50 protein-coding genes, 1 other RNA gene and 1 pseudogene (1 of these 52 only partly in view) are annotated in these 57,005 nt (G+C 62.4%); 30 read left to right on the top strand and 22 right to left on the bottom strand.

The features are described from left to right. Positions 1-1,555, bottom strand: partial view of an ATP-dependent helicase gene (locus HJC00_RS10680; protein WP_221153426.1) — the 5' portion only. Its footprint begins 923 nt before the window's first position; only the first 1,555 of its 2,478 coding nucleotides appear in the window; its start codon is at positions 1,553-1,555; its stop codon lies off the left edge, out of view. Between the two features lie 189 nt (positions 1,556-1,744). Between HJC00_RS10680 and HJC00_RS10675 the strand changes: the two genes are divergently transcribed. The 9 genes from HJC00_RS10675 to HJC00_RS10635 all read left to right on the top strand — a co-directional run bounded on the left by HJC00_RS10675 (position 1,745) and on the right by HJC00_RS10635 (position 15,484). Then, positions 1,745-2,221 (top strand): VOC family protein, encoded by a 477-nt coding sequence (locus HJC00_RS10675; RefSeq protein ID WP_088391641.1) that lies wholly within the window; start codon positions 1,745-1,747, stop codon positions 2,219-2,221. Positions 2,222-2,624: 403 nt separating this feature from the next. Beyond that, on the top strand, positions 2,625-4,568 hold the full coding sequence (locus HJC00_RS10670; RefSeq protein WP_221153427.1) for a PrkA family serine protein kinase: 1,944 nt from the start codon (positions 2,625-2,627) through the stop codon (positions 4,566-4,568). A gap of 12 nt (positions 4,569-4,580) precedes the next feature. Further along, positions 4,581-5,855, top strand: a complete 1,275-nt coding sequence (locus tag HJC00_RS10665; RefSeq protein ID WP_210630641.1) for a YeaH/YhbH family protein — start codon at positions 4,581-4,583, stop codon at positions 5,853-5,855. Then, positions 5,852-7,402 (top strand): SpoVR family protein, encoded by a 1,551-nt coding sequence (locus HJC00_RS10660; RefSeq protein WP_210630642.1) that lies wholly within the window; start codon positions 5,852-5,854, stop codon positions 7,400-7,402. Before HJC00_RS10665 ends, HJC00_RS10660 begins: the two co-directional genes overlap by 4 nt. Before the next feature lie 208 nt (positions 7,403-7,610). Beyond that, positions 7,611-8,546, top strand: coding sequence for an adenylate/guanylate cyclase domain-containing protein (locus HJC00_RS10655; protein WP_221153428.1), 936 nt, complete (start codon positions 7,611-7,613; stop codon positions 8,544-8,546). 289 nt (positions 8,547-8,835) lie between these two features. Beyond that, on the top strand, positions 8,836-10,044 hold the full coding sequence (locus HJC00_RS10650) for an efflux RND transporter periplasmic adaptor subunit (RefSeq protein ID WP_221164002.1): 1,209 nt from the start codon (positions 8,836-8,838) through the stop codon (positions 10,042-10,044). Next, entirely contained in the window at positions 10,041-13,196 is a 3,156-nt protein-coding gene (locus HJC00_RS10645; RefSeq protein ID WP_221164001.1) for an efflux RND transporter permease subunit, read from the top strand. The genes HJC00_RS10650 and HJC00_RS10645 overlap by 4 nt, the downstream gene beginning before the upstream one ends. Positions 13,197-13,461: 265 nt before the next feature. After that, positions 13,462-14,460 (top strand): flagellin, encoded by a 999-nt coding sequence (locus tag HJC00_RS10640; RefSeq protein WP_221164000.1) that lies wholly within the window; start codon positions 13,462-13,464, stop codon positions 14,458-14,460. 358 nt (positions 14,461-14,818) lie between these two features. Next, the gene (locus HJC00_RS10635) at positions 14,819-15,484 is read left to right on the top strand and encodes an OmpA family protein (protein WP_064694663.1); all 666 of its coding nucleotides are present in this window, start codon (positions 14,819-14,821) and stop codon (positions 15,482-15,484) included. A gap of 66 nt (positions 15,485-15,550) precedes the next feature. Here HJC00_RS10635 and HJC00_RS10630 read toward each other — a convergent pair whose 3' ends face one another. Next, a complete protein-coding gene (locus HJC00_RS10630; RefSeq protein WP_210630647.1) occupies positions 15,551-15,958 on the bottom strand; it encodes a DUF2000 family protein in 408 nt (135 codons plus the stop codon). A 32-nt stretch (positions 15,959-15,990) separates the two neighbouring features. Here HJC00_RS10630 and HJC00_RS10625 point away from each other — a divergent pair, with 32 nt between their 5' ends. Beyond that, positions 15,991-16,905, top strand: coding sequence for an AraC family transcriptional regulator (locus HJC00_RS10625; protein ID WP_210630648.1), 915 nt, complete (start codon positions 15,991-15,993; stop codon positions 16,903-16,905). On the opposite strand, the gene HJC00_RS10620 is transcribed toward HJC00_RS10625, so the two are convergent. Together HJC00_RS10620 and HJC00_RS10615 are read right to left on the bottom strand one after the other, a co-directional pair. Further along, positions 16,865-17,959, bottom strand: coding sequence for an AbrB family transcriptional regulator (locus HJC00_RS10620; RefSeq protein ID WP_210630649.1), 1,095 nt, complete (start codon positions 17,957-17,959; stop codon positions 16,865-16,867). The genes HJC00_RS10625 and HJC00_RS10620 overlap by 41 nt on opposite strands. A 213-nt stretch (positions 17,960-18,172) precedes the next feature. After that, positions 18,173-19,075, bottom strand: a complete 903-nt coding sequence (locus tag HJC00_RS10615) for a LysR family transcriptional regulator (RefSeq protein ID WP_210630650.1) — start codon at positions 19,073-19,075, stop codon at positions 18,173-18,175. Between the two features lie 92 nt (positions 19,076-19,167). Between HJC00_RS10615 and HJC00_RS10610 the strand changes: the two genes are divergently transcribed. The 3 genes from HJC00_RS10610 (at position 19,168) to HJC00_RS10600 (ending at position 25,697) form a co-directional block, all read left to right on the top strand. Next, the gene (locus HJC00_RS10610) at positions 19,168-20,202 is read left to right on the top strand and encodes an aldo/keto reductase (protein WP_221163999.1); all 1,035 of its coding nucleotides are present in this window, start codon (positions 19,168-19,170) and stop codon (positions 20,200-20,202) included. A gap of 258 nt (positions 20,203-20,460) precedes the next feature. After that, a complete protein-coding gene (locus HJC00_RS10605) occupies positions 20,461-21,873 on the top strand; it encodes an FAD-binding oxidoreductase (RefSeq protein ID WP_221122669.1) in 1,413 nt (470 codons plus the stop codon). Positions 21,874-21,986: 113 nt separating this feature from the next. Next, positions 21,987-25,697 carry an AsmA family protein gene (locus tag HJC00_RS10600; protein ID WP_221163998.1) on the top strand — a complete coding sequence of 1,237 codons (3,711 nt, stop codon included), beginning with the start codon at positions 21,987-21,989 and terminating at the stop codon, positions 25,695-25,697. Positions 25,698-25,753: 56 nt separating this feature from the next. Here HJC00_RS10600 and HJC00_RS10595 read toward each other — a convergent pair whose 3' ends face one another. From HJC00_RS10595 to ssrA, 4 genes are all read right to left on the bottom strand, one after another. Continuing rightward, on the bottom strand, positions 25,754-25,978 hold the full coding sequence (locus tag HJC00_RS10595; RefSeq protein WP_064706123.1) for a ribbon-helix-helix domain-containing protein: 225 nt from the start codon (positions 25,976-25,978) through the stop codon (positions 25,754-25,756). Between the two features lie 103 nt (positions 25,979-26,081). Next, on the bottom strand, positions 26,082-26,276 hold the full coding sequence (locus HJC00_RS10590; protein WP_011426047.1) for a DUF4169 family protein: 195 nt from the start codon (positions 26,274-26,276) through the stop codon (positions 26,082-26,084). A 50-nt stretch (positions 26,277-26,326) separates the two neighbouring features. After that, positions 26,327-26,842 (bottom strand): SspB family protein, encoded by a 516-nt coding sequence (locus tag HJC00_RS10585; RefSeq protein WP_064803733.1) that lies wholly within the window; start codon positions 26,840-26,842, stop codon positions 26,327-26,329. 127 nt (positions 26,843-26,969) lie between these two features. Then, positions 26,970-27,332, bottom strand: a transfer-messenger RNA (tmRNA) gene (ssrA, locus tag HJC00_RS10580). 111 nt (positions 27,333-27,443) lie between these two features. Here ssrA and HJC00_RS10575 point away from each other — a divergent pair. The 5 genes from HJC00_RS10575 to HJC00_RS10555 all read left to right on the top strand — a co-directional run bounded on the left by HJC00_RS10575 (position 27,444) and on the right by HJC00_RS10555 (position 32,892). Further along, a complete protein-coding gene (locus HJC00_RS10575; RefSeq protein WP_210630654.1) occupies positions 27,444-28,238 on the top strand; it encodes a thymidylate synthase in 795 nt (264 codons plus the stop codon). A gap of 13 nt (positions 28,239-28,251) precedes the next feature. Then, a complete protein-coding gene (locus HJC00_RS10570) occupies positions 28,252-28,770 on the top strand; it encodes a dihydrofolate reductase (protein ID WP_210630655.1) in 519 nt (172 codons plus the stop codon). Between the two features lie 149 nt (positions 28,771-28,919). Beyond that, on the top strand, positions 28,920-30,008 hold the full coding sequence (gene hflK, locus HJC00_RS10565; RefSeq protein ID WP_210630657.1) for an FtsH protease activity modulator HflK: 1,089 nt from the start codon (positions 28,920-28,922) through the stop codon (positions 30,006-30,008). A 5-nt stretch (positions 30,009-30,013) separates the two neighbouring features. After that, positions 30,014-30,973: a protease modulator HflC gene (gene hflC, locus HJC00_RS10560; protein ID WP_221163997.1), complete on the top strand. Its 960-nt coding sequence runs from the start codon at positions 30,014-30,016 to the stop codon at positions 30,971-30,973. Between the two features lie 200 nt (positions 30,974-31,173). Continuing rightward, positions 31,174-32,892, top strand: a complete 1,719-nt coding sequence (locus tag HJC00_RS10555; RefSeq protein ID WP_221145506.1) for a DegQ family serine endoprotease — start codon at positions 31,174-31,176, stop codon at positions 32,890-32,892. Between the two features lie 129 nt (positions 32,893-33,021). Here the strand turns inward: HJC00_RS10555 and serB are convergent, their stop codons facing one another. After that, positions 33,022-33,912: a phosphoserine phosphatase SerB gene (serB, locus tag HJC00_RS10550; protein WP_210630661.1), complete on the bottom strand. Its 891-nt coding sequence runs from the start codon at positions 33,910-33,912 to the stop codon at positions 33,022-33,024. Here serB and miaA point away from each other — a divergent pair. Then, entirely contained in the window at positions 33,911-34,807 is an 897-nt protein-coding gene (gene miaA / locus HJC00_RS10545) for a tRNA (adenosine(37)-N6)-dimethylallyltransferase MiaA (protein ID WP_221145504.1), read from the top strand. The genes serB and miaA overlap by 2 nt on opposite strands. 33 nt (positions 34,808-34,840) lie before the next feature. Here miaA and HJC00_RS10540 read toward each other — a convergent pair whose 3' ends face one another. Continuing rightward, entirely contained in the window at positions 34,841-36,319 is a 1,479-nt protein-coding gene (locus HJC00_RS10540) for a PLP-dependent aminotransferase family protein (protein WP_221163996.1), read from the bottom strand. 95 nt (positions 36,320-36,414) lie between these two features. Between HJC00_RS10540 and HJC00_RS10535 the strand changes: the two genes are divergently transcribed. After that, positions 36,415-37,029, top strand: a complete 615-nt coding sequence (locus HJC00_RS10535) for a LysE family translocator (RefSeq protein WP_221145500.1) — start codon at positions 36,415-36,417, stop codon at positions 37,027-37,029. Between the two features lie 18 nt (positions 37,030-37,047). Then, positions 37,048-37,962 carry a dihydrodipicolinate synthase family protein gene (locus tag HJC00_RS10530; protein WP_221145668.1) on the top strand — a complete coding sequence of 305 codons (915 nt, stop codon included), beginning with the start codon at positions 37,048-37,050 and terminating at the stop codon, positions 37,960-37,962. On the opposite strand, the gene HJC00_RS10525 is transcribed toward HJC00_RS10530, so the two are convergent. After that, entirely contained in the window at positions 37,947-39,971 is a 2,025-nt protein-coding gene (locus HJC00_RS10525) for an ATP-binding protein (protein WP_221153432.1), read from the bottom strand. The genes HJC00_RS10530 and HJC00_RS10525 overlap by 16 nt on opposite strands. Before the next feature lie 323 nt (positions 39,972-40,294). On the opposite strand from HJC00_RS10525, the gene HJC00_RS10520 reads away from it, so the two are divergent. Beyond that, positions 40,295-42,085, top strand: coding sequence for an acetolactate synthase 3 large subunit (locus HJC00_RS10520; protein ID WP_221153433.1), 1,791 nt, complete (start codon positions 40,295-40,297; stop codon positions 42,083-42,085). Between the two features lie 80 nt (positions 42,086-42,165). Beyond that, positions 42,166-42,738, top strand: a complete 573-nt coding sequence (gene ilvN, locus HJC00_RS10515; RefSeq protein WP_210630667.1) for an acetolactate synthase small subunit — start codon at positions 42,166-42,168, stop codon at positions 42,736-42,738. 195 nt (positions 42,739-42,933) lie between these two features. Here ilvN and HJC00_RS10510 read toward each other — a convergent pair whose 3' ends face one another. After that, on the bottom strand, positions 42,934-43,782 hold the full coding sequence (locus HJC00_RS10510) for an aldo/keto reductase (protein WP_210630669.1): 849 nt from the start codon (positions 43,780-43,782) through the stop codon (positions 42,934-42,936). Positions 43,783-43,861: 79 nt separating this feature from the next. Here HJC00_RS10510 and HJC00_RS10505 point away from each other — a divergent pair. Next, positions 43,862-44,444, top strand: a pseudogene (locus HJC00_RS10505) (LysE family translocator). On the opposite strand, the gene HJC00_RS10500 reads toward HJC00_RS10505, so the two are convergent. Both HJC00_RS10500 and HJC00_RS10495 read right to left on the bottom strand, forming a co-directional pair. Next, positions 44,436-44,912, bottom strand: coding sequence for a DUF2269 domain-containing protein (locus HJC00_RS10500; RefSeq protein WP_221145487.1), 477 nt, complete (start codon positions 44,910-44,912; stop codon positions 44,436-44,438). The pseudogene HJC00_RS10505 and the gene HJC00_RS10500 sit on opposite strands and share 9 nt — an antisense overlap. Then, positions 44,912-46,183, bottom strand: coding sequence for an SDR family oxidoreductase (locus HJC00_RS10495; protein WP_221163995.1), 1,272 nt, complete (start codon positions 46,181-46,183; stop codon positions 44,912-44,914). Before HJC00_RS10495 ends, HJC00_RS10500 begins: the two co-directional genes overlap by 1 nt. Before the next feature lie 208 nt (positions 46,184-46,391). Between HJC00_RS10495 and nthA the strand changes: the two genes are divergently transcribed. The 3 genes from nthA to HJC00_RS10480 are packed head-to-tail and all read left to right on the top strand — an operon-like array spanning position 46,392 to position 48,053. Continuing rightward, positions 46,392-47,039 carry a nitrile hydratase subunit alpha gene (gene nthA, locus HJC00_RS10490; RefSeq protein ID WP_210630672.1) on the top strand — a complete coding sequence of 216 codons (648 nt, stop codon included), beginning with the start codon at positions 46,392-46,394 and terminating at the stop codon, positions 47,037-47,039. Beyond that, positions 47,036-47,695 carry a nitrile hydratase subunit beta gene (gene nthB, locus HJC00_RS10485; RefSeq protein ID WP_210630673.1) on the top strand — a complete coding sequence of 220 codons (660 nt, stop codon included), beginning with the start codon at positions 47,036-47,038 and terminating at the stop codon, positions 47,693-47,695. The genes nthA and nthB overlap by 4 nt, the downstream gene beginning before the upstream one ends. Beyond that, a complete protein-coding gene (locus tag HJC00_RS10480) occupies positions 47,682-48,053 on the top strand; it encodes a nitrile hydratase accessory protein (protein WP_210630674.1) in 372 nt (123 codons plus the stop codon). Before nthB ends, HJC00_RS10480 begins: the two co-directional genes overlap by 14 nt. A 3-nt stretch (positions 48,054-48,056) precedes the next feature. Here HJC00_RS10480 and HJC00_RS10475 read toward each other — a convergent pair whose 3' ends face one another. The 3 genes from HJC00_RS10475 to HJC00_RS10465 are packed head-to-tail and all read right to left on the bottom strand — an operon-like array spanning position 48,057 to position 49,763. Further along, positions 48,057-48,839, bottom strand: coding sequence for an anti-sigma factor (locus HJC00_RS10475; protein ID WP_210630676.1), 783 nt, complete (start codon positions 48,837-48,839; stop codon positions 48,057-48,059). Then, a complete protein-coding gene (locus tag HJC00_RS10470) occupies positions 48,836-49,351 on the bottom strand; it encodes an RNA polymerase sigma factor (RefSeq protein ID WP_210630677.1) in 516 nt (171 codons plus the stop codon). Before HJC00_RS10470 ends, HJC00_RS10475 begins: the two co-directional genes overlap by 4 nt. 31 nt (positions 49,352-49,382) lie before the next feature. Beyond that, on the bottom strand, positions 49,383-49,763 hold the full coding sequence (locus HJC00_RS10465; RefSeq protein WP_210630679.1) for a hypothetical protein: 381 nt from the start codon (positions 49,761-49,763) through the stop codon (positions 49,383-49,385). Positions 49,764-49,999: 236 nt separating this feature from the next. Between HJC00_RS10465 and HJC00_RS10460 the strand changes: the two genes are divergently transcribed. Next, complete coding sequence (locus HJC00_RS10460) at positions 50,000-50,488, top strand: Rrf2 family transcriptional regulator (RefSeq protein ID WP_210630681.1); 489 nt, start codon at positions 50,000-50,002, stop codon at positions 50,486-50,488. On the opposite strand, the gene HJC00_RS10455 is transcribed toward HJC00_RS10460, so the two are convergent. The 4 genes from HJC00_RS10455 to HJC00_RS10440 all read right to left on the bottom strand — a co-directional run bounded on the left by HJC00_RS10455 (position 50,489) and on the right by HJC00_RS10440 (position 53,850). Further along, on the bottom strand, positions 50,489-51,970 hold the full coding sequence (locus tag HJC00_RS10455; protein ID WP_221163994.1) for a cyclic nucleotide-binding domain-containing protein: 1,482 nt from the start codon (positions 51,968-51,970) through the stop codon (positions 50,489-50,491). Positions 51,971-52,065: 95 nt separating this feature from the next. After that, a complete protein-coding gene (locus HJC00_RS10450) occupies positions 52,066-52,482 on the bottom strand; it encodes a cupin domain-containing protein (protein WP_221163993.1) in 417 nt (138 codons plus the stop codon). Between the two features lie 66 nt (positions 52,483-52,548). After that, entirely contained in the window at positions 52,549-53,304 is a 756-nt protein-coding gene (locus HJC00_RS10445; protein ID WP_210630687.1) for an SDR family oxidoreductase, read from the bottom strand. Between the two features lie 66 nt (positions 53,305-53,370). After that, positions 53,371-53,850, bottom strand: a complete 480-nt coding sequence (locus tag HJC00_RS10440) for a carboxymuconolactone decarboxylase family protein (RefSeq protein WP_085778718.1) — start codon at positions 53,848-53,850, stop codon at positions 53,371-53,373. Positions 53,851-53,981: 131 nt separating this feature from the next. On the opposite strand from HJC00_RS10440, the gene HJC00_RS10435 reads away from it, so the two are divergent. Together HJC00_RS10435 and HJC00_RS10430 are read left to right on the top strand one after the other, a co-directional pair. Further along, on the top strand, positions 53,982-54,908 hold the full coding sequence (locus HJC00_RS10435) for a LysR family transcriptional regulator (RefSeq protein ID WP_221145483.1): 927 nt from the start codon (positions 53,982-53,984) through the stop codon (positions 54,906-54,908). Positions 54,909-54,992: 84 nt separating this feature from the next. Next, positions 54,993-56,120, top strand: a complete 1,128-nt coding sequence (locus HJC00_RS10430; protein ID WP_210630692.1) for an ATP-dependent RecD-like DNA helicase — start codon at positions 54,993-54,995, stop codon at positions 56,118-56,120. A 53-nt stretch (positions 56,121-56,173) separates the two neighbouring features. On the opposite strand, the gene HJC00_RS10425 is transcribed toward HJC00_RS10430, so the two are convergent. Next, positions 56,174-56,866: a MerR family transcriptional regulator gene (locus HJC00_RS10425; protein WP_221145482.1), complete on the bottom strand. Its 693-nt coding sequence runs from the start codon at positions 56,864-56,866 to the stop codon at positions 56,174-56,176. Positions 56,867-57,005 lie beyond the last annotated feature (139 nt).

The raw sequence follows: 57,005 nt of genomic DNA, 5'->3' as shown, positions 1-57,005 counted from the left end.
TCACGTCGAAGAGGGCTTTTCGCGCCTTCGGCTTCAGCTCGTCCGTCTCGATGATGTGCGCGGCGGCCGCCAGCATCGGGATGTCGCGGGCGCGTGCATAATCGTGCAGCGCGCGCACCGTCGTATCGCCGAGGCCGCGCTTCGGCGTGTTGATGATACGTTCGAAGGCGAGGTCGTCGGCCGGCTGCGCCACCAGGCGGAAATAGGCCAGGGCATCGCGGATTTCGAGGCGCTCATAGAAGCGCGGGCCACCAATGACGCGGTAGTTGAGGCCAAGGGTGACGAAGCGATCTTCGAATTCGCGCATCTGGAAGGAGGCGCGCACGAGGATCGCCATGTCGTTCAGCAGATGCTTGTTGCGCTGGAGTTGCTCGATCTCCTCGCCAATGGCGCGGGCTTCCTCCTCCGAGTCCCAGGAGGCGTGAACCTGGACCTTGACGTCATCTGGGTCGGCGCGATCGGTGAACAACGTCTTGCCCAAGCGGCCTTCATTATAGGCGATCAGATGGGCGGCGGCGCCAAGGATATGTTCGGTCGATCGGTAATTGCGCTCGAGCTTGATCACCTTGGCGCCGGGGAAATCCTTCTCGAAGCGCAGGATATTGTCGACCTCCGCGCCGCGCCAGCCATAGATCGACTGGTCGTCGTCACCGACGCAGCAGACATTCTGCGGCTCACCCTTGGCGCGCTGGGCAAGAAGCCTCAGCCACATGTACTGAGCAGTGTTGGTGTCCTGGTACTCGTCGACAAGGATATAGCGGAAGCGGCCGTGATATTCCTTCAAAAGATCCGGATTCTTGCGGAAGATCGCGATCGGATGCATCAGCAGGTCGCCGAAATCGCAGGCGTTGAGCGTCGACAGGCGCGCCTGATAGGCGAAATAGAGATCGCGGCCGCGGCCATTGGCAAAGGCGCGGGCGTCGCCTTCGGGAATATCGGCCGGTCCGAGGCCCTTGTTCTTCCAGGTGTCGATCATGCCGGCGAACTGCTTTGCCGGCCAGCGCTTGTCGTCGAGGCCTTCGGCCTGGATCAGCTGCTTGATCAGGCGCACGACGTCGTCGGTGTCGAGAATGGTGAAACCGGAGCTCAGGCCGACGAGCTCGCCATGGCGGCGCAGGAGCTTGACGCCGATCGAGTGGAAGGTGCCGAGCCACGGCATGCCTTCGACGGCGCCGCCGACGAGCAGAGCGATGCGCTCCTTCATCTCGCGCGCGGCCTTGTTGGTAAAGGTGACGGCGAGGATCTGTGACGGGAAGGCGCGGCCGGTATTGAGGATATGGGCGATGCGGGTCGTCAGCACGCGCGTCTTTCCCGTGCCGGCGCCGGCGAGCACGAGGACGGGGCCTTCCAGCGTTTCGACGGCTTCGGTCTGTTCCGGGTTCAATCCGGCGAGATAGTCCGGCCGTTTGCCGCCGTCACGGGCCGCCATGGCGCGGGCGGCGATGCCGCCGCCGGCGGCCGGCCTTCCGGCGGTTGCGACTGACGGCTGCGGCTTACGCGCCACTTCGCCCGGCTCCTCGTCGAAGAAGGGAATATCGTCGAAACTATTGCTCATGGCGCGTAATGTAGTGATTCGGGAAGGAAAGACCAGAAAAGATGTTCTGCTTTCATTCCCGAGCCACCGCTATTGCGGGGGGGTGGGCGGCCAAAAAATCCGATCGCGGCCTGTCGGAACCGGTGCCGACCAGACGTCCTCGAAGCATCGGACAGAAGTCCGGGATACTCGCCAACAAGGAGGCTGTCCATGCCCAAGGTCATTTCAAATCTCTGGTTCGCGGAGCAGGCACGCGAAGCCGTAGAATTCTACGTGTCGATCATTCCGGATTCCAGGATCGGCCGAACCACCATACTTCCGGCGGAAACCCCGAGCGGCCCTCCCGGCAGCGTCGAGCTGATCGAGTTCACGCTTGGCGACCAAGCCTTCCTGGCGATGAAGGCCGGTCCGCTCGACAGCTTCAACCATTCCTTTTCGATAGCGATCCTTCTGGAAAGCCAGGCGGAGATCGATCGGATATGGGATGCCTTCCTCGCCAATGGCGGCACGCCGGAGGCCTGCGGCTGGCTGAAGGACCGCTGGGGCCTTTCCTGGCAGATCGTCCCGCGCGCGCTCTCCGAGATGATCGCCGACGAAGATCGCGAGCGGGCAAGGCGCGTCACCGAAGTCATGCTCGGCATGGTCAAGATCGATGTGGCTGCGCTGGAAAAGGCGTTCAACGGCTGAGAGCCAGGAGGCGCATGAGTAGGATATGCCGGTCGGATGTGACGTTCGCCCGGTTTCATTCTGCGGGCGGCGAACTCGCTGCCCGCTGTCGGAGCCGACTGGCTCTCACCGGCGGGCAATCGCCGATTATTTACGGCTCGAATCACGGGCGCTATTGCATACCTTTTTTACTTCCATGTCACGTCGCTAAATGTGCTGATATCGCGACAAGCCTTTTCTCAACTACAATAAGAAACAGTTTCGTGGAGTAAAAAAATACCGGTGCATGCACGATTTTGTGCATTGCCACAAACGGCCGGTCAGCGTGGAATATACCTACGAAACTATTGATTCTTAGGAACGCCGTGGCCATCTCGATGGTTATACGGCTTAGAGCCTGCGGCATTACCTTAATGGAGGTCCCATGCTGAGTGAATCCGTATTCGATGCGTTCACACGCAGTTATGAAGCGCGCCGCGAAAGCGACATGTCGGTGTCGGAATATCTCGATCTCTGCAAAACCGACCCGATCGCCTATGCCAACGCGACCGAGCGTCTGCTCGCTGCCATAGGCGAACCACAGATGGTGGACACCGCCAAGGACGCGCGCCTCGGCAGGATCTTCATGAACAGGACCATCCGGGTTTATCCGGCCTTTGCCGGCTTTCACGGCATGGAAGAGACAATCGAACGCATCGTCTCCTTTTTTCGGCATGCGGCGCAGGGGCTCGAGGAGCGCAAGCAGATTCTTTATCTGCTCGGTCCGGTCGGCGGCGGCAAGTCGTCGCTGGCGGAGCGGCTGAAGCAGTTGATGGAGGTGTATCCGATCTACGTGCTGAAGGCCGGTGACGAGATCAGCCCTGTGTTCGAAAGCCCGCTCAATCTCTTCGATCCCGAGACGATGGGCTCGCTCCTGCAGGAGCAGTACGGGATCCCGCAGCGGCGCCTGAACGGATTGATGAGCCCGTGGTGCCTGAAGCGGCTCGACGATTTCGGCGGCGATGTCTCCCGATTCCGCGTCGTCAGGATACAACCCTCGCGATTGCGCCAGATCGCGATTGCCAAGACCGAGCCTGGAGACGAGAACAACCAGGACATCTCCTCTTTGGTCGGCAAGGTGGATATCCGCAAACTGGAAACCTATTCTCAGAACGATCCGGACGCCTACAGCTATTCGGGCGGACTGAACCGTGCCAATCAGGGCGTGCTCGAATTCGTCGAGATGTTCAAGGCGCCGATCAAGATGCTGCACCCGCTGCTGACGGCAACGCAGGAGGGCAATTATATCGGCTCCGAGAATATCGGCGCCATACCTTTCTCCGGCATCGTCCTTGCGCATTCGAACGAGGCGGAATGGCAGACCTTCAAGGCCAACAAGAACAATGAGGCCTTCATCGACCGCATCTGCGTGATCAAAGTGCCCTATTGTCTCAGGGTGACAGAGGAACAGAAGATCTACGAAAAGCTGATCGAGGGATCGGAACTGGTGGATGCACCATGCGCCCCGGCAACGCTCGAAATGCTGGCGCGGTTCTCCGTCCTTTCGCGCCTGCGCAAGCACGAGAATTCGACCTTCTTCTCGAAGATGCGCACCTATGACGGGGAGAGCCTGAAGGAAAGCGATCCACGCGCCCGCAGCGTCCAGGAATACCGGGATGCTGCCGGGATCGACGAAGGCATGGACGGGATATCGACCCGTTTCGCCTTCAAAGTGCTCGCCTCCACCTTCAATCACGACACCACGGATATCGGCGCCGATCCCGTCCATCTGATGTATGTGCTGGAACAGGCGATCCGTCGCGAGCAGTTTCCCGACGATGTCGAGAAGCGTTATCTGGAATTCATCAAGGCCGATCTTGCGCCACGCTACGCAGAGTTCATTGGCAACGAGATTCAGAAGGCTTATCTTGAATCCTATGCGGACTACGGACAGAATCTGTTCGACCGCTATGTAGATTATGCCGATGCCTGGATCGAAGATGTGGACTTCAAGGATCCCGATACCGGTCAGCTTCTCGACCGCGAGCTCCTCAACCAGGAGCTAACGAAGATCGAAAAGCCGGCGGGGATCGCCAATCCAAAGGACTTCCGCAACGAAATTGTCAAGTTCTCTCTGAGATCGCGGGCAGCCAACGGCGGAAAAAATCCGTCATGGACGAGCTACGAGAAAATCCGGGAAGTCATCGAGAAGCGTATGTTCTCGCAGGTCGAAGATCTCTTGCCGGTCATTTCCTTCGGATCGAAGAAGGATTCGGAAACAGAAAAGAAGCATAGCGAATTCGTCTCGCGCATGGCCGCGCGAGGTTACACGGAACGGCAGGTTCGGCGCCTCGTCGAATGGTACATGCGCGTCAAACAGGCAAGTTAATGCGGAGCCATTATGCACATTGTCGACCGGCGGCTAAATCCGCGCGGTAAAAGTCTGGAAAATCGTCAGCGGTTCCTTCGACGCATGAAGGGAGCCGTGCAGCAGGCGGTGAAACGTTCGCTGCAAAATCGAAACATTCGAGACGTGCTCGACGGTGGGGAGATCAGCCTGCCGATCGATGGAATGGCCGAACCAAGCTTTCGACGGGGCGAAGGCGGCATCGCCGATCACATCCTGCCCGGGAACCGGGCTTTCGTCGAAGGGGACATCATTCCGCGGCCGCCGGGTGGAAAGGGCGGAAAACCAAAAGATGCAGGCGAAGGCGACGGTGAGGACGGCTTCCGCTTCGTGCTGACGCGGGAGGAATTCCTCGATGTGTTCCTCGATGATCTTGAATTGCCAGACCTTGCCAAGCGGCGTCTAGCCGAAACGGAGGAAGAAACTCCGTTTCGGGCCGGTTATTCCGTATCGGGATCCCCCGCCAACATTGCCGTCGGTCGCACCACGAAGCTGGCGATGATGCGCCGCGTTGCGCTTGGCCGCCCGCGCCGCGAAGAAATCGAAGCCCTGCAGCGGCAGATCGAGGAATGCGAGGACGACGAGACCCGCGTGACGCTTGAGGCAAAACTCAAATCCCTGACGGAAAAAAGCCGGCGCATTCCCTATATCGATCCGCTCGACGTGCGTTATCGCCGCTTCGAAAACGAGCCGAAGCCTGTCGCCAAAGCGGTGATGTTCTGCCTGATGGACGTCTCGGGCTCCATGTCGGAGCACATGAAGGACCTTGCCAAGCGGTTCTACCTGCTGCTCTACCTTTTCCTGTCGAAACGCTACAAGAAAGTGGAAATCGTCTTCATCCGCCATACTGACAGGGCAGAGGAGGTCGACGAAGAAACCTTCTTCTACGGACCTGCGACGGGCGGCACGCTGGTGTCGAGCGCGCTTGCCGCTATGCGGGCGATCATCGCGGCGCGTTTCGATCCGGCGGAGTGGAATATCTATGGCGCCCAAGCCTCGGACGGCGACAACGCCCATTCGGACGGAAATCTGACCGGGCAGCTGCTGCGCGAGATTTTGCCGTTGTGCCAGTATTTCGCCTATATCGAAGTCGGCGAGGAAGGCGGCGATTCTTCAGTGTCGCGGTCGCCCCTCTGGATGCTCTATGACGGGATCCGTTCCGAACCGCTGCCGCTTTCGATGCGCAAGGTCTGCCGGCGAAGCGAAATATTCCCTGTTTTCCACGATCTCTTCCAGAAACGTGAGGCACAGTCGAAGGTGACGCCATGACCATGACGGTGAGGCCAAGAGAGCGGCTCTTATTCGAGGGAGCCGACTGGGACTTTGCAACGCTGCAGCGCATCCATGATGCGTGCGAGGAGATCGCGCTCGGCGAGCTCGGTCTCGATGTCTATCCGAACCAGATCGAAGTCATCACCTCGGAGCAGATGCTGGATGCCTATTCCTCGACCGGCATGCCGCTGTTTTACCGCCATTGGTCCTTCGGAAAACACTTTGCGCATCATGAAACCTTCTACCGCCGCGGGATGCGCGACCTTGCCTATGAGATCGTCATCAACAGTTCTCCCTGCATCTCATATCTGATGGAGGAAAACACGGCGACGATGCAGACGCTCGTCATCGCCCATGCGGCCTTCGGCCATAATCACTTCTTCAAGAACAATTATCTCTTCAAGCTCTGGACCGATGCCGAGGGAATTCTCGATTACCTTGATTTCGCCAAGGGTTATATCACCCGCTGCGAAGAGCGTTACGGCGAGACGGCCGTCGAAAGAACGCTCGATGCGGCGCATGCGCTGATGTCGCATGGGGTGCATCGATATGCCGGCAAGACCACAATCGACCTTCGCCAGGAGGAGAAGCGGCAGCAGGAGCGTCGCGCCCACGAAGAGCAGATGTTCAACGACTTGTGGCGCACGGTTCCCGTCGGCAAGGCGAAGAAGGCGGGTGACATCGGCTTGGAGAAGCGCCGTGCCGCGCTCGGTCTCCCGCAGGATAACATCCTCTATTTTCTTGAGAAATCCGCGCCCCGGCTGCAGCCGTGGCAGCGCGAGATCCTTCGCATCGTCCGCCACGTCGCGCAATATTTCCACCCCCAGCGGCAGACTAAGGTGATGAATGAGGGAACCGCCACCTTTGTCCATTACCAGATCATGAACCGGCTTCACGAGCGGGGGCAGATCAGCGACGGGAACTTCCTCGAATTCCTGAAGTCCCACGCCAATGTCGTCTTCCAGCCAAACTACGACGATCGGCGGTTCTCGGGCTTCAATCCCTATGCGCTTGGTTTTGCGATGATGCAGGACATCGAGAGGGTCGTCACGAAGCCGACGGAAGAGGACCGGGCATGGTTTCCCGATATTGCGGGACGAGGCGACGCGATGGGGGTCCTGCGCGACGTTTGGGCAAATTATCGGGACGAAAGTTTCATCAGTCAGTTCCTGAGCCCGAACCTGATCCGGCGGTTGCGGCTGTTCCATCTCTACGACGACCCGGAACAGACCGAAGGTGTGCTGGTCTCGGCAATTCACAATGAGCGTGGCTATCTGCGCATCCGCCGCCAGCTCTCCCGCGAATACGATATCGGCTGGACCGATCCGGCAATCGATATCGTCGATGTCGATCTCGCCGGCGACCGGCGACTGCTGCTGCAGCATATCGTCATGAACGGCTGCTATCTGCAGGAAGGTGACACGAAGCTCGTTCTTCAACATCTCGCCGATCTCTGGGGCTACGATGTGTTGCTTCAGGAAATCGACGGTTCGAGCACCGTGGCGAAAGAACATACGGCGAGTCCGCGCAAGATCGTTCAATGATCTGGGTTTCTTGCGGCGCGCCGGGCTAACGCGCGTCGTGCGCGTCCATCCATTCGTCCGCATCCGGCGGCGATCTGCAATTATCGATGGCAACAAACACAAAGGCTGCGTAATTTACCGCCGCTGCAATCGTTCATATTGGTCTCCACTCAACCCAATTCCACCTTGCAGCGACCTTTCGGGGCCGATAGCGCAAAGGCGAGTGACCATGAGCGAAACCCGGCGGAAGCTGACGACGATCTTCTGTGCTGACGTGCAGGACTATACGCGGCTGATGGGAGCCGACGAGGAGGGGACGCTCGCGACGCTGAAGCGCTGCCGCGAGGCGATGGCACACCTCATCGAAAGCCATGGCGGCCGTGTCGTCAACACCTGGGGCGACGGGTTGATCGCCGAGTTTCCGAGCGTGGTCGAGGCGGTGCGCGCCGCCGTCGATACGCAGAACGAACTTGCCGGCTTCAATGCCCGCCGCCCAAGCGACGGGCGCATGCTCTTCCGCATCGGCATCAATCTCGGCGACGTGATCGTCGAGGGCGATGACATCTATGGCGACGGTGTCAATATCGCCGCGCGGCTGCAGGCCTCGGCCGCCCCCGGCGGCATCGTGATATCGAGCACCGTCTACGACCAGGTGCGCAACAAGGTGGCGGTCGGTTTCGAGTTTCTCGGGCCGCTGATGGTGAAGAACGTCGAAGAGGGCGTGCCGAGCTATGCGGTGAGAATCGGCGACGGAAGCGACGAGGCCCCGCCTGCCGAACGACCCGTCGCCGCCCGGCCGCAGCCAGCGGCCGCCGCCCGGCCGCAGCCAGCGGCCGCCGTCATGACGGAGGCAAGGCCGGCGCCTGGCGGACGGAAGCTGTTTGCCGTGCTCGGCGTCATCGCCGTGATGCTGATCGCCATCAATCTCCTGTCGTGGGAGGGCGTTTTCTGGGCGCGGTTTCCCGTGCTGGCGCTTGCCGTGGTGGCGGCGCTTGCCTGGAATCGCGGCCAGACCTGGTTCGATCGCAAGTTTGCCACGCTCGCGATCGTCGCGCTCGGCATCATCGGCATCAACCTCTTCACCTGGAGCGGGACCTTCTGGGCGGTGTGGCCGATACTGGGGATCGCAGCGACGATCGGCCTGCGGTGGTCGATGCGCCGATAGACATTGCTCTTCACTGGTTTTGCTGGATATCCCGTACCGACAGAGCCGGCGAGAAGACGTTTGCGAGCTTCGTTCAAGCAAAAGTGAGCGGCCGGATTATTTCCAATCTTTGCTGATATTACAAATCGGTAATGCCGGGTGCTTATGCTTGCCGTTAAGCTGCAAAAGCGCGATATTGTCGCACCAGCCGGGAATCTCGATCCCTGGGGATTAGATCTCCGGGATGCCGATCGCGCAGCGCCTCTTTCGACCGACCCTGGTCCAACCTCGAGTCCCTCCGGAGACGTGAATGGCCTTTTGGAAGCAGTTTGCACTTTCGCTCATCGTCATCATTGCCGGTTTTGCCGCGTGGGTTTTCCTTGCGCCCGGCGCCGGCGACAAGATGCGCGATGCAGGCATTCCGGATAGCCTCGTTTCCATGATCGCGCCTAAAGCTCCTGAAACAGCTGATGCCGGTGCTTCCGGCGGGGGGCAGGGGCAACGGGGCCAAGGGCCGGGACAGGGACAGAACCACCGCAGCGGCGGCGGGCGCAACAGCGCCATTCTCGTCGCGACGCAGGCCGTCGTTCAAGGCGTCGTCAACGACCGGCTGAACGCCATCGGCACGGGGGATGCGATCCGCTCGGTCGCGGTGACGCCGCAGGCCACGGGCACGATCCGCGAAATACTCATCAAGTCGGGCGACAGGGTGAAGGAGGGGCAGGTTCTCGCCAAGCTGGACAGCGAGGAGCAGGTGATCGCCCGTGGCCAGGCGGATGTGGCGGTGAAAGCCGCCGTCGAGAAGTCCAATCTCTACCACAACATCAAATCCAGCGTGTCGCGCATGGACGTCTTCGATTCCGAGATCGCCGAGCAGGGCGCGCGGCTGCAGCTGCAGGCCGCCGAGCTCAATCTCGCCCGGCGCAACATCACGGCGCCGATTGACGGCATCGTCGGCATCGTGCCGGTCAATATCGGCGATAATGTCACGACATCAACGCCGATCGTCACATTGGACGACCGATCGGAAATCCTCGTCGACTTTTGGGTGCCGGAGCGTTTTTCCAATACGGTTGCAGTCGGCCAGCCGGTGGAGGCGATGTCGGTGGCAAAGCCTGGGCAGGTGTTTTCGGGCGTGATAGAGGCGATCGACAACCGTATCGACGCGGCAAGCCGCACGCTGCGCCTGCGCGCCCGGATCGACAACTCTTCCGACGAGCTGCGCGCCGGCATGTCCTTCAGCGTCAGCATGAAATTTCCCGGCGACAAATACCCGGCGGTCGATCCGCAATCCGTGCAGTGGGATTCGCAAGGATCTTTCGTGTGGCAGGTGACGGACGACAAGTCGCACAAGGTGCGGGTGAGAATCGTGCAGCGCAATCCCGACTTCATTCTCGTCAAGGCCGATCTCAAGGACGGCGATAAGATCGTGACGCAGGGCCTGCAGCGCGTGCGTGAGGGCGGCGCGGTCCGTGTTTCCGCCGATATCGCCGCGAGCGGGGAGGTCGCGACCCAATGAGCGTGACCGAGATGCCTCAGGACCGAGCGTCGGGCAAGCAGAGCTTCACCGCGCTTTTCGTTCGCCGGCCGATCCTGGCGCTGGTGTTCAACACGCTAATGGTCGTCGCCGGCCTTGCAGCCTATGTCGGCGTCGAAGTGCGAGAGCTGCCGGATGTCGACCGTCCCGTTGTCACGGTACGCACCACCTTCGACGGCGCTTCGCCGCAGACGATTGACCAGGAACTGACCAAGGTGATCGAAGGCGCCGCCGCCCGCGTCAGCGGCCTGAAATCGATCTCGTCTACTTCTTCGTTCGGCCAGAGCCGGGTAACGCTCGAATTCTCCGATGCGATCGATCTCGCGGTCGCCGCCAACGACGTGCGCGATGCAATCGGCCGCATCACCCAGAACCTGCCCGACGAGGCGGATGCGCCGCAGATCGTCAAGGCGGATTCAGATTCCTCGGCGATCATGCGCCTTGCCGTCACCTCGACCAAGCTCAACATGGACGACCTGACGCAACTGGTCGAGAACGAGGTGATCGATCGCCTCGCCTCCGTCGACGGCGTCGCCGATGTCGAGGAATATGGCGAACAGGAAAAGGTATTCCGCGTCGATGTCGATCAGGGAGCGCTTGCCAGCCGCGGGCTGACGATCGGCGACATGACGAAGGCGCTGGACAATGCCGCGCTCGACGTTCCCGCCGGCTCGCTGAAGAGCACGACGCAGGATATCGTCGTGCGCGCTACCGCCAACCTGCAGACGCCGGCGGATTTTTCCAATGTTATGCTGCAGGACCGCGTCCGGTTGGGCGACGTGGCGACCGTGACGCTCGGGCCCCGCGACGGCGATACGGCGCTGCGTTCAAACGGCAAGGCGGGCATCGGCCTTGGCATCATCCGCCAGGCGCAGTCGAATACGCTGAATATCTCGACCGGCATCAAGGCTGCCGTCGAGCAGCTGTCGAAGACGCTGCCTGAGGGAACGACGATCGCTATCACTAGCGACGACGCCGTCTTCATCCAGGGCGCAATCCATGAGGTGGTGCTGGCGCTGGTGCTCGCCGCCGTCATTGTCACCGCCGTCATCTATCTCTTCCTGCGCGACTGGCGGGCGACGCTGATCCCGGCCGTCAGCATGCCGGTGGCGCTGATCGGGACTCTGGCCGCGATCTACATGGTCGGATTCTCGATCAACATCCTGACGCTGCTCGCCATCGTGCTCGCCACCGGCCTCGTCGTCGACGACGCGATCGTGGTGCTCGAAAACATCGTGCGCCGGCGCGCCGAGGGCATGGGGCCGCGTGCGGCCGCCGTGCTCGGCACGCGCGAGGTATTCTTCGCCGTTATCGCCACGACGGCGACGCTCGCGGCCGTCTTCATCCCGCTCTCCTTCCTGCCTGGGCAGGTCGGCGGTCTCTTCCGCGAATTCGGCTTCGTGCTCGCCTTCTCGGTCGGACTGTCGTCGATCGTGGCGCTGACATTGTGCCCGATGCTTGCCTCGCGCATGTTGACGAAGCCGATGATTGAAGATCACGGCGCCCTCGGCCGTTTCGGCGGCGCGCTCGCCCGTTGCTATAAATGGGCGCTGCACGGATGCCTCAATGCGCCCTTCGTCGTTATCCTGGTCTCGATGATTTTTGCCGGCGCGGCACTCATCGCCTTCTCGACGGTCAAGAGTGAACTGACCCCGGAAGAGGACCGGTCGCTGGTGATGATGCGGCTGACGACGCCGCAGGGATCGAGCCTGGAGTATACCCGAGACAAGATGCAGCTCGTCGAGGAATATCTGCAGCCGCTGGTCGACAGCGGTGACATCCGCAATGTCTTCTCGATCTCCGGTCAGGGCGGCTCGCTGAACAGCGGCTTCATGGTGCTGACGCTTGCCCCTTGGGGAGAGCGGCAGAGGACGCAGGCGGAGATCGTCGGCGACATCAACCAGGCGGCGGCGAAGGTGCCGGCGCTGCGCGGCAACGCCATTTCCTCCAACAGCCTGCGCATCCGCGGCGCCGGCAGCGGCGTGCAAATGGCGCTTGTTGGTAACGATCACGAGGCGTTGACGGCGGCGGCCGCCAAGCTGGTGCAGGCGCTCGATGCCACCGGCCAATACGATACGCCGCGGCTGACCAACGAGCCCAGCCAGGCGCAGGTATCGGTGGCGATCGACCGCGAGCGCGCGTCCGATCTCGGCATCGACATATCAGGGCTTTCGACGGCGATCCAGTCGCTGCTCGAAGGGCGCTCGGTGGTCGACGTCTTCGTCGACGGCGAATCCTATCCCGTGCTTTTGACTTCGACGACGCGGCCGATCGATGATCCCACGGATCTCGAAAACGTGTTCCTGAAAACCAGCGACGGCAAGATCGTGCCGATGTCCGTCATTGCCACGATGAAGGAAGGTTCGGTCGCGCCGCAGCTGAACCGCGAGCAGCAGCTCGCCTCGGTCGCGATCACCGCCGGCCTCAGGAACGGCATGTCGCTCGGCGATGCAGTCAGACAGGTGACGGAACTTGCGGAACCCCTGCTGCCGCCCGGCGCGCGTCTACTGCCGCTTGCGGAAGCCGCGACGCTGGAAGAGAATTCGAGCGGCATGGCGCTGACCTTCGGCTTTGCCATCGTCATCATCTTCCTGGTTCTCGCCGCCCAGTTCGAAAGCGTGCTCTCCTCGGTGATCATCATGTCGACCGTGCCGCTCGGCCTTGCCTGCGCCGTCTTCGCTTTGATCATCACCGGCTCCAGCCTGAATATCTACAGCCAGATCGGCCTGGTGCTGCTCGTCGGCGTGATGGCGAAGAACGGCATCCTGATCGTCGAATTCGCCAATCAGCTGCGCGACAGGGGCGAGGACGTGCGCTGCTCGATCGAAAAGGCCTGCGCGCTGCGCCTTCGCCCGGTGATGATGACGATGATCGCCACCATTCTCGGCGGCGTGCCGCTGGTCTTTGCCCATGGCGCGGGTGCGGAAGCGCGCGTGGCGCTCGGCTGGGTGATCGTCGGCGGCCTCGGTTTCGCCACGTTGGTGACGCTGTTCATCACACCGGTCGCCTATCTCCTGCTTGCCCGCTTCGCCAAGCCGCATGCGCATGAGGAGGCGCGCCTGCACGAGGAGATGTCGGTCGCGACAAGGCCGCTTGCGGCACCCGGCGAGGAGCAGCTGCAGGCCGCCGAATAAGCCTTCCATCCGCATTGAACACGCCGCCGGATTGCCTTCGGCGGCGTTTCTTATGGTGTATGAAGTCTTGCGGAATAAGATAAATTTCCTCTGAAGATTAGCCGTTTTTTAAGCATAAGCGGCAATGATCGTGGCCAGGAACCGTGGCCTTCTTCGTTTCTTGAAGGCAATGCGCTGGAGACCCAGCGACCCCGGACATGAGTGTCTGCGTGGAAGGTTCATCCCTGTTCAGTTGCGTTCTGTTGTGTTTTTGGAGTCTAGTTCCGTGAGTATTTATCAGCGCGTTTCCGTTGATGCGGCGCTCTCTGTGCTGCGTGATATCAATCGCAGTATGACGGTCACGCAGAACCACATCGCGACAGGCATGCGTGTCGCCAAAGCGGCCGACAACGCCGTCTACTGGTCGATCGCCACCACCGCACGCACCGACAACAAGGCCGTTTCGGCGATCCAGGACGCGCTCGGTATGGCGGCTGCGACGATGGGCACGGCCTATACCGGTGTGCAGAACGTCATCGACGTCGTCTCCGAGATCAAGGCCAAGCTTGTCGCCGCCACCGAGAACGGGGTCGACAAGAACAAGATCAACGAAGAACTCAAACAGTTGCAGGAGCAACTGCGCAGCATTTCGGAATCGGCGACCTTCAACAGCGATAACTGGGTGATCCTCAATAATGATGCGACGCCCACGCAGCCGCGCCAGATTCCGGCGTCCTTCATTCGCAATGCCGACGGCACGGTCTCTGTGGGCATGCTGAGCTACCATATCGACAATACGCCTGTCGGGGCCACAACCTCAAAGGATGCGCGCTACCTGATCGACGACCGGGCCACCGGTTCGGGCGAATACGGCGTGCTGACCTCGGCCTATTTCGCCACCGAGCTCGGGACCGCGCAGAACTACGTGCTGATAACCAGCAAAAACGGGACCACAGCAGGGCAGGTCGTCATTTCGCTATCGGCAAACACGACGAAAGGGCAGGTCGACGAAATGATCAGCGTCGTCGATGCCGCGCTGACGCAGCTGACGACGGTCGGATCTGCCTTCGGCGCGCTGGAAAAACGCATTGAGCTGCAGAACGACTTCGCCACGCAGCTGCACGACAACGTCACCGCCGGAATCGGCCGGCTCGTCGATGCCGATATGGAGGAGGAGTCGAGCAGGCTCAGGGCGCTGCAGACGCAGCAGCAGCTCGGTCTGCAATCGCTGAACATCGCTAATGCGACCTACGATACGGTCAGGCAGCTGTTCCAGAATTTCTAAAGGTTGATCATCCAGCTAACCGCTCTCGTGGTTCGAGGCGGCCCCTTGGGCCTCCGCACCATGAGGGCTAATTGTTGTGCTCTTCACTGCGTCTTGCGTTGGCAAGCCGCGACTCCGACCTCATCCTGAGGTGCCTCACAGGGGCCTCGAAGGGCGGGGCCGGCCACTGGCGTTCCGCGCGATATCAGATGCAGCCTAGCGCCCCACCTATTGATAAAAACTGGTGATATCAGCGCATTGCTGCAACATGGCTGCTGTTTCGGCGCCTGAAATTCCCCTATCAAGGGAACATCTTCATTTTCTTGCCGTAATCCTTGCCATTTGCTCGCATCAGTTTTGAACGGAGACCGTCCTGTCCATGATCAAGAAATTCATACTTCTGGCTGTCGCAGCAAGCTATCTCAGCGCCTGCACGACGACCGATCCCTATACTGGTGAGCAGAAAGTTTCCAATACCGCGGGCGGTGCTGCGCTCGGCGCGCTCGGTGGCGCTCTCGTCGGTGTGGCCGTCGGCGGCGGCGGACATGGCAAGCGCAACGCAGCGCTGATCGGCGCCGGTATCGGCGCGCTGGCCGGCGGCGCGATCGGCAACTACATGGACCAGCAGGAAGCCGAGCTTCGCGCCCAGCTCGAAGGTACCGGCATCTCCGTCACCCGCCAGGGCGACAACATCATCCTCAACATGCCCTCGAACATCACTTTCGACGTCGACCAGGATGCCGTGAAACCGGGCTTCTATCCGACGCTGAATTCGGTGGCGATCGTGCTGCGCAAGTTCAACCGCACGCTGATTGACGTCAACGGCCATACGGATTCGACTGGCAGCTTGCAGCATAACCAGGACCTGTCGCAGCGCCGCGCGCTTTCGGTTGCCGATTATCTCGGCGGCCAAGGTATTGACCAGCGCCGCGTCTCCGCCGTCGGTTTCGGCCCGTCCCAACCCGTCGCCTCCAACGCGAGCGAAGCTGGACGTGCCCAGAACCGCCGCGTCGAAATCCAGATCGCGCCGATCACGCAGGGCTGAGCAGGCGCTCTTTCAGACAACAGAGGCCGAGCTCGCGCTCGGCCTCTTTCGTTTCCGCTGATCGCATCAATGCTGCATCGTCGCGCCTTTGGTGATCTTGTCGACGATCTTCTTGTCGGCTCTGATCGCGATGCCGACGACATTGGCGTCGTCAGGGGCAAACTCGGCAAAGACGGCGCGGTTGGCGGCGTCGTGGCCGGTGGCAAACATCTCCTCGATGAAGATGGAGGAGGTTACCTCACGTTCCAGCGCGCGGCGGTGGATGGTCGATATCGTCGCTTCGTCGGCGGAAAGCACGATGATTGGCTGGATCGATAGCGGATTGTAGAGATTGCCGGCGCGGTCCTTGTAGGGCTCGCCGATGATCTCAGGATATTGTCCGACGATGCCTGTCGACAGGAAGGCTGTGACGTTCAGCTTCTGCCAGCCAGCAAGATTGTTTCGCAGGACGATCGCAATTTTGGTATCAAACATTCCAGTCTCTCTCATCAGGGTATCGAAACGCGTTGAGCCAGGATCTAACGCCGCAGGTCTTCGAGGGTCTTGAACGTTTGTGCGAGCCGCAGGTGGGCAGCGGCATGCTGGCCGTGCCCGCCGGCAGCGGCATCCTGACTGCGCCCGCCTTTCCCGGCATCGAGCGTATCGAGGCGCAGTTTTCCGGCAACGTCTTCGAGCCGCATCGGCACGATACCTATGCGCTTGGTGTCACGCTGCACGGCGTTCAGACTTTCACATATCGCGGCGAGCGGCGCTTCAGCCTGCCGGGGCAGGTGATCGTGTTGCATCCCGACGAGGAGCATGACGGCGGCGCGGCGACCGAGGCCGGGCTGCATTACCGCATGCTCTACCTGGAGCCTTCGCTGCTGATGGAATGCCTTGAGGTGGAGAAGGTCGGGCTTCCCTTCGTCGAGCAGCCCGTGACTGCCGATAGTGCGCTGGCGAAGGTGCTTCTGGGAGCGCTCGGCGCACTCGATCGGGAGCTGGACGAGCTTTTCGTCGACGATTTCGTCAGCCGCGTCGCCGGTGGCTTGTTACGGCATTCGCAGGTGCGCCGCCGGCCACTGGGCACGGTCGCCTGGCGGCAGGTGCGGGCAGCACGCGATTATCTGGAGGCACATGCGCTCAGGCCGGTGCGCTCGGACGAACTGGAGAAGATTACCGGCCTCGACCGCTTCACGCTGTCACGGCATTTCCGCACGGCCTTTGCCACCAGCCCGCACCGTTACTTGCTGATGCGGCGCCTGCAGCAGGCGAGGGCGCTGATGGGTGCCGGCGAGGGTTTTGCCGATGTGGCGGCCGCGACGGGTTTTGCCGACCAGGCGCATTTCAATCGCCATTTCAAGAAGGCGTACGGCGTCACTCCCGGCCAGTGGGTCAGTCTCAGACGGGATTTTCCGCAAGGCCGGAACGGCGCGCGATGAAGCGGGCGAGCGCCGGCCCGATCAGCAGAATGACCAAGAAACGGCCGGTCTGCATCGCCATCACGAAGGGCACGTCGACATCGCTTGATGCGGCGATAATGGCGACGGAATCGGCTCCGCCGGGGCTGGTGGCGAGATAGGCGGTCAGCGGATCGATGCCGGCGAAGACGTGCAGTGCCGCTGCCATGCAGCCGCAGAGCGCCATCAGCAGCACGATGCAGGCGGCGACCCGCGGCAGGGCGCGCGCCACGTGGCTGATGATCGAGCGGGTGAAACGCAGGCCGATGCTCCAGCCCACGAGCGCATAGGCCGTGGCGAGCAGCCACATCGGCAGCTCGATCTTCAGCAGGCCGATGCCTTGCAGGAAGGCGCCGAGAAAGAGCGGAACGATGATCATGCCGCCCTGGATGCGCAGGCGGCGTACGGCATAGGTGCAAAAGCCGGCAAAGGCGAGCGTCGCCGCAAGGGCCGGCCAGTCGACTGCGGGAAAGAGGACGAGCGGCGGCGGCTCGCCACCGTCGGCCGCCACCCAGAGGCGCGAAATCGCCGAAGCGCCGACGGCGACGAAGACGACGCGCAGATACTGCATGAAGGCGACGAGGCGGGCATCGGCGCCATAGGCTTCCGACATGATGACCATGGCGGAGGCAGCGCCCGGCGACGAGCCCCAGACGGCCGTTGTGCCCGGCAGCACCTGCCAGCGCGTCAACAGCCAGCCGAGACCGGTGGCGATGGCGATCACCGAGAAGACGAACAGCAGGAAGAGCGGCGCTTCCTTCGCCATGGCGCCGAGAATATCAGGGGTGATGGTGCGCGCCATCATCAGACCGACGAGGACCTGACCGAACTGCAGCGGCTGAAGCGGCACGCGAAGCTTTCCCTTGCCGACGGTCAGCGCCAGCACGATGGCGGCAACCATCGGTCCGATCAGCAGCGAGGCGGGCAGGGCGAAGAGTTCGAGAAAGACGGTGAAGGCCGTGGAAAGCGTGAGCAGCAGCGCCCATTTCGGCAGGCCGGCATCCCGCATCAGGCGGCGTGCGTGGCTGAGTGGCATGAATCCCCGTATGTTTCCCGGCCGGTGCCAAGTCCTGAGGGCTGAAGATGGGAGGAAGCTCCGGCATGACGAAGAGAGGCCGGCTGAAGGGCCGGTCGGCGCGGCCTCGGTATAGGCGGCTGCCTCGAGTGCGGTCAATTACGAAATCTGGCTTCCGGCCGATCTGCCATGCGAACTTGACTCAAGCCGCCGCATCAAGTCCTTGTTATCTCATCAGAGACGCACATGTTCGACGAGGAAATCGAGCAGCGCGCGCACGCGCGCCGGCAGCGGCCCGCCCTGGCCCATATAGACGGCATAGAATTCCTCGATATCGCCGGGATTGGCCGCTTCCAGCACCGGCACCAGCCGGCCGGCTTCGATATCGGCGCGCACCGTGAACGCGGCCAGTCGTGCAAGGCCTGCGCCGGCAAGTGCCAGATGGCGCATGGCTTCGCCGTCGGCGACCTGCACGCCGGGCGTGATCGGCACCGACACGGTTTCGCTGTCCTCGCGCAGCGGCCAGCCCTCTACGGCGCGGGCGTAGGAAAATCCGATCCGGCAATGACGGCTGAGATCGGCGACGCTGCGCGGTTCGCCATGCCGCCTGAGATAATCGGGTGAAGCGACGATGAGCTTGCCGGTGGCGCCGAGCTTGCGGGCGATCAGGCTGGAGTTCTTCAAGGGGCCGGTGCGGATCGCAACATCGGCGCGTTCTTCCATCAGATCGACCACCTTATCGGTGTGGGCGATATCGAGCGTCACGACGGGATGAAGCGCCAGGAAGGCGGGCACGAGCGGGGCCAGCACATGATTGCCGAAGGAGCCGCTGGTGTTGATGCGGATGCGGCCCGAGGCCTGTTCGCCTGAGGAAGCCTGGCGTTCGGCCTCGGCGATATCGGCAAGAATGGCGATGCTGCGCTCATAGAAGGCGCAGCCCTCAGGCGTCAGTTGCAGCTTGCGGGTCGAGCGGTTAACGAGGCGGGCGCCGAGGCGCGCCTCCAGCCGGGCGACGAGCTTGCTCACGGCCGACGGCGTCATGCGCCGCGCGGTGGCGGCTGCTGAAAAGCCGCCGCGCTCGACAACGCTGACGAAGACTTCCATCTCGCCGGAGCGGTTGATGTCCTGACGGCTCATGATGAATTCAAGTCACAGATGATGTTCTATCAGGCAATCTATATCAATGGAGAGGCTGGGTCTATCTCAGAGGAAACAAAGGAGACGGATCGATGGAGTACAGAAAACTCGGGGCCTCCGGGCTCAGGGTGCCGGTTTTGAGCTTCGGCGCGGGTACGTTCGGCGGCAGCGGCCCACTGTTCGGCGCCTGGGGCAATACCGGTGCCGAAGAGGCCCGGCGGCTCGTCGACATCTGCCTCGAAGCCGGCGTCAATCTTTTCGACACGGCTGACGTCTATTCGGCCGGCGCTTCCGAGGAAGTGCTCGGCCAGGCGATCCGCGGCCGGCGGGACGCCGTGCTGATCTCGACCAAGACCGCGCTGCCGATGGGCGAGGGGCGGCAGGACTGGGGCACCTCGCGGGCACGGCTGATCCGGGCGACCGAGGATGCGCTGCGCCGGCTTGGCACCGACTATATCGACCTCTTGCAGCTTCACGCCTTCGATGCCTCGACGCCGATCGAGGAGGTGCTGTCGACGCTCGACGGCCTCGTCGCCGCAGGCAAGATCCGTTATGTCGGCGTCTCGAACTTTTCCGGCTGGGAGTTGATGAAGTCGCTGGCCGCGGCCGAGCGTCAAGGCTATCCGCGTTATATCGCCCATCAGGTCTATTATTCGTTGGCGGGCCGCGACTATGAATGGGAACTGATGCCGCTCGGCGCGGACCAGGGCGTCGGCGCTCTCGTCTGGAGCCCGCTCGCCTGGGGGCGGCTTACCGGCAAGATCCGCCGTGGCGAGCCGCTGCCGGCCGCAAGCCGCCTGCACGAGACGGCTCAATACGGCCCACCTGTCGATGATGAGAGGCTGTTCGACATCATCGCGGTGCTCGATTCGATCGCAGCGGAGACCGGCAAGACAGTACCGCAGATCGCGATAAACTGGCTGCTCGGCCGGCCGACAGTATCGAGCGTCATCATTGGCGCCCGGAACGAAGATCAGCTCAGGCAGAACCTTGCCGCGGCCGGCTGGAGCCTGTCGAAGAATCAGATTGAAAGACTCGACGAGGTCAGCGCGGTGACTGCACCTTATCCTTATTTCCCCTATCGACGGCAGCAGGGCTTTGCGCTCCTCAATCCACCGATCGTCTGAGGCGGCCGGGGCCTGTCCATAGCCCCTGGTCTCCAACAAAAGAGGAGTGAAATCTTTTCCCAATCTGAACTGGACAGCCGCGTTGACTTGCCCCATACCCAGCCTGCTGCATATCTCCTTAAACTCGGAATCGATGTGAGGCGAATTACGCAGCAATTTTAAAGTTGTACAGCGTCCTTGTGCGTCTGAGCAGGCGCACGGCGCTGTAGTTTCCGGGACGCGGTCTCGTCTACGCGGAATGGCAGGGAGATCAAAGGGATGGCGCTGAAGGACGCAAGGGCTGGAACACGCAATGAGGCGGGGATATCCGCCGTCCTCGGTATTCTCAAACAGAGCTTCGGCGAGCGCTTCCAGACCGGCCAGTCCTTCCGTGAACAACACGCCCATACGACCACCTATATCCCGCCGCAACTGCCCGACGGCGTTCTGTTTGCCGAAAGCGCCGACGATGTGAAGATGGCGGTCAGGGCCTGTGCGGCGCACAAGGCTCCAGTGATCGGCTTCGGCACCGGCTCCTCGCTGGAAGGTCAGGTCAATGCCGTCAGCGGCGGTATTTCAATCGATTTCAGCCGCATGAACCGGGTCCTTGAGGTCAATCCGGAGGATCTCGACTGCACGGTCGAACCCGGTATCACCCGCGAGGCCCTGAACATCCATCTGCGTGATACCGGCCTGTTCTTCCCGATCGATCCCGGAGCCAATGCCTCGATCGGCGGCATGGCGTCGACGCGGGCTTCCGGCACCAATGCCGTGCGCTACGGCACGATGAAGGACAATGTCCTTGCCGTTACGGCAGTCACCGCCAATGGTGAGGAGATCCGCACGGCGCGGCGTGCCCGCAAGTCGTCGGCCGGCTATGACCTGACGCGGCTCTTTGTCGGCGCCGAAGGCACGCTTGGCATATTGACCTCGGTGACGCTGCGCCTGCAGGCTATCCCGCAGAAGATAGCCGGCGGCGTCTGCGCCTTTCCGAGCATCAAGGCAGCTTGCGATGCCGTCATCATGACGATCCAGATGGGCATTCCGGTGGCGCGCATCGAGCTGCTCGATGCTGTGCAGATGCGGGCGTGCAACGCCTATTCCGGCCTGTCTTATGCCGAAAGCCCGACACTTTTCCTCGAATTCCACGGCACCGACGAGACCGTGCCGCTGCAATCGGCAGCCTTCGCTGAGATCGCGGCTGAATGCGGCGGGGGCGAGTTTTTTTGGACCGCCAATGCCGAGGAGCGGACAAAGCTCTGGAAGGCGCGCCATGACGCCTATTGGTCCGCGAGGGCGCTGGCGCCGGGGCTTGCCGCACTTTCGACCGATGTTTGTGTTCCGATATCGAGGCTTGCCGACTGCGTTTCCGAAACGCAGGCGGATATCGAGGAACATGGGCTGCTCGGCCCTATCGTCGGCCATGCCGGCGACGGGAACTTCCATGTGCTGCTGCTGTTCGACGACAAAAGCGCCGGAGACATCGCCAGGGCCGAGAGCTTCGTTGAGCGGCTCAACCGCCGGGCACTCGATATGGACGGAACATGCACCGGCGAGCACGGGATCGGACAAGGCAAGATGGCCTTTCTAGAGCAGGAGCTCGGAGGCTCGGTGGATCTGATGCGACAGGTGAAGCAGGCGCTCGATCCGGATGGTATCTTCAACCCCGGCAAGATTTTTCACCAAGGCTGAAAACGGAATATTCTCATGAACTTGGGCCTTGCCCATCCCATGAATAGCGCTAGTGTCGACAACAGAACCCTGAACAGTGTCGGCAACACAATCCCGAATGGAGAATCCTCGCATTGGTAGGCCGGTTCCTCGTCTTTCTGGGGGGAGTGATCGTCGTAGTGCTGTTTGTGGCGCTGCTTGCGCCGCTGTTCATCGACTGGACCGATTTCCGCAAGAACTTCGAGGATCAGGCAAGCCGCATCATTGGCAAGAAAGTCACCGTCCATGGCACGGTGGATGCCCGTCTGCTGCCGTTTCCGTCGGTCACGCTGCATGACGTGCGTGTCGGTCAGGAGGCCGACGGCACGCCGATCGTCAAGGTCGAACAATTTTCCATGGATGCCGAGCTTGCGCCATTCCTGTCGGGCGAGGCGCTGATCTTCGATATGCGCGTCGTCAATCCGAAGGTGCGCCTCAGATTGCTCAAGGACGGCACACTCGACTGGATGCGCGGCAGCCGCGCCGAAATACCGGCCAAAACAGTCGTTCTCGAAAATGTGCATGTCAGCGGTGGCGAAGTCGACTTCCTCGACGACCAGTCGGGCCGGGCGCGCCGCATCACCGGCCTGAATGCGGAGATGTCGGCCAAATCGCTCGCCGGCCCCTGGCGCGTCGAGGGCGATGCGGTCCTCGACGGCGAACATGGCAATTTCTCGATTTCGAGCAGCCAGCCGGACGAGAGGGGCGTGCTGCGCATGCGCACGAAGCTGTCGCCGGACAAACATCCGGTCAGTATCGATCTCGACGGCGAACTGAAGCTGGTCGACCGCAAGCCGAACTATCAGGGCCAGCTTTCGGCGGCGATCGAAAGCGGCAACAGCGCCAAGTCGGCCAACAAGAACGAGCAGCCGCCGAGGCTCAAGGGGCGCTTCGAGCTTACCAACGAACGTATCCGCATTCCCGAATACCGGATGGAGATCGGTCCGACGGACGATCCCTATGTGATAACCGGGGAGGCGACGCTCGATACCGGCAACGCGCCGGAATTCCTGTTGACCGCCGACGGGCAGCAGATAGACGTGAACCGCATCGGCAATCAGGGCGCGGCTGGCAAGACGACGCGGGATGCCGCGGTTTCGGCGCGCCAGCGGTTGAATTCTCTGATCGATATTGTTGCGCAGGTGCCGATCCCGCAGGTGCCGGGGAAGGCAAGCGTCAAGCTGCCGGCGATCGTCGCCGGCGACACGACGCTACGCGATGTTCAACTGGAGCTGGAGCCGGCCGGTACGGGCTGGATGATCGATAGCGCCGTCGGCACGCTGCCGGGGCGGACCCAGGTCGAGGGCAAGGGCAAGCTCCTGCTTCAGGGAGACCCGTCTTTCAACGGCCAGATCGTGGTGGCCTCTAACCAGCCAACGGGCCTAGCCTCCTGGCTGGCCGGCTCGGTCGACCCGGCCATCCGTCAATTGCGGCAGGCGGGGTTTTCCGCCAATGTCAGCCTGACTCATGAATTGCAGCGTTTCGAGAACCTCGAAATCGCCGTCGGATCGGCGACGCTGAAGGGCCGCCTGGAGCGGCAGGCGATCTCCGGCCAGACGCCGACCCTGTCGGTGGCTCTGAATGGCGATACGCTCGATCTTGACGCGCTGCAGGCGCTGGCCGGGCTCGCGACCGGGCAGGAGAGCGGCGACAATGTCCTCGACCATAAGATCGCCGCACAGCTCAAGGCCGACAGGTTCACCGCCTTCGGGGTCGACGCCGAGAATGTCGAGACCACCTTCACGATCGCGGACGGGGCGCTTGCGGTCGACCGGCTGTCGGTCAAGAATCTCGCAGGCGCCGAGTTGACGGCGACCGGCCGCGCCGAAGGCTCGCTGCTCGACTACAAGGGTGCGGGCGAAATCACCTTCAAATCGGCCGATCCCGGCGGCTTCTTCACCATGCTGCGCGAGCATCTTCCACACCACCCCGTGCTCGACCGGCTGGTGCGCAATGCCGGCTGGTACGGCAATACGGCGTTGCGCGGCGCGCTGACGCTCGGTGGCGATGAGGGTGATGCGCTGACAGTGACACTGGCCGGCGTCTCGAACGGCAGCCGGGTCAACCTCGATTACCGCATGTCCGATCTTCTGGCGCTGACCGGCAACGGCACGACGAGCCTCGAGGCGACGCTCGAAAACGCCGTGCCGTCAATCTTGTTCGGCCAGGCCGGACTCGACCCGCTGCCGGTCGATGTCGGCGCGAATGGCCGCCTGACGCTCAAGGTGAAGGCGTCTGGCAACGATCCTGCCGATGCGGCGCTGACCTTTGCGACCGACCGGACCTCGTTTACCGCGAAGGGCAAGGTTGACGTGCGGCCGGAGAGCTTCATGAACGGTCAGATCGTCGTCTCGCTCGACAGCGCCGATATCGACCCCTATCTCATCATGAACGGCATAGCCCTGCCGCAGACCGGAACGGGGTTGCCGTTCGGCCTGCAGGTCAACGCCGCCGTCGATCGTGACAAGATCGTTTTGTCCGATCTCAAGGGACATGCGGCCGACAATGCGTTTTCCGGTGCGCTGACCTTCGACCGCAAGGCTGCGAAGACGACGGCGAGCGGCGAGCTGACGCTCGCCAAGGCAGATGCCGGCTGGCTCGGCGAGGCGGTGTTCGGCCAGATCGTTGATCCCGCCAGCGGCACGCTGTCGAAGGCGCCGCTGGGCTTGCCCACCTTCAAGGATCTGGACGTCAGGGTGAAGCTGTCGGCCAAGGAATTCTGGCCTGGCCTGCCGGAAACGCCAGTGTCCGATTTCATCAGCAACGTCGCCTATAAGGGCGACGAGTTGCAGCTCAACGACATGGCCGGCAACTGGGATGGCGGCAAGCTCTCCGGTAATCTTCTCTTCACCAATGCCGACGGCACCGGTTTCCTGCAGACGAAGCTGGCGCTTGCCGATTCCGATCTTGCGGGCGTCATCTGGCTGCGCGATGGCGCACCGATCGCCAACGGCAAGTTCGGCCTGTCGCTGTCGATGGAGGCCTCGGGAAAGACGATTGGCGAGATCGCCAGCTCGCTCAACGGTTCGGGGGAGCTGAGACTCGGCGACACGAGCATACGCGGACTGAACCTTGCCATCCTTCCGCCGCTGCTTGCCGCCACCGACCCGATGCAGGAACAGATCAATGCCGGCAAGGTGCATCCGATCGTCGAGACGTTGCTCAACAACGGCGAGGCGAAGCTGCCGCCGCTCGGAATTCCCTTCAACGTCACCGACGGAACGCTCAGGGTGCAGAATGTGACCGTGGCCAACGATCTGGCCCGGGTTACCGCTGACGCACAGATCGCCTTGCCGGAGAAGCGGATCAGCGCGACGGTCGGCATCGGCCTCAATCCAGGCGCGGATGCGCTTCCGGGTGTCGAGCCGGCGCTGAGGCTGAACTTTTCCGGCATGCTGCCGTCACCCGGCAAGACGATGGACGTGACCGATATTACCAGCTATCTGTCGCTGCGCGCCTTCGAGCGCGAGCGGCGGCGCGTCGAGCGGCTGCAGGCGATCGTGCTCGAAAAGCAGCGGCTACGCCGCGAAGTGGCGCTCTATCGGTTCAACGACGCCGAGCGCGTCAGAGCGGCCGAAATCGAACGGCAACGGCAGGCGGAAGAAGAGCGGCTGCGCAGACTGGCGCAGGAGGCGGCTGCGCAGAAGGCCGCCGCGGAGGCGGAGGCCGCACGTGCAGCGGAGGCAAAAGCCAAGGCCGATGCGCAGGCGAGGGCGGCCGCCGAGGCGGAAGCGGCCCGGCGCTCTGGGCAGACGCAGCCGGGTCAGCTCGATTTCGACCAGCTGCCTGGCATTCAGGCTCAATGAAGACACTTGGGGTTTGCCTCCCCTGAGATCTTAGGTTTTTATTTGAATTCCCGGCGTCACGGCTGGCGGCCACAGCCGGCCTTCGCCCACGAAAGCACATGGAGCCGCAGCGCCGAGGACAAGTTACTGTCCGGCGGGCGGTGGTCGTCGATCTCGGAAATCAGGGCGGCAAGCGACATCGAACGGCTTGCCGCAATCGTCTTCAGCTCGGCCCAGAATTCATCTTCCAGCGAAAAGCTGGTGCGATGGCCATGCAGTGTCGCCGAGTGTTTGCGGATCATCAGCCGGTTCACATCGCAATCGGCTTGGAGGATCGATTCAAAGAAATCGCGCAAGTGGCTGATCGCAGAGTCGTTTCCTGCTCTTCAAGCTTTGCGTGAAGCTTCATGCGCCGTCGTCATCCGTCTCGATCCGGCCGTCGCGGTGAGCCTTGTCGGCCTTCTCATTCAGGCTGCGGGTAAGCTGCTTTTCGGCCTTGGTGCGGCCGAAGGAAATGCGGTTCTGCTCGGCCTGCTTCTCCTTTTCGGAGCGGGCCTGCTTCTTGCGGAACTGACGCAGATTGATGATTTCGGCGCTCATGCGCGAGACTTGATCCTTATGAAAAAGGGAGGCTGAGCCTCCCTTTGAAATCACTGCTTCTTGCGGAAGGAGTCGAGCGAGACGACGGAGCCCGGTTTCTTCTCTTCGCCGTCGGCCGGTTTTGCGCCGGCGGCTTCGTCAGGCTTTCCTGCCGCGTCGACGGGATAGGCGGTGATCTCACCGGACGGCAGCTCCTCGCCGTCAGCGAGCGGCACGTCGAATTCGAGCTCGAAATTGACGGAGGGATCATAGAAGCCGCGGATCGCATTGAACGGAATGACCAGTTTTTCAGGAACGTCGGAGAAGGAGAGGCCTATTTCGAAATGCGTCTCGGTGATCTTGAGATCCCAGAACTGATGCTGGATGACGATGGTCATCTGCTCGGGATATTTGGACTTCAGGTGCTGCGAGATGCGCACGCCGGCGGCGCCCGTGAGGAAGGTGATGAAGAAGTGATGGTCGCCGGGCAGGCGGCCCGTCGTTGCCACCTCCGCCAAAACCTTGCGGATGACGCCGCGAAGTGCATCCTGCGCCAGAATGTCGTAGCGGATATGATCCTGCCCCATGCTTTTCCTGTCTTTCGTCGGTTCTGAAGTCTTTTCACAAGGTATATGGCACGTTCAGGCGCCTTGGGAAAGTCCGGAGCCGAGTCACGCTAGAGATCAGCATACATGATTTCGTCAGCAGGGAGAAGGTGAAGGCTTCTGTTGCCAGGTGCCTTCGGACCCCGCCTAGAGGTGCGAACCACTAGGACTTTGATTGAAGTGTCACACCGCGATTAAGCAGCGAGACGAGCTTCCGCATAGTTGTCGTTTGCAACTACAATTTTAGCCCGATAACGGCGGTACAATGCCGAGCAAAAAGTCGATCTTTACACCCTTGTCGATCCTGTTTCGCCCCCATCAAAAGCCGGCCTTTGATGCCGCCGGTTTTTGGTGGAGGCGCCGGGTACCGCCCCCGGGTCCAATAGGTTTATTACACCGCTCATTTATTGCCATAGCCGGCCCGAAAGCCGGCAGGTTTCATATAGTGATTTCCTTTGCCCAAGGAAAGGGCAAACGTCATAAAAGCTTTATCTCCGGCGGCAGAAAGAACGGGAAAATGCCTGGCGGCGATTGGTTTCGTGAAGGCGAAGGCTTAAACTGGGGAAAACGGAATCAGCGCGCCATGCAGCAATATCTTGATCTTCTGAAGCATGTGATGGAAAAGGGCTCCGACCGGGGCGACCGCACGGGCACCGGCACCCGCTCGGTTTTCGGCTATCAGATGCGATTCGACCTAGAAGAAGGCTTTCCCGTGCTGACCACGAAGAAGCTGCATCTGCGCTCGATTATCCACGAGCTTTTGTGGTTCCTGAAGGGCGAAACGAATATCCGCTATCTCAGGGAGAACGGCGTCTCGATCTGGGATGAGTGGGCCGATGAAAACGGCGACCTCGGGCCGGTCTATGGCGCCCAATGGCGCTCCTGGCCGGCACCGGACGGCGGCCATATCGACCAGATCGCCAATCTGGTCAAAGGCATCGTCAACAATCGGAATTCGCGCCGTCACATCGTCTCGGCGTGGAATCCGGCCGAAGTGGACAACATGGCGCTGCCGCCCTGTCATTGCCTGTTCCAGTTCTATGTTGCCGACGGCAGGCTCTCCTGCCAGCTTTACCAGCGCTCCGCCGACATCTTTCTCGGCGTGCCCTTCAATATCGCTTCCTATGCGCTGCTGACGATGATGGTGGCTCAGGTGACCGGGCTCAAACCCGGCGATTTCGTCCACACGCTCGGCGATGCGCATCTCTATCATAACCATTTCGACCAGGCGAAGCTGCAGATGACACGCCGGCCGAAGCCGCTGCCCTTCATGCGCATCAACCCCGATGTGAAAGACATCTTCGGCTTCACCTTCGATGATTTCGAGCTGATCGGCTACGAGGCCGATGCCAGCATCAAGGCGCCGATCGCCGTCTGATCCGGGACATTTCATGGCCGACTTTCGCAGGACCATCATCGCCGCCGTTGCCCACAACGGTACAATCGGCCGCGACGGCGACATGCCGTGGCGCCTGTCGAGCGATCTCAAGCGCTTCAAGGCGCTGACGCTGGGCAAGCCTGTGGTGATGGGCCGCAAGACCTATGATTCGATCGGCAAGCCGCTGCCGGGACGGCCGAACGTGGTGATCTCGCGGCAAGCGGCGATCGATCATCCCGATGTCAGTATGGCGCATTCACTGCCTGAGGCAATGGACGCGGCTGGAAGGCTGGCGCGCGAAACCGGCGCCGACGAGATCTGCATCATCGGCGGCGGCCAGATCTACGCGCAGGCGATCAATCTTGCCGACCGAATGTGCATCACCCATGTCGAGGCCGACCTCGACGGCGACGCGTCGTTTCCGGCGATCGATCCCGATCTCTGGCAGGCGGCGGAGACGATCGTGGTGCCGGCCGGCGAAAGGGACAGCTATCCCACTCGCTACGTCGTCTATGAACGCCGTCACGCCTGAAAACGAACTATTTTCCAATTAAATTGACCAAGTTTCTCACGCTGCGTTGAAAGCCGGTGCGGCGATACTTATAACGGTCACCAACGCATCGGCCGGTCAGCCCCCACGGTCCCGGATGCGGGGAAGACTTAACGAACAACGAGGTTTTGATGCCCTGGAGCAATCAGAATGGCGGCGGCGGCCCTTGGGGCGGCGGCGGTAACAATCAGGGACCATGGGGCCAGGGGCCGAACCGCCCGCGTGGCGGCAAGGGCGGACCGCCCGATCTGGAAGACATCATCCGGCGCGGCCAGGATCAGTTGCGCAATATCGTTCCCGGCGGTTTCAATGGTGGGGTGGCGGCGATCGTCGTGGCGATCGTCGCCGTTTTCTGGCTGATCCAGTGCGTCTACACCGTCCAGCCGGACGAACGCGGCGTCGAACTGCGCTTCGGCAAGCCGCGAGAGGAAATTTCCATGCCCGGCCTGCATTTCCGCATCTGGCCGATGGACGCGGTCGAGATCGTGAAGGTGACCGAGCAGCAACAGAATATTGGCGGACGCAACAACAGCAATTCGACGGCTGGACTGATGCTCTCCGGCGACCAGAACATCGTCAACGTGCAGTTCTCCGTGCTCTACACAATCAACGACCCGAAATCCTATCTTTTCCGTCTCGAAAATCCGGCTGAAACGCTGCAGCAGGTTTCCGAAAGCGCCATGCGCGAAATCGTCGGCCGGCGCCCGGCACAGGATGCCTTCCGCGATAATCGCGGGCCGATCGAAACCGAAGTGCGCAACATCATCCAGGATACGATGGATCGCTACGGCGCCGGCATTGCGATCAACCGCGTGACGATCGAGGACGTCGCACCGCCGCGTGACGTGGCCGATGCCTTCGAGGAAGTGCAGCGTGCCGATCAGGACAAGCAGCGTCTCGTGGAGGAGGCGAACCAATACGCCAACCAGAAGCTCGGCCAGGCCCGCGGTGACGCGGCCCGCATCCGCGAAGCCGCAGCCGCCTACAAGGACCGGATCGTCAAGGAGGCTGAAGGTGAAGCGCAACGCTTCGTTTCGATCTACGACGAATATTCCAAGGCTCCTGACGTGACGCGGGAGCGGCTGTTCCTGGAGACGATGGAACAGGTCCTGAAGGGTTCCAAGAAAGTGATCATAGACCAAAAGGCGGGCGCCGTGCCCTATCTGCCTCTCAATGAGGTCGGCAAGCCGACGCAGCAACAACAGCAGCAGGGAGGCTGAGACCCATGTCGAACAGACTTCCCGTAATTCTGGTCCTTCTGGCGGTCATGCTGGTCGGGATCTATTCCTCGGTCTTCGTCGTGACCGCCCGCGAACAGGCTATCGTCGTTCGCTTTGGTGAAATCCAGTCGGTCAAGACTGACCCAGGCATCTATTTCAAACTGCCTTTCGCCTTTGCCGATGCCGACAGGGTGCAATACGTGCCGAAGCAGGAACTGCGCTTCGATCTTGACAACATACGTGTCCAGGTTTCCGGCGGAGCCTTCTATGAGGTGAACGCCTTCCTCATCTACCGCATCAACGACGCGCGCCGTTTCCGCGAAACGGTCTCGGGCGACAGGGAGGCGGCGGAAGCGCGGCTTCGCACGCGTCTCGATTCCGCCTTGCGCAGGGTCTACGGCGTGCGCAGCATCGAAGCCGCGCTCTCCCGGGAGCGCGTGGCGATGATGCTCGAGGTTCGCAACGAGCTGCAAGCCGATGCGGAGACGCTCGGAATCACGCTCGACGACGTGCGCATCAGCCGGACCGACCTGACACAGGATGTTTCCGAGCGCACCTATAACCGCATGCGGGCTGAGCGACTGGCAGAAGCTGAGCTTCTGCGCGCGCAGGGCAACGAGGAAGGTCAGCGCCGCCGCGCCATTGCCGACCGCCAGGTCGTTGAGCTGACTGCCGGCGCACAGCGCGACTCCGAGATCCTGCGTGGCCAGGGCGACGCCGAACGCAACCGCGTCTTCGCCGATGCATTCTCAAGAGACCCGAGCTTCTTCGAGTTCTATCGCTCGATGGCAGCCTATTCAGCAGCGCTTTCGTCGCAGGACACAACGCTGGTCCTGTCGCCGGATTCGGAATTCTTCCGCTATTTCAACAAGGCCGCCGGCCCCGCGGCGGCCAGCCCGGGCGCGCCGGCTCCCGCAACACCCGGAGCAACCGCTCCGGCGGCGCCAGCCCCGCCGGCAAACTGAAAACACGGGATCTGCTTCCCGCCAACATCGAGAAAGGGTCGGCCCAGCGCCGACCCTTTTCGGTTTCAAGAGCCAAGGCCGGACTTTTGTGATGGTCCGTCAGATTGCACGGGGATTTCGCGAAAAGGTGATTTCACCCTCCATCATTCCGCCTTATGCTGGTGCTCAATGTGCGCATTTACCGCTTATGAGGAAGCTTGATGGCCACCACGATTCGCTCGCCCTTCAGACGAACGCTCGCGCTTCTGGCCAGCGCCGCCATCTTGGCGCAAGCCGGCATGAGCGGGATTGCTTTTGCGCAAACCACGCCTGAAACAGCAGCGCCCGGGGTTGCCGCGCCCGTTCCGGCTGCACCCGCTCCGGCGCCGTCCGCACCGGCCGAACCGCAGCAGACCCCACCGGTTCAGACCACCGTGCCGTCCAACGGTCCCGCTTCCGTTGCCGATCTCGCCGAAGGGTTGCTCGATGCGGTGGTCAATATCTCGACCTCGCAGAATGTGAAGGATGACGAGGGGGTCGGCCCGGCGCCGCGTGCGCCTGACGGGTCGCCATTCCAGGAATTCTTCAACGATTTCTTCAACAAACAGCAGGGCAACAAAGGCCCCAACCATAATGTCAGCTCGCTTGGGTCCGGTTTCGTCATCGATCCGGCCGGTTATATCGTCACCAACAACCACGTGATCGAGGGGGCCGACGACATCGAGGTCAATTTCGCCGACGGCTCGAAGCTCAAGGCGAAGCTGATCGGAACGGATACGAAGACCGACCTCTCGGTGCTGAAGGTCGAGCCGAAGACGCCGCTGAAATCGGTGAAATTCGGCGATTCCAGCGAGATGCGCATCGGCGACTGGGTCATGGCGATCGGCAATCCGTTCGGCTTCGGCGGTTCGGTGACGGTCGGCATCATTTCCGGGCGCGGCCGCAACATCAATGCCGGCCCCTACGACAACTTCATCCAGACGGATGCGGCGATCAACAAGGGCAACTCCGGGGGGCCGCTCTTCAACATGAAGGGTGAAGTGATCGGCATCAACACGGCGATCATCTCGCCGAGCGGCGGCTCGATCGGCATCGGCTTCTCGGTACCGTCCGAACTTGCTTCCGGCGTCGTCGAGCAGTTGCGCCAGTATGGCGAGACGCGGCGCGGCTGGCTCGGCGTGCGCATCCAGCCGGTGACCGACGACATCGCCGACAGCCTCGGACTCGACACCGCCAAGGGCGCGCTGGTCGCCGGCGTCATCAAGGGCGGTCCCGTCGACGACGGCTCGATCAAGGCGGGCGACGTCATTTTGAAATTTGACGGCAAGACGGTCAATGAGATGCGCGACCTGCCGCGCGTCGTGGCCGAAAGCACGGTCGGAAAAGAGGTCGACGTCGTGGTGCTGCGCGACGGCAAGGAGCAGACCGTCAAGGTGAAGCTCGGACGGCTCGAAGACAGCGATCAGGCGGCATCCGGCGATGCGGCGCCCGATGGCTCGCAGGACGGCGTGATCACCCCTGATCCCGGCGAGAACGACGATATGGACCAGCCGGATACCGGCGACCAGGCAGCGCCCGTACCGGGCGCACCGGCGCCGAATCAGCACCAACAGGGCCAGGTATCGCCGGATGCGGCCACGCCGAAGAACGTGCTCGGCTTGTCGCTGTCGCTCCTCAGTCCCGAAACACGCAAGGCTTTCGGCATCGCCGAGAGCGTCGACGGCGTCGTCGTGACGGAGGTGGAGCCCGGCTCCGCCTCGGCCGAAAAGGGGTTGAAGCCAGGGGACGTTATTGTCGAGGTGGCGCAGGAGTTCATGAAGTCCCCGGACGCGGTTGCCGCAAAGGTGAAATCGCTGAAACAGGAAGGCCGGCGCAACGCCCAGCTGATGATCGCATCGGCCAATGGCGATCTGCGGTTCGTGGCGGTGCCGATGGAGTGAGCGAGCTACGGCGGCGACTAGGCGCAGCTTTCCTGTTCTCGCCCAATCTCTCCTTCCTCATTCCTGTGACATCCCTCGGGCAAAGCCCTGAGACCACAGGAATGAGGGCGGAGAGGCGTGCTTCGGCCTTCAACCCGTCACAAAATCCGTCTTCCGGTAACCCTGGATGTAAAGAAGTGCCGTCAGGTCGGCGTGATTGATGCGCATTTGTGCCTGGGCGGCAACGGTGGGCTTAGCGTGAAGGGCGACGCCGGAGCCGGCGAGTTGCAGCATGCCGAGGTCGTTGGCGCCGTCGCCGACGGCAATTGCCTCTTGTGGCGAAATGCCGAGGCTTGTCGAAATTTCGTTCAGCGCATCCACCTTCGCCTGCTTGCCGAGGATCGGCTCGGCGACAAAGCCGGAAAGGATGCCGCCCTCTTCGAGCAACGTGTTGGCGCGGTTCTCATCAAAGCCGAGGCTGGCGGCGATGCGGCTAGTGAAGACGGTGAAGCCGCCGGAGACAAGGGCGGTGTAATGGCCTTTCGACTTCATCGTGGCAATCAGTTCCGGACCACCCGGAGTGAGCGTGATACGCCGGGCGATGACCTCGTCGACGACCGATAGTGGCAGGCCCTTCAACAGAGCGACCCGCTCACGCAGGGCGGGCTCAAAGGCGATCTCACCGTTCATGGCGCGCGCAGTGATCGCGGCGACTTTTTCCTTCAGCCCGACTTCGGCGGCAAGTTCGTCGATGCATTCCTGGCCGATCATAGTCGAGTCCATGTCGGCGATCAGCAGCTTCTTGCGGCGGCTGTCCTGCTCCTGGATGACGAGGTCGATTGGCGCACTGGCGATGACCGCCAGGATATTGGCCTCGGCGGCTTGCGCATCCGTGCCGTCGCGCAGCGCGATGTCACAGGCAATGCCGTCGGCCAGCCAGTAGAGGCCGGAAGCCGTGACGGCCTCAGCCGCCTGTTCGGCGACGTCGGCGGTCAGAACGGGATTTGACGGATTGGCAACAAGCGTGGCAACGAGGGCCATGATGGAAAACCTTCTGAGCGTAAAGAACGCGATCCTGATAACCGGGCCGACCGCCAGCGGCAAGTCCGCGCTCGCCGTCGAATTGGCCAAACGCCATGACGGCGCCGTTATCAATGCCGACAGCATGCAGGTCTACGATACATTGCGGGTGCTGACCGCGCGTCCGTCGGCAGAGGAGATGCAAGGCGTGCCGCATCATCTTTACGGCCACGTGCCGGCGGGGGCCGGCTATTCCACAGGCGCGTGGCTGCGTAATGTCTCGGCGCTTTTGCCGGCGCTCAGGGCCGCCGGGCAGCTGCCGGTCTTCGTCGGCGGCACGGGGCTTTACTTCAAGGCGCTGACCGGTGGTCTCTCCGACATGCCGGATATCCCCGAGGCACTGCGGGAAGAATTACGCACGCGACTCGTAGAAGAAGGGCCGGACGCGCTTTACGCCGAGCTGTCCGACGTCGATCCCGTCATGGCGGCAAGCCTCAACCGCCAGGACGGCCAGCGCATCGTCCGGGCGCTGGAGGTGATCAAGGCGACGGGACGCTCGATCGCCGATTTCCAGGGCCGGTCCGGGCCTGTGGTGATCGATGCCGACGAGGCCCTCAAGATCGTCGTTCTGCCGGACCGGGCGGTGCTGCATGCCCGCATCAACGGCCGTTTCGAAAAGATGCTGCAACAGGGTGCGGAAGACGAGGTGAAGGCGCTGCTTGCGCTCGGCCTGCCGGCCGAAGCGCCTGTCATGAAGGCCATTGGCGTGTCGCAGATCGCGGCGATGCTGAAGGGCGAGATGACGCGCGATGAGATGCTGGAGAAGGGGGCTGCGGCGACACGGCAATATGCCAAGCGGCAAATGACCTGGTTCCGCAACCAGATGGACGAGAGCTGGCAAAGGCTGACCGTCTAGTTGTCATCCCCGTTGCGGACCTCCCGCTCCAGTTTACGCGATAAGCGCTTGCAGAAGTCTGGAGAGCTCGCCTACCGCCGCCTCCAGTTGCGCCTGTGGGAAGCCGCCGAAACCCAGCATCAGGCCAGCGCGCGCAGGCTGCGCGGCATACATCGGAGAGATCGCCCGCACCGCGAGGCCGGCCGAGAGGGCGCGCGCCGCAAGTCGCACGTCATCCATCTCCTCTGGCAGCCACAGAAGAACGTGCATGCCCTGATCGCTCGGCTGAACCTGGCACCCCTGCGGCAAAGCCCGCTCGAGCGCCGCGAGCAGAATAGCGCGGCGTTCGGCATAGAGACTTCGGATGCGCCTGATATGCGCTTCGAAATAACCTTCCCTCATGTAGGCCGCCAGAACGTGCTGTTCGGCTATCGGAGAATGCCGGTCCAGAATGGCGCGTGCTCCGGCGAAGGCTTCTGCGAGCGGCGGCGGGACGATGGCGTAACCGAGGCGCAGCGAAGGAAAGAGGACCTTGCTGAAGGTGCCGAGATAGATGACACGCGACGGACGCAGCCCCTGCATCGAAGGAAAAGGGTGTCCGGCATAACGCAGTTCACTGTCGTAATCGTCCTCCACGATCCAGGCGCGGTTCCTGTCGGCCCACGCGATCAGGGCGTTGCGCCGCGTCATGCTGAGCGGCATGCCGATCGGATATTGGTGTGACGCCGTCACGAAGGCGGCGCGCGCTTCTGGACATAACTCGAGCCCGCGTTCGACGTTCATTCCCTGTGCATCGACCGGCAGGCGATGCGTCCGGACGTCGAGATCGTCGAGCACGGCGGTGAGTCCGGGATAGGCGGGATCCTCGGCCCAGACGGGGTCGTGGCGCGACAGCAGGACCCGGCCGGCCATGTAGAGACCCTGCTGGGTGCCTGATGTGACGATCACCTGTTCCGGTTCGCAATGGACGGCTCGCGCACGGCGGACGTGTTCGGCAATGGCGAGGCGCAGCTCGAGCAGGCCCATCGGATCCTGATAGCCTGACGGGGCAGCCTGCTTCGAAGCACGCACCCGATTGCCGAGACGGCGCCAATTATCGTCAGGCGCAATACCGGCTGCCGGGACTGATATGGCGAAGGGAACGGGCGGGTGAGAGGTGAGCGCGCGGGCGATTGATATCAGCCGGGCCGCCGGGGCGGGCAGGTCGATCGCATCGTCGGCGGCCGGTTCGGCCGGTGCCGGCGGGATGGCTGGAGACGCGTCCGTCAGAGCCGCGGCAACACGGGTTCCGGCTCCCACTCTCGCTTCGAGATAACCCTCGGCGGTCAACTGATCGAAAACCTCGACGACGGTGCCGCGGGCGATCTTTAGGGATGCCGCAAGCGTGCGCGTCGAAGGCAGGCGCTCGCCCGGTCTCAACTCGCCGCGGGCGATCGCGCTCCTTAGCGCCTGGGCAAGCTGGCGGCCGATATTCGCCGTCCTGTCGAGCACATTGAGCGATGGGATTGCGATGCTGCTGCGCCGCTTCGACATTGAGAGTGGTCCATGAAGATTCTTGAAAATGGCGCTTCATGATGAACCAATTTCCTGGGAGAAGGAAGCGCATCAACAGCTTCCGGAAAAGGGACATGCAAGATCTTCTCGTCGTCTATATCGCCTATGTCATCGCCGCAGGCAGCCCTGGGCCAAGCAACGTGGCCATCATGAACGTGGCCATGAGCCAGGGGCGCCAGCCGGCGCTGGCGCTTGCCGCCGGGGTAATCACGATGTCGACCTGCTGGGGCCTGATCGCGGTCACCGGCATTTCCACATTGCTGGTCCGCTATGCTCATGCCCTCATCCTCCTCAAGCTCGCGGGCGGGCTCTACCTGCTCTGGCTCGCCTGGAAGGCCGCTCGCTCGGCCGTTGCCGTGGAGGCGCCAACAGGCGAGGTCCCCCGGCCTGCCACCGCGCTCGGCGCGCTGTATCGGCGTGGAATCCTGATGCATCTCGGAAACCCGAAGGCGGTGTTGGCCTGGGTGGCGATCATGTCTCTCGGCCTCAAGCCCGTCGCTTCGCCTGAAATGGCCCTCCTGGCTTTCGGCGGCTGCGTGCTTCTCGGGGTCTCGATATTTTCCGGTTATGCCGTGCTCTTCTCGACGGCGCCACTGGTGCGCGGCTACGCGCGGGCGCGCCGCTGGATCGAAGCAAGCCTTGCCGTTTTCTTCGCCGGCGCGGGTTCGCGCCTGCTGTTCTCCCATTGACCGCGTTTTGAGGATTGCATCATGTCTTCTTCACCGTTTCATGGCCTCTCGGCCTTTCCGCCGACGCCTGCCGGTCCGGATGGCCGGGTCGACGCCGAGGCCATCGGCCGCTTGCTGGAACGCCTTTGCGAGGCAGGTGTGGCCTCCATCGGTCTTCTCGGCAGTACCGGAATTTACGTCTATCTCACCCGTGAGGAGCGGCTGCGGGCCGTCAAGGCGGCGGTCGAATGCGTCAAGGGCCGTGTTCCGCTGGTTGTCGGCGCCGGCGCACTGAGGACGGATCATGCCGTCGATCTTGCCAGGGATGCCGAGGCTGCCGGCGCCGATGCGCTTCTGCTTGCGCCTGTGTCGTATACGCCGCTGACCCAGGAAGAGGTCTATCAGCACTTCCTCGCTGTGGCGAAGGCGACCAAGTTGCCGCTTTGCATCTACAACAACCCCGGCACGACACACTTCACGTTCAGCCGCGAGCTTCTGCAGCGCCTCTCCGATATCGAGACGATCAAGGCGGTGAAAATGCCGCTGCCTGTTGACGGCGACTTGCGAGCGGAGCTTGCGACATTACGGAAAAAGACCGATCTCGCGATCGGCTACAGCGGTGACTGGGGTGCGGCGGAGGCGCTGCTTGCAGGTGCAGACGCGTGGTACAGCGTCATCGGCGGGCTGCTCCCGCGCACGGCGCTTGCTTTGACCAAGGCCGCCATGGTTGGCAATGACGGCGAGGCGCGTCGGCTCGATGGTCTTCTGCAGCCGCTCTGGGCGGTGTTCAAGGCGCATGGAAGCATCCGCGTGGTCTATATGCTGGCCGAGCATCTCCATGATGTCCGTACGGAGCTCCCGCGGCCGCTCCTGCCGCTTGGGTCGGCGGATCTCCAACATGTGCTCGATACTGCCCGGCCGTTGATCGCGCTGGAGCATCAATCCTTGTTGTAAAGGCTGCTCAGCGGCTTTTTCAGGATGCTTTCGCGCAGTGACGTGCCGGGTTCCCGGCGGGTGATCGGCGACTGGTCTGTCGGCGGCACCGGCCGGGGAAAGACCGGCTCCTCGCGACGCAGTTCGCGGCGCAGCGCGTCCAGCCGCGGATCGGTCGGGGTCGGCTCGGCCGGGTCCAGCCGCGGCGCCTGCGGCAGCAATTCGCGCCGGTAGGATTCGAGTGGCGCCGAAGGCGGCGGGGGCGGGGGGACGGGTGTTGTGTCGAAAACCTCGGCGGCTTCCAGCGCCTCGTCGAAACCTGGCATGGATGCCGCAACGCTCTGCTGGAAATTCGAAATATCGGGCCCGACGGTCACCGCCCTCATGCGGGTGACGATCTTGCGCAGATCGACGGTGTCGGGATCTTCCTCGCTATGTTTGTTGTTGGCGCTGGCGGCCTTCGGCAGCAGGTTCTCGTCGACACGGGAGAAGCGCATGCGCATCGGCACGCTGATCGCCTCGCCGAAGGCAATCGCCTCGCCATTGCCGATCGAGGAGATGAAGCTTGTCGTCGAGATCGACGAATTCGGGATCGCCGAGCGGATGATTTCCTGGTCGCGGTCATTGGCAAGGCGCATCGCAAACAGCGTCGAGCACTGCGACAGGATGGTCTGGTCGAGCTCGCCCGGCCGCTGGGTGATGATGCCGAGCGAGACGCCGTATTTGCGGCCTTCCTTGGCGATGCGGGCGATCGCCTGGCGCGTCGGCACGAAGCCCAGTGTCGGATCGGAGGGAATGTAGCGGTGGGCTTCCTCGCAGACGACGAGCATGTGGATGGCGCCGTCGCTCCACAGCGCCACTTCGAAAGCCATGCGGCAGAGCACTGACGCAACCGAGTTGACGACCTCGGAGGGGATGCCTGCGAGCTGGAAGGTGCAGATCGGCCTGCTATCGCCCGGGATGCGGAAGATCTGAGCGATGGTATCGGTGATCGTGTCGCTGATCGTGTTGTTGGAGAACATGAAGTGATAGCGCGGATCGTTTATCGCGGCGATGAGTCGCATCTTCAGCGAACGCAGGGAGGGCTTTTCCGCGCGGCCTTCCAGACGGCCGATGCGTTCGTCGATCAGCGCCAGGAGATCGGCCATGCGGTAGGGAACGGGTGTGTCGGCGGTGATCGAACTTTTTTCCGTGGTGCGGCGCACCAGCGAATTGTCGCTGCCGCGGAAGGCGCGCTTGGCCTCCGGCATGATGTCGCGCAGCAGGTCGAGCTCTTCGGGCACCGGCGGGCGGCCGCGGAAGACGACTTCGGCAAACTCTTCGAGCCGCATCAGCCAGAAGGGCAGGTCGAGCGTATCGGTATCGATGGTGACAGCGTGCTGGGGAAAGGCGGCGGCGAATTCATTGTGCGGATCGAGGATCAGCACGCGCAGCTTCGGATCGGCGGCGATCGCCTTGTGCAGCAGCAGCGATACGGCGGTCGATTTGCCGACGCCAGTCGAGCCGACGACGGCGAAATGCTTGGAGAGCATCGAGGGGATGTGGATTGCCGCATCGATGCTTTCGTCCTGGGTCAGTTTGCCGATGACGGCCGTCGTGCCCGTTCCGGCATCATAGATGCGCATCAGGTCGGCGGCGCGGATGCGATGAGCGATGGCGCCGAGATAGGGGTAACGCGAGATGCCGGTCGAGAATTCCTCGCGCCCGTCTTCGTCGACGCGGACTTCGCCGAGAAGCTCCGTCTCGATCTTGAAATAATTGTCCTCGCCTTCGCCCCAGGCATGGCTACCGGTATTCATCGAATAGACGAGAGCGACGACGCGGTTGCGGCCGACGCTGATCGAAATCAGCCGGCCGACGGACCAGAGTTCGGTAAGATCGGTGCCGCCCTGTTCGGCGACCGCGGCAATCGTCGCCCTGGAGCCGCTGCATGCAACGACGCGGCCGAGAAAGCGATTTCCCGGCGCGTGGCCGTCTCGTCGATCGTGCTCGCCTGCCTTGCCAGACATGCGCAAGTCGTTGTTGAGCAAAGGCTACTCCCTACGGTAGCGTTAAAGGATAAAGTCGATCCTTTAACAAATCCTTCATCCTACCGATTTCGGGGTTGCGGAGGCGCGAGGCAGTTTTTGTTGCGGCATGCGTTGACGCTGCGAAATTTTCTGTCTATCACTTCCCGCCATGAAAATCGCAACGGCTCTTATCGTGGTGGGAAGGCGCATGGGCAGGATGGTGTAACCATCCGGCGATAGCCACCCATGCGCTAGATGACAGGTCCTCCGGGGCCTTTTTTTGTGCCCGAAATCGGGCTCCCGGCCACAAACGCAAATCCCAGCATCAAACGGAACAGACACAGATGAGCACGGACAATCAGGCGGTAGGCAATCGGATGACGGGGGCGGAGATCGTTCTCAAGGCGCTGAAGGATAATGGCGTCGAACATATCTTCGGCTATCCCGGCGGCGCGGTTCTGCCGATCTATGACGAGATCTTCCAGCAGGACGAGATCAAGCACATTCTCGTCCGCCACGAGCAGGGTGCCGGCCATGCGGCCGAAGGCTACGCCCGCTCCACCGGCAAGGTCGGCGTCATGCTGGTGACCTCGGGTCCGGGCGCTACCAATGCGGTCACGCCGCTGCAGGATGCACTGATGGATTCGGTCCCGCTGGTCTGCCTGACCGGTCAGGTTCCGACCCCACTGATCGGTTCCGACGCCTTCCAGGAATGCGACACGGTCGGCATCACCCGGCCCTGCACCAAGCACAACTGGCTGGTCAAGGACGTCAATCAGCTCGCCGCCATCATTCATGAGGCCTTCCGCATCGCCCAGTCCGGCCGTCCGGGCCCCGTCGTCGTCGACATTCCGAAAGACGTGCAGTTTGCGACCGGCACCTACACGCCGCCCGCCGATTACGCGATCCAGAAGAGCTACCAGCCGAAGATCCAGGGCGACCTCAACCAGATTCACGCTGCGATCGAGATGATGGCGAATGCGCGCCGTCCGATCATCTATTCCGGCGGCGGCGTCGTCAATTCCGGCCCCGAAGCCTCCAAGCTGCTGCGCGAGCTGGTCGAGCTCACCGATTTCCCGATCACCTCGACGCTGATGGGTCTCGGCGCTTATCCCGCCTCGGGCAAGAACTGGCTGAAGATGCTCGGCATGCACGGCTCCTACGAAGCCAACATGGCGATGCATGATTGCGACGTCATGGTCTGCATCGGCGCCCGCTTCGACGACCGCATCACCGGCCGCCTCAACGCCTTCTCGCCGAACTCGAAGAAGATCCATATCGATATCGATCCGTCCTCGATCAACAAGAACGTCCGCGTCGACATCGGCATCCGCGGCGATGTCGGCCATGTCCTCGAAGACATGGTCCGCCTGTGGCGGGCGCTGCCGAAGAAGCCGGAGAAGAATCGCCTCGAAGGCTGGTGGAGCGATATCGCCCGCTGGCGCGCGCGAAACTCCTTCGCCTATACGAAGAACAGCGACGTCATCATGCCGCAATATGCGCTGGAGCGGCTCTTTGCGCATACCAAGGACCGCGACACCTACATCACGACCGAAGTCGGCCAGCATCAGATGTGGGCAGCACAGTTCTTCGGTTTCGAGCAGCCGAACCGCTGGATGACCTCGGGCGGCCTCGGCACGATGGGCTACGGCTTGCCGGCCGCCCTCGGCGTCCAGATAGCTCATCCCGGCAGCCTCGTCATCGACATTGCCGGCGACGCCTCGATCCAGATGTGCATCCAGGAAATGTCGACGGCGATTCAGTACGATGCGCCGATCAAGATCTTCATCATGAACAACCAGTATATGGGCATGGTGCGCCAGTGGCAGCAGCTGCTGCACGGCAACCGCCTGTCGCATTCCTATACGGAAGCGATGCCCGATTTCGTCAAACTGGCGGAAGCCTATGGCGCGGTCGGCCTGCGCTGCGACAAGCCGGACGAGCTCGACGATGCCATCGTCGAGATGATCGAGGTCAAGAAGCCGGTCATTTTCGATTGCCGCGTCGCCAATCTCGCCAACTGCTTCCCGATGATCCCCTCGGGCAAGGCGCATAACGAGATGCTGCTGCCCGACGAAGCTACCGACGAAGCGGTTGCCAACGCGATCGACGCCAAGGGCCGCCAGCTCGTCTAAGACTTAATAATTGCGCATAATCCTTTCCGAAAATCGTGGCCGATTTTTCGGGGTTATGCGGCGAGAGGAAACCCAGGACCATGAACGCACACCTTCAGCCCACGGGCTCTGCCTATTTCATCTCTCCGGAAACGACCGCGGTCGAGAGCCACACGCTCTCGGTTCTCGTCGACAACGAGCCCGGCGTCCTTGCCCGCGTCATCGGCCTGTTCTCCGGCCGCGGCTACAATATCGAGAGCCTCACCGTCTCCGAGACCGAACACCAGGCACATCTTTCCCGCATCACCATCGTCACCCGCGGGACGCCGCACGTGCTGGAGCAGATCAAGGCGCAGCTCGAGCGCATCGTGCCGGTGCACCGCGTCGTCGATCTCACGGTACGAGCCCGTGAACTCGGCCAGGATCGGCCGATCGAGCGTGAAGTGGCGCTGGTCAAGGTGATCGGCGAGGGCGACATGCGCGCCGAGACACTGCGCCTTGCCGATGCCTTCCATGCCAAGGTGGTGGATGCGACGATCGACCACTTTATCCTGGAGATAACGGGCAAGTCGTCGAAGATCGACCAGTTCATCGCGATCATGAAGCCGCTGGGCCTGATCGAGGTCTGCCGCACCGGCATCGCGGCAATGAACCGCGGCGCGCAGGGGATGTGAGCCTGCTACCGCTGTCAGGTCCGTGCCGATAAGCTGCCCCTCACCCTAACCCTTCCCCGTAAACGGGGCGAGGCGACGTGCCAAATACAACGTCGAGGTGGATGAAGCCGGTGCGGCATATCCCCTTCGCCCCGCAAGCGGGGAGAAGGTGGCGGCAGCCGGATGAGGGGCTTTTAGCTGGGTAGCCGCTGTCGATCACAGCATCTCCAGCGGCTTTTTCCTGGCCGGTGGCGGGAAGGCGGCGTCGAGCGCTTGCCAATCCTCGTCGGTGATATCAAGCGAGATACAGTCGCGGTTTTCGCGAACGCGTTCGGCATTCGAGGTCTTCGGGATGGCGATGACGCCGTCGCGTTTCAGGAGGAAGGCGAGCGCCAGTTGGGCTGGTGTCGCCTGGTAGGCCTTTGCGATGTGAATTAGTTCCGGATGATGGAGGACGTGCCCCTGCTCGATTGGCGAATAGGCCATAACGGGGATGCCGCGGCTCCGGCACCAGGGCAAAAGGTCGAACTCGACGCCGCGGCGGGTGAGGTTGTACAGCACCTGGTTAGCGGCGACATTGGCGCCGTCGGGCACGCCAAGCAGTTCCTCCATGTCGTCGGTATCAAAGTTGGAGACGCCCCAGGCGCCGATCTTGCCGGAGGCCTTCAGCATCTCGAAGGCGGCGACGGTCTCGGCAAGCGGATAGTTGCCGCGCCAGTGCAGGAGATAGAGATCGATGCGGTCGGTGCCGAGGCGTTCGAGACTGTGTTCGCAGGCTTCGATCGTGCCTTTCAGGCTGGCGTTCCAGGGATAGACCTTGCTGACGATGAAGACCTCGTCGCGCCGTCCCTTGATCGCCTCGCCAACGATCTCTTCGGCGCCGCCGTCGCCATACATTTCGGCGGTGTCGATCAGCGTCATGCCGAGATCGATGCCGGCTCTGAGGCTCTCGATCTCGGCGCTCGCATGGCCGGCATCCTCGCCCATGGCCCAGGTTCCCTGGCCGAGCGCCGGCACTTCCGTGCCGTTCGGGAATGTGATCGATGGGATAGGGTCGTCCTGCATGGTCTTGATCCTGGGGAAGAGATTGGGCTGCGCCGCTATCTTTCAAGTAATCCTGTCACCATGACAATGATGCGATGGCATCGGCGATGCCCTCGTTCTCTTCGCCTTCACCACTTCGATCACGCCGGGGCCGAACAATATGATGCTCTTCGCCTCGGGCGTGAATTTTCGGCCTCCGCCGAACGATCCCGCATATGTTCGGCATTGGCGCCGGTTTCTTCTCGCTGCTGATCGGCGTTGGTTTCGGGATCGGGGCGCTGCTGCACACGATGCCCGTGGTCTATACGGCGCTGAAGTTCGCCGGCGGCGCCTATCTCGTCTGGATTGCCTGGAAGATCGCCTCGTCGCGCTCGCTCAGCGAGGGTAAGAGTGGCGCTGCGCCAATGTCCTTTGTCCCGGCGGCAGCCTTCCAATTGGTCAATCCGAAAGCCTGGGTGATGGCGGTGACCGCGATGGCGACCTATACCAATCCCGAGCTCTACCTCTTGAGCGTGCTGATCGTCGGCCTGGCTTTCGCGGTGGTCAACGTGCCGAGTGTCTCGACCTGGGCAGGTTTCGGTTTGGCGCTCCGGGAATGGCTGTCCGATCCGGTGCGGCTGAAATGGTTCAATGTCAGCATGGCGGTGCTTCTGGTGACGAGCCTCTGGCCGATGCTAAAATAGAGCGATCGAGGGTTTCGTCAGCATCAGCCAGAATATGCCGAGGACGGCCGTGAAGGCCGGAAAGCCGAAGGCGAACCAGATGCGGTAGAGGCTGTCATAGCTCGGCGGCAGAGCGCTTCCCGAGCTTGCCGCGGCGCGGGCGAGGTCGCGCAGTTGGATCTGAATCCAGACGACCGGCAGCCAGAACAGGCCGGTCACGACATAAAGCAGCAGCGACAGCGCAATCCAGCCCTCCGACAGGTCCCAGCCGATCGACCGCGCCAGGAGATAGCCGCTCACCGGCTGGAGAAGGGCAGCGGTCGCCGTGAAGACGGTGTCGGCGATGACGACGGTTGCCGCGACATGGGCGATCAGCACGGGATCGCGCGTGCGGTGCGCCATCACCATGAAAAAGGCGATGCCGGCGCCGGTGCCGAAGAGCACGGTCGCGCCGATGACATGGGCAAGCAGTAGCCATTGCTCGAGCATCAGCGTTCATCCAGGGTGGCAAGCGCCGTGAGCGTCAGCAGGATGGACGGCAGCACCTTGACGAGCGGGCCGAGCGGATCGAGCCAGAGGGCGGGTTCGAGAAGTGAGCCGCCTGTGAGATAGGCCAGTGAGACGGCGAGCATGCCGAGGAGGGCGCGTCCGGCGAGCGGGCGGACAAGGACGGCGGCGCCGAGCGCGATATCGATGAGGCAAGTGACAAGCGTCAGCACCGTCGCCGCCGCTTCGGGCATGAAGGGCAGGAAATGCGCGGAGGCCTTCTGCACCGCCAGCAGCGGAATCAGGCCGGAGAGCAGCCAGAAGACCGACAGGCCTGCTATGACCAGCGGCTTCAGGAGATAGAGCCTGGCGAACCAGAGATCCTGCACGCCGGAGGGATTGGCCGAAAGCGTTGCCACGGCTGATGTCGCGGCAAGGCCGCTCTCCGCCTTCGCGCTTTTGATGCCTTCGGACATGACTGTCGTCGCCGTCGAGCGCAGCGGCGAACGCCAGCCGAGCAGGCCCGCGGCATCGGCGAGCCAGGTCACGGGCCGCGCAAGCCAGGCGCCAAGGGAAATCACGCGGGCGGGCGGCAGGCCCAGCCATTGCCGGTGAAGGCGCACGAGATCGGCGAGCGTCAGCACCTCGTCGGCGGCAAGAACGATATCCCCGCGCAGATCGCCTGCGACCGCCCGCGACACGGCCTCCGCCACGTCATCCACGGAAAGCGTTTCGACCGGGCTTTGCGCATGGGTGAGCGGCAGCGCCAGGGGAAAGGCGGCAAGCGCCCGGATGAGCGACGAGCCGCCATGGGCGTTGCGGCCGAGAACGAGGGCAGGGCGCAGGATGAGGTGAGGCAGGCCGCTTGCCGCCAGCGCCTCGTCGGCCTGCCGCTTGGTGGCGAGGAAAGGCAGTTCGCCGGCCGCGCCGGCCGTCCTTGCCGATATCTGCACGATCAGAGGATGGGAGCCTTTCGCGGCGGCATAAAGCGCCAGCATCGCCTCTGCCTGAGTGGCCGCCAGATCGTCCGATAGGCCGTCCTGCAGCGCGCCGGCGCAATTGACGACGACATGCTGGTCCTTAAGAATATCCTCCCAATCCTCAGCCTTCGTCATGCGCGAGAGATCAGCCCGCCGCCAGTTTATCGCCGGCTGCTTCAAGCGCGCTCGTGCGGGATTGCGGCCGAGCCCGGTCACGGCATCCCCATCAGCCGCAAGCCGGGCCGCGACGACGGAGCCTATGAAGCCGGTTGCGCCGAGAATCAGGATGTTCATGGCAGGAGATTAGCGGAAAAGTTCGAGGGGGATAGGAGGGCTTGGCGGGGTTTTGGGGTGTGATAGAAAGAGAAGAGATGTTTATGCGAGAATGCTTTGAGGAAGGGCCGGGCCTTGCCGCGAGTCCCCTTCTCCCCGCTGGGTGGAAGGGGTGTCCGGGCTACCGCGGAGATAAGAAACGGACGCTCCGTTCTGGGAGGACATTGCCTTGCACGACCATGACCACGACGATCTCCATCGTCATGCCCATGGGCATGACGGAGACAATCACTATTCCGACATGCAGGCGCGCGTCAAAGCGCTGGAGACGCTGCTGACGGAGAAGGGGTTGATCGATCCGGCGGCGATCGATGCGATTGTCGAGACTTATGAGACGAAGGTGGGGCCGCGAAATGGTGCGCGTGTCGTCGCCAAGGCCTGGAGCGATCCGGAATTCGCGGACTGGCTGAAGCGCGATGCGACGGCGGCGATTGCGAGCCTTGGGTTTACCGGCCGGCAGGGCGAGCATATGCGCGCCGTCTTCAATACGCCCGACACCCATAACCTCATCGTCTGCACGCTCTGCTCCTGTTATCCCTGGTCGGTGCTCGGCCTGCCGCCGGTCTGGTACAAGGCGCCGGCCTATCGCTCGCGCGCCGTCATCGATCCGCGCGGCGTGCTGGCCGAGTTCGGGCTGACGCTGCCTGAGGGGAAAAAGATCCGCGTCTGGGATTCGACGGCGGAGCTGCGTTATCTCGTCATCCCCGAGCGACCCAAAGGTACGGAGGGCATGGACGAGGCCGCGTTGGCTGGTCTCGTCAGCCGCGATGCGATGATCGGGACGGCTGTTGCAGGCAGCCCGGAGGCTCTGTCATGAACGGACCGCACGATCTCGGCGGGCAGATGGGTTTCGGGCCGGTCGCGCCTGAAAAGGACGAGCCTTATTTCCATATGGAATGGGAAAAGCGGGCGCTCGGCATCACGCTTTCCTGCGGCGCTTTCGGGGCCTGGACGATCGATGAAAGCCGGCATGCGCGCGAAAACATTCCGCCGGCCGATTATCTCGCGGCGAGCTATTACGAGATCTGGATACGAGGCGTCGAGACCCTGCTCGAACGGCACGGTTTTGTGACGCGCGAGGAGCTGTTGTCCGGGCATCGGCTGCAGGATGGGGCGGCGCCCAAACGGGTGCTGAAGGCAGAGATGGTGCCGGCAGTTCTCGCGAAAGGCGGGCCATGCGATCGTCCTGTCGAGGCCGCGCCGATCTTTGCGGTCGGCGAGACGGTGCGGACGAGGAATTTCAATCCGGCGACCCATACGCGCCTGCCGCGTTATGCCAGGGCCAAGACCGGTATCGTCGAAGCGGTGCAGGGTTCCTTCGTCTTTCCCGACGACAATGCGCATGGCAGGGGCGAGAACCCGCAATGGCTTTATACCGTCGTCTTCGACGGCACTGAGGTCTGGGGCGAGGGCGCCGACCCGTCGCTCACGGTCTCGATCGATGCGTGGGAGAGCTATCTTGAGCGCGTGTGAAAACCCCTCTCAGCTCTCGCAATCTCCGGGCCTGCCGAAGTCGCCGGAGGGTGATCCCGTCTTCCCCGAACCCTGGGCGGCCGAAGCTTTCGCCATGACCGTGCATCTGCATGAGAAGGGGCTGTTTTCCTGGAGCGAGTGGGCGGCGGCTCTCTCAAACGAATTGCATCAGCCCGGCCGGGCCGAGGACGGCAGCGACTATTTCGACTGCTGGGTGGCGGCGCTTTCGGGCATGCTGGTCAGTCGTGGCGTGGTGGATGCCTCCGCCATCCTTGATCTGCAAAAGAGCTGGCAGCGGGCGGCGGAAGCGACGCCGCATGGCAAGCCGATCGAGCTTGGCAACGATCCGCTGCGCTGAGCGTCACGACGGAAACTGCCGGTAGCACTCCTCGGCCACCGCGCGCAGCGCTTCGCGCGAGATTTCGCCGGTGACCGCATAGCCGAGCTCTCCGTCGATCCAGTAAAAGGTTTCGAGATTACCTGACGAGGCGAAGCGGAAGCTGGTCGTGCGGTTTTCCCGATGGCGCCCGACCATGACGGTCAGGCGCTCGCCGGCCTGGTTCTCGTACATGAACATCGCCCCCGGCTTGCCGTCGACCGGCAGCAGGCGGCCGCCGACCAGCTTGAAGCCGAGCGGCTGCAGGTTCGGGATCTTGAGGTTTTCGATCGCCAGGCGCTTGCCGAGCCAGGTGGCGAGATGAGCCTCCTCGTCGGCGAAGACCTCGACGGGATGGCGGACCTCGGCGGCATAGACGGTAAAGGCGGTCTCGGCCTGTTTCGGAAAGGTTTCGGAGCCGGTAAGCTGCAGATCCGGCTTTTCCAGAAGGCCCGGGCCGTAATGGCCGCTGACGGCGCCGAGGACGAAGACGACGAGGGTTGCGGCGGCGAGTGCCCAGCGATTTCGCGTGGGCGAGACTGCGCGCGGGAGCGCGACCAGCAGAGGATCGGTCTTCCTGGCCTTCTCGTAGCCTGAAAACAGCGAGCGGATGCCGGCATTCTGCGCCTGCCATTCGGCGACCATCGCCGCTTCGTCCGAATTGTCGGCGAGGTAGGCTTCGATGCGCGCGCGGGCCATTTCAGGCAGTTGCCCGTCGGCATAGGCGTGGAGATCGGCTTCGGTGACGATCGGGTTGGTCTCGTTCATTTCGGCCTCCGAAGCGTAATGACGTTGTCGGCCTTCAGGTGCTCGGCGACGCGCCGGCGGGCGCGCGACAGGCGCGACATGACGGTGCCGATCGGGATATCGAGGGCGGCGGCGATCTCGCTGTAGCTATATCCCTCGATGACGACGAGCATCAGCACGGCGCGGTGCTCCTCCGAAAGGCTGTTCAGCGCATCGTTGAGCCGGGCGCGCTCCAGCGGATCGGCCGGCGGTTCGGGCGCTGCCATATCCTCCGCGGCATCAAGCTCGACCATGCCGGCGCGTGCCTTGCCGCGCCGGCCGTTGCGGTAGAGATTGGTCATGATGGTCAGGACCCAGCCGCGCAGATTGAGGCCGCGCCATTGGCCGCGGCGCGTCAGAATCTTCTCGACGCAATCCTGAAGCAGGTCCTCGCCATCGGCATCCGAGCGCGTCAGGCTGCGCGAATAGCGCCTGAGCGAGGGGAGGAGGGCCAGGATCTGGCCCTCGAATGTTTCGGGTGCGGGTGTCTTCACGCCGGTTCTCTTGTGATCAGGGCCTCTACGATCAAGGTTTGGCGAGATCCCAGTTGCCGCCGACGCCGTCGCCGGTGATGTCGCCGGCCTTCTTGTCCTTGACCCAGTAATAGAGCGGCATCCCGTCCTTGGCCCATTGCTTTGTGCCGTCCTTGCGTTCGATGATCGAATATGGACCATCGGCCTTGGCATCGGAAGCCGCCATCAGCGGAGGCCAGTTCTTGGCGCAATCGTCGTAGCAGTTGGAAACGCCCTTGGCGTCCTTCTTGAAGGTGTAGAGGGTCATGCCGTTTTCGCCGGCAAGCACCTTGCCCTTGGTGGATTCGACTTCCTTGACAGGAGGGGCGGCGAAAGTAGCACTCGCGGCAAGGGCGGCTGCCGCCGCGACGGACAGGAATTTCACGGATGTCATGATGTCTCTCCTCAGGTTGGGCTCGCAATGCTGCGATACCTGAGATGAGACACGGGACGACGCAAATTTATTCCCGGCTGAGCGAAAGTTTTTCGCGGAAAATGGCGGTTGCGGGACGATCTGCTCGGCGAAGGTGGATGTCTTCACTATCATCGCCGGTCATTTACATCATGCCCTCTTGCGGATATTCTATGTCCTTAATTTGGTTCGCGGAACCAGCCATTGCGAGTTGCTGAATGATCCTGAAAAGCCAGGTCGAGTGGGCGCTGCATTGCTGCGCCATTCTCGCGGGCCTGCCCGAGGGCAGGTATCTCTCCACCAAGGCGCTCGCCGAGCTTCATGGTCTGCCGAAGGAATATCTCTCCAAGGCGCTGCAAAGCCTTTCGCAAGCCTCGCTCGTCAATACCACGCTTGGCCCGAGCGGCGGCTACAGGCTTGCGAGATCCCCGTCCGAGATCAATTTCCTCGACATCGTCGAAGCGGTCGAGGGAAAGGCGCGCAGCTTCACCTGCACGAATATCCGGGAGAACAATCCGTGCCGGCCCGCCGGCTACTGCGACAGCAAGCCTTGCGCGGTCGCGCGCATCATGTGGGAAGCCGACGAGGCCTGGCGAAATACGCTGAGAGCCGTCCGGCTTTCCGATCTCGTCGGCACCTTATCCGAGGAGGTGCCGGCGGACATCTGGCAGAATACGTTTCAATGGGTCCTCCAGCGCGCCGGCTGATCATGCCCTGAAAATGGTTCTGATGGTGTTCAGGATGGCATGCGCGTTGCGGACCTGTTCCGGAGGCAGGGCGGCGCCGTCGCGGAAGCGTTCGGCGCGGCCGGCGAGGGCTTCGGCGATCTCTTCGGCCAAAGCGGGGCGTTCGGTGAGCAGCGGCGCGAAGGCCTCTTGGTCGATTTCATAGACCGTCACCGGGGTCAGGGCCTCCAAGGCGCAGATCTCCTGCATGCCGGCGAGCAGGCCGGTCTCGCCGAAGAAATCGCCCGGCGCAAACCGCCGGCGCTCTTCGCCTTCGCGCCGCGCCACGATGATGCCGGCGCGCACCATCATCAGCGCGGGCAGCATCTCGCCCTCCCGCACGATCACATCGCCCCTGCGGAACTGCCGGACAGCGGTGGTTTCGGCGAGTTTCTGCTTTTCATTTGATGTCAGCGTCGCAAAGACCGGAATGGCTTCGATCAGCGCAAGCGGTGTGACGCTCGGCGGCTTGGCGTTTTCTTCCGTGGGCAGGTCGGCCGCGAGGACATTGGCCGCGGGTGGGACGGCGAGAAGCAGGCCGGCGGATTTGCAATAGCGATAGACGAGATCGAGCACCTCGTTTCGCGCCGGCACGCGCTGGCTGGGGCTCGTCACCCGGAACTGCAGCTCGACTTCGAGCGCGGTGGCATCCAGCCCCTTCAACGCGACGACCGGCGGCGGCTCGCGCACGATCGTATTGCAGCTCGTGAGCGCGGAGAGCATGACCTGGCGGACCGATGCCGGCATCCGTGTCGGGGCGATGCGGATGGTGAGGATCAGGAGATGGGTCTCGTCCGGCCGACTCACATTGGTCAGGCCGAGTTTCGCGAGAAAGCTGTTCGGCAGGACGACGACATTGTTTGCGCCGGTCAGAATGTGCGTCGCGCGCCAGTTGCTTTCGGCGACGCGCCCTTCCGTGCCGTCGCTCAAAAGGATCCAGTCGCCGATGACATAGGGCCGTCCGAGCGTGAGCGCGATGCCGGAAAAGACGTCGGCGAGCGTGTTCTGGAGCGCCAGACCGAGAATGATGGCGACCACGCCCGACGTCGCGACGAGGGTGCCGATCGGCACGCCGAAGACGAAGGCGAGGATCGAGAGCGCCATGCCGATATAGACGACGCCGATGACTAGATCCTGAAGCAGCCGGGCCTCCCGCGGACTGCCCTCCAGCACCAGATAAAGCCTGATGAAACCGATGACGGCCCATGCCAGGTGGACCCACCAGAGCGATTTGGCGACGATGACGAGCAGGGCCTGCGGGTCTTCGGACTGATATCCCTGGAAACGGTGTGGTTCGATGCCGCTGCCGACGAGGATCAGCGTCATCACCGCAAAAAAGAGGATCTGCACCACCAGCCGCGTCGTCGGCCGCTGGCTGGAGAGGAAGTACCAGACGAGGATACCGGCAAAGCCGACCACGATCAGGGATATCAGCGGCTTGCCGAAGAGCGCGTCGTAGATCATCTCTGTCTGTCTCCGGAAGGGGCGGCGGCACCTGATTCAGCATGTCGGCCACCCGCGCAAGCGCGGGATTTGCGCGGATAGCCAATGGCGGGTCGTCAGTTCTGCAGCGGGAAGGTCAATTCCTTCTGGTTGGTGTCGACGACGAAGACGGCGAGCAGGCGGGCGGGCTCGGTCTCGCTGCCGTTGGCGCTGACGCCATGGCGGTCGCCCGGCATTTCGGAAAAGCTCTCCCCGGCCTGATAGACCTTGGCCGGGCCGTCATTGACCTGGCTGCGGATCGATCCTTCGAGCACGGTGGCGTAGATGAAGGCCGAATCCGGGTGGGTATGGCCTTCGGAAAAGCCGCCCGGGCCGTATTCGACCAGCACGCCCTTGATGCTCTTGCCCGGCACGTTCGGCAGTTCGTGCTCATAGACGAGCGTCACCTTCGCGGATTTGCTGCTGTCGTGGGCGGTGGCACCGGTCGCGGCGAGAAAGGCGAGCGCGGCGGCGATGATTGATGCTCTGATCATGGGAATCTCCTTTGTTGCTGAGGTGGAGAGGACGCGTCCGAGCGGCCGCGTCCTGAGGCAGGCCAATCACTTCGATCGGGCTGATTTGGCGAACCACTCTTCGAAGGTGATCGTGCCGAGCCGCGGATTATCATCGGAGACGAGCGACTGATCGTTCAGCCTTGCGCCGAAATATCGCGCCTCTGCATCGGCCTCGACGGTCCTCGGGTCTTTCACCGCCGTCAGGTAGCGGGCGACGAGCTCGCTGAGGCGGGCGCGCTCGGGACCTGCGATCTCGACCGTCGCATTGGCCGGGGCTGAAAGCGCCACATCGGTCATGGCGTCGGCAACATCATCGGACGCGATCGGCTGCACATAGGCGGGCGACAGCCGAACCGTCTGGCCGACCGTGCCGGATTGGGCGATGCCGTTCAGGAATTCCATGAACTGCGTCGAATGCACAATGGTATAGGGAATGCCCGAGGACTCGATCAGCTTTTCCTGGGCGAGCTTGCCGCGGAAATAGCCGCTTTCCTGCAGGCGCTCGGTGCCCACGACCGAAAGGGCGATATGGTGCTTGACGCCTGCGGCCTTTTCGGCGGCGAGAAGATTGCGTCCCGAGGTCTCAAAGAATTCGAGCACGGCCTGGTCCTCGAAGGAGGGTGAATTTGCAAGGTCGAGCACGACCTGGGCGCCCGCAAGCGCTTCCGCCAGCCCTTCTCCGGAGATCGTGTTGACGCCTGAGTTCGGCGAGGCGGCAATCACCTCATGCCCGCGTTTGCGCAGGCGCTCGACAGTCTTCGAACCGATGAGGCCGGTCCCGCCGATGACGACGATTTTCATAAGGGATCTCCTTTCGCTGCCGCGGCGCGGCAGCGTCAAAATTGAATCTTCTATGAATTGCGAGGCTTAGTTCAGGCCTGCCTTATCGAGGCCATAGGCTTTGTCGGCCGTGCCGGGCACGGTCTTGAAGCCGACATTGACGCGGTTCCAGGCATTGATGGCCATGACAACGAAGGTCAGGTCGGAGATTTCCTTTTCGGAAAGCTGGCCGCGAACCCGCTCATAGATCTCGTCGGGCACGCCGCCCTCGGGAAGTTTCGTCAGCGCTTCGGTCCAGGCCAGCGCTGCGCGCTCGCGGGGAATGAACAGGTTCGATTCCCGCCAGATGGCGACGTGATAGATCCGCAGCTCGCTCTCGCCGAGGATTTTGGCCTGCTTCACATGCATGTCGAGGCAGAAGCCGCATCCGTTGATTTGCGAAGCGCGGATCTCGACCAGGGCCTGCAGCTTCTCGTCGATCACGCTGCTGCGGAGCGCCATGCTGAATTCCATGAATTTCTTGAAAAGTTCGGGGGACTGCTGGGCGTAGTTCAATCGCTGGGTCATGTCTTTTTCCTCTAATTAAGGATATTTTGCATCCTTATGGATAAACGATATCCTTAATTGCTGGACTGTAAAGCCATTCTCGCCTAGTCTGGCGGCATAAAGCCTATGCGCAAAAGTATGAGGGGGCTGTCATGGATATCGTTTCGGCATTGCGGAGCTTTCAACGCGTCGTGGAGACGGGCTCGTTTTCAGCGGCAGCACACGATCTCGACGTGACCCAGCCAGCGGTCTCGCGGCAGGTTGCCGCACTCGAAGGTCATTTCAACACGCGCCTCCTGCATCGCACGACGAGCGGCCTGTCACTGACGGCGGAAGGGGAACGGATGCTGCCGATGGCGCTCAGGATTCTCGAAGCGGTGGAGGAGCTCGGCGATGCCGCCGGATCGGATGGAGTGGTCGCTTCGGGCAAGGTCCGGCTGAGCGTTCCGGCACCGCTCGGCCTCTATCTCAGCGAGCGGCTGGGCGATCTTCTCGCCGCCCATCCGAAGCTGTTGGTCGAGCTGCTTTTCAGGGAGCAGAGCTCGGATATGATCGAGGAGCGCCTGGATCTCGAAGTGCGCCTTGGCCCGGTCGCCGACAGCAGCCTCGTCTGCCGGCGGATCGGCTGGACGACGGCTTTCCTCGTCGCTTCTCCCGCCTATCTCGCACGCAGGGCGGCGCCGCGCGCCCCGAAGGACATCAAGGACCATGAATGCCTGTGCTACAGCAGGGCAGGCGAGGCCAACATATGGTCCTTCTCGAATGGCTCGGAGGACATATCCGTCAGGATATCGCCGCGGCTGACGGCCTGTAACGCCGTCGCCATTCACAGGGCGGTCCTTGCCGGCGCGGGGCTTGCGGTGCTCTCCCACGTCATCGCCATGCCCGACATTGCCGCCGGGCGGCTGATCCCGGTGATGAAGGATTTTCAGCCGAGCCGGCTGCCGGTTACCGTCGTCTATCCCTCGCGACGCAACATGCCGCTGCGCGTCAAGACTGTTCTGGATTTTCTGATGGATGCGATGGCGCAGGACCCGTCGATGTGCGCAGGCGGCGTGGACCGGGGCTGGGACGGGTGATTTGGCAGGATCTGCCGCCATCGGCCATGCGGTGTCAGTTTCCGCCTTGCCTAATAGCGGCGAATCCTGCCAAGTCGTCCGATCATGCAATTTGCGCCGCAACAAGACGAAGCCCTGAAGGCTGTTTCGAAATGGCTGAACGAAGGGCGCTCGCCGCTCTTTCGCCTGTTCGGCTATGCCGGAACGGGCAAGACGACGCTTGCCCGGCATTTTGCCGAGAATGTCGACGGCGACGTGCTGTTTGCCGCCTTTACGGGCAAGGCCGCGCAGGTGCTGCGTTCGCGCGGCGCCTCCAACGCCAAGACCATTCATTCGCTGATCTATCGCCCGCGTGGCGAGGAGGCGGTGGAGGACGAGGAAACCGGCAAGACTTCGATTGCGCCGATGTTTGCGATCAACCGGCAGAGCCCGGTGGCGAAAGCGGCACTGATCATCGTCGACGAATGCTCGATGGTGGACGAGGCGCTCGGCAAGGACCTGATGAGCTTCGGCACGCCGATCCTGGTGCTTGGCGATCCCGGCCAGCTGCCGCCCGTCAGCGGCGGCGGCTACTTCACCAACCAGGACCCGGATTATCTTCTGACCGATATCCACCGGCAGGCGCGCGACAATCCGATCATCAAGCTCGCCATGCAGGTGCGCGAAGGCAATGAGATCATGTATGGCGACTACGGCACCGCCAAGGTGATTTCGAAGAATGAGGTGACGCAGCAGCTCGTGCTCGATGCCGACCAGGTGCTCGTCGGTACCAACCGCACGCGGCGGCGCTATAATCAGCGGCTGCGCGAATTGAAGGGTTTTTCCGCCGATTATCCGCAGACCGGCGACAAGCTCGTCTGCCTCCGGAACGATCCGGCCAAGGGCCTGCTCAACGGCTCGCTCTGGCAGGTGATGACCTCGTCGAAGGAAACGACGAAGCCCGGCATCAATCTGCTCGTCCGTCCCGAGGACGACGACATGGATCGCGGGGCGGCCAAGATCAAGCTGCTGAAACAAGCCTTCGAGGATGTCGAAGGCGAGATTCCTTGGAACACCCGCAAGCGCTATGACGAGTTCGACTACGGTTATGCCCTGACCGTCCACAAGGCGCAGGGCTCGCAATGGAATGACGTCGTGCTCTTCGATGAGAGCTGGGCTTTTCGCGATACGCGGGAACGCTGGCTCTATACCGCGATCACGCGCGCGGCGGAGACGCTGACGATCGTTCGCTGACAGCGCTCGGCCGGGGGAAGGGGACGGTGGCGAACGTCCGGGCACGACCCGGGCTAAGCTTGCACGATGCCGAGCAGGACCGCCTTGGCGATTGCCTGGAAGCGATTGTTGGCACGGAATTTCAGGATGATGCCGGCTTCGAGATCGCGGGTCTCGTCATGCTTCAGGTCGAGCGCCCGGGCGATGCGCTGGGTGGAATAGCCCTCTGCCATCAGTTCCAGGCAACGCAGTTCCTGCGCGGTCAGGCTGGAACTGTCCTGATTGTCGTTGAGCGGCGGCGTCTCCATGCCGTCGTCGAAATCCAGGAGATCGCCGACCTGTTGGAGCTGGCGGTGCAGCGTCGACATTTCGGCCGTCAGTTCGCGCTTGCGCACCTGCAAGGCCTCGCGAAACATCGCCTCGGCTGTTTCCTGCGAATCGGCCTTGCGAAGCTCGTCCATCAACTCCTGGATAACCGCGATCGGCATGCCTGTCTCGCGGCAGACTGTGATGACGGCCATGCGCATCACGTCGTCCTGGCCATAGACCCGCATCAGGCCGATGCGATTGGCCGAGATCAGTCCCTTTTCTTCGTAGAAATGCAATGTCCTGTGCGTAACGCCGAATGCGTTGGCCATATCGGCGATAGGCACCGGACCTCCCGGTAGATCCGGCGGCAGCGCGGCCGAAGGCAGGAACCGGTATTTCGACCGGGCCTCCGAAACGATACCGGCGGCAGCAAACAGGCGTTTGGAACCGTCTGGCATGAACCCTCCTAGGGCATCTTGTTGCACCTCATGCGGATTTGCCAGTTGCTTCCCGGTCGCGGCGAGTGGGGTTTCCTCTGAGCGTCTTACATGGGGAAAGAAGCAGTACGCGGCCTACGTTTACGCGACACAATGTCCA

It is taken from the genome of Rhizobium sp. NLR22b (assembly GCF_019685295.1).
Classification (GTDB): Bacteria; Pseudomonadota; Alphaproteobacteria; order Rhizobiales; family Rhizobiaceae; genus Rhizobium.
Note: the sequence above shows the minus strand (reverse complement) of the source record. Positions and strands in the feature narration are given on the sequence as shown.

Excerpts from the sequence above, each read along its gene's own strand:
- HJC00_RS10675 (WP_088391641.1), top strand. The coding sequence starts at position 1,745 with ATGCCCAAGGTCATTTCAAATCTCTGGTTCGCGGAGCAGGCACGCGAA.
- HJC00_RS10670 (WP_221153427.1), top strand. The coding sequence starts at position 2,625 with ATGCTGAGTGAATCCGTATTCGATGCGTTCACACGCAGTTATGAAGCG.
- HJC00_RS10665 (WP_210630641.1), top strand. The coding sequence starts at position 4,581 with ATGCACATTGTCGACCGGCGGCTAAATCCGCGCGGTAAAAGTCTGGAA.
- HJC00_RS10660 (WP_210630642.1), top strand. The coding sequence starts at position 5,852 with ATGACCATGACGGTGAGGCCAAGAGAGCGGCTCTTATTCGAGGGAGCC.
- HJC00_RS10655 (WP_221153428.1), top strand. The coding sequence starts at position 7,611 with ATGAGCGAAACCCGGCGGAAGCTGACGACGATCTTCTGTGCTGACGTG.
- HJC00_RS10650 (WP_221164002.1), top strand. The coding sequence starts at position 8,836 with ATGGCCTTTTGGAAGCAGTTTGCACTTTCGCTCATCGTCATCATTGCC.
- HJC00_RS10645 (WP_221164001.1), top strand. The coding sequence starts at position 10,041 with ATGAGCGTGACCGAGATGCCTCAGGACCGAGCGTCGGGCAAGCAGAGC.
- HJC00_RS10635 (WP_064694663.1), top strand. The coding sequence starts at position 14,819 with ATGATCAAGAAATTCATACTTCTGGCTGTCGCAGCAAGCTATCTCAGC.
- HJC00_RS10630 (WP_210630647.1), bottom strand. The coding sequence starts at position 15,958 with ATGTTTGATACCAAAATTGCGATCGTCCTGCGAAACAATCTTGCTGGC.
- HJC00_RS10620 (WP_210630649.1), bottom strand. The coding sequence starts at position 17,959 with ATGCCACTCAGCCACGCACGCCGCCTGATGCGGGATGCCGGCCTGCCG.
- HJC00_RS10615 (WP_210630650.1), bottom strand. The coding sequence starts at position 19,075 with ATGAGCCGTCAGGACATCAACCGCTCCGGCGAGATGGAAGTCTTCGTC.
- HJC00_RS10610 (WP_221163999.1), top strand. The coding sequence starts at position 19,168 with ATGGAGTACAGAAAACTCGGGGCCTCCGGGCTCAGGGTGCCGGTTTTG.
- HJC00_RS10605 (WP_221122669.1), top strand. The coding sequence starts at position 20,461 with ATGGCGCTGAAGGACGCAAGGGCTGGAACACGCAATGAGGCGGGGATA.
- HJC00_RS10595 (WP_064706123.1), bottom strand. The coding sequence starts at position 25,978 with ATGATCCGCAAACACTCGGCGACACTGCATGGCCATCGCACCAGCTTT.
- HJC00_RS10590 (WP_011426047.1), bottom strand. The coding sequence starts at position 26,276 with ATGAGCGCCGAAATCATCAATCTGCGTCAGTTCCGCAAGAAGCAGGCC.
- HJC00_RS10585 (WP_064803733.1), bottom strand. The coding sequence starts at position 26,842 with ATGGGGCAGGATCATATCCGCTACGACATTCTGGCGCAGGATGCACTT.
- HJC00_RS10575 (WP_210630654.1), top strand. The coding sequence starts at position 27,444 with ATGCAGCAATATCTTGATCTTCTGAAGCATGTGATGGAAAAGGGCTCC.
- HJC00_RS10570 (WP_210630655.1), top strand. The coding sequence starts at position 28,252 with ATGGCCGACTTTCGCAGGACCATCATCGCCGCCGTTGCCCACAACGGT.
- hflK (WP_210630657.1), top strand. The coding sequence starts at position 28,920 with ATGCCCTGGAGCAATCAGAATGGCGGCGGCGGCCCTTGGGGCGGCGGC.
- hflC (WP_221163997.1), top strand. The coding sequence starts at position 30,014 with ATGTCGAACAGACTTCCCGTAATTCTGGTCCTTCTGGCGGTCATGCTG.
- HJC00_RS10555 (WP_221145506.1), top strand. The coding sequence starts at position 31,174 with ATGGCCACCACGATTCGCTCGCCCTTCAGACGAACGCTCGCGCTTCTG.
- miaA (WP_221145504.1), top strand. The coding sequence starts at position 33,911 with ATGATGGAAAACCTTCTGAGCGTAAAGAACGCGATCCTGATAACCGGG.
- serB (WP_210630661.1), bottom strand. The coding sequence starts at position 33,912 with ATGGCCCTCGTTGCCACGCTTGTTGCCAATCCGTCAAATCCCGTTCTG.
- HJC00_RS10540 (WP_221163996.1), bottom strand. The coding sequence starts at position 36,319 with ATGTCGAAGCGGCGCAGCAGCATCGCAATCCCATCGCTCAATGTGCTC.
- HJC00_RS10535 (WP_221145500.1), top strand. The coding sequence starts at position 36,415 with ATGCAAGATCTTCTCGTCGTCTATATCGCCTATGTCATCGCCGCAGGC.
- HJC00_RS10520 (WP_221153433.1), top strand. The coding sequence starts at position 40,295 with ATGAGCACGGACAATCAGGCGGTAGGCAATCGGATGACGGGGGCGGAG.
- ilvN (WP_210630667.1), top strand. The coding sequence starts at position 42,166 with ATGAACGCACACCTTCAGCCCACGGGCTCTGCCTATTTCATCTCTCCG.
- HJC00_RS10510 (WP_210630669.1), bottom strand. The coding sequence starts at position 43,782 with ATGCAGGACGACCCTATCCCATCGATCACATTCCCGAACGGCACGGAA.
- HJC00_RS10500 (WP_221145487.1), bottom strand. The coding sequence starts at position 44,912 with ATGCTCGAGCAATGGCTACTGCTTGCCCATGTCATCGGCGCGACCGTG.
- HJC00_RS10495 (WP_221163995.1), bottom strand. The coding sequence starts at position 46,183 with ATGAACATCCTGATTCTCGGCGCAACCGGCTTCATAGGCTCCGTCGTC.
- nthB (WP_210630673.1), top strand. The coding sequence starts at position 47,036 with ATGAACGGACCGCACGATCTCGGCGGGCAGATGGGTTTCGGGCCGGTC.
- HJC00_RS10475 (WP_210630676.1), bottom strand. The coding sequence starts at position 48,839 with ATGAACGAGACCAACCCGATCGTCACCGAAGCCGATCTCCACGCCTAT.
- HJC00_RS10465 (WP_210630679.1), bottom strand. The coding sequence starts at position 49,763 with ATGACATCCGTGAAATTCCTGTCCGTCGCGGCGGCAGCCGCCCTTGCC.
- HJC00_RS10460 (WP_210630681.1), top strand. The coding sequence starts at position 50,000 with ATGATCCTGAAAAGCCAGGTCGAGTGGGCGCTGCATTGCTGCGCCATT.
- HJC00_RS10455 (WP_221163994.1), bottom strand. The coding sequence starts at position 51,970 with ATGATCTACGACGCGCTCTTCGGCAAGCCGCTGATATCCCTGATCGTG.
- HJC00_RS10450 (WP_221163993.1), bottom strand. The coding sequence starts at position 52,482 with ATGATCAGAGCATCAATCATCGCCGCCGCGCTCGCCTTTCTCGCCGCG.
- HJC00_RS10445 (WP_210630687.1), bottom strand. The coding sequence starts at position 53,304 with ATGAAAATCGTCGTCATCGGCGGGACCGGCCTCATCGGTTCGAAGACT.
- HJC00_RS10440 (WP_085778718.1), bottom strand. The coding sequence starts at position 53,850 with ATGACCCAGCGATTGAACTACGCCCAGCAGTCCCCCGAACTTTTCAAG.
- HJC00_RS10435 (WP_221145483.1), top strand. The coding sequence starts at position 53,982 with ATGGATATCGTTTCGGCATTGCGGAGCTTTCAACGCGTCGTGGAGACG.
- HJC00_RS10430 (WP_210630692.1), top strand. The coding sequence starts at position 54,993 with ATGCAATTTGCGCCGCAACAAGACGAAGCCCTGAAGGCTGTTTCGAAA.
- HJC00_RS10425 (WP_221145482.1), bottom strand. The coding sequence starts at position 56,866 with ATGCCAGACGGTTCCAAACGCCTGTTTGCTGCCGCCGGTATCGTTTCG.